Source organism: Butyrivibrio sp. MC2013, from assembly GCF_000424585.1.
GTDB lineage: Bacteria > Bacillota > Clostridia > Lachnospirales > Lachnospiraceae > Butyrivibrio.
The window spans coordinates 1-47,727 of record NZ_AUKE01000024.1 but is presented as its reverse complement, the minus strand read 5'-3'; the positions used below and the strand labels follow the sequence as shown (position 1 = coordinate 47,727).

The window sequence follows — 47,727 nt, the reverse complement described above, 5'->3', positions numbered from 1 at the left end:
GTTTATTCCACGGTCCTATTGACAGGCTCGCTTTCCTGCGTGCGAAGTCTACGCCGATAACGGGGAACTGAACATGAGTTACAGTCATACCGTTATCGGATATTCATTATACGCAGGAAAGACACTACATTCTGTACTGATACATGAACATAACCTGGGGCTCTGCCCCAGACCTCGGCCTCCTCCAAAGAACTGAATCTTGGTGCTCTGGCTCACAGGGATGTTCACTCGTTACCGAAGGAAGCGCTGCCCTAAGTGTAAGAGTAAATTCCACATAACATGAAGTGGAATTAGGTGTAAGAGTAACTTCAACTTTTCCCCCTTTGAAGTGGAATTTAACTTTTCACTTCATACTACTTTATTAATATATAGTTCTTTTTGACAGTAGTTGTGTAATTTGCTAAAATATCGCTAATATTGTGGCCTTATGAAAGGCACCGGCAGGGAGGTAAGTCATGGAATACAAGCCAAAAGAAATAGAACCCAAATGGCAAAAATACTGGGAAGAGAATCAGACATTCAAGACAGATGTATGGGATTTTTCAAAGCCCAAATATTATGTTCTGGATATGTTTCCCTATCCTTCAGGAGTAGGTCTTCACGCAGGACATCCGGAAGGCTATACAGCTACTGATATTGTTTCCAGAATGAAGAGGATGCAGGGATACAACGTTCTTCATCCCATGGGATATGATTCTTTTGGTCTGCCTGCTGAGCAGTATGCGGTTTCTACAGGTAATCATCCTGATGGATTTACAGAGAAGAATATAGAGACCTTTACAGGTCAGCTTAAAGAGCTGGGATTTGACTATGACTGGTCCAAGATGGTCAAGACCTCCGATCCCAAGTTTTATCACTGGACACAGTGGATCTTCAGAGAGCTCTACAAGGACGGTTATGCCAAGTATGTAGATATGCCTGTTAACTGGTGTGAAGAGCTGGGAACAGTATTGTCCAATGATGAAGTAATAGATGGCAAGTCTGAAAGAGGTGGCTATCCTGTTATCCGCAAGAACATGAAGCAGTGGGTCATTGACCAGCAGGCTTTTGCAGAAGATCTCCTTAAGGGACTGGATGAGATCGACTGGCCTACATCTACCAAGGAGATCCAGAAGAACTGGATTGGAAGATCTGAAGGTGTAGAGGTTGACTTTAAGATCGTAGGCGGCGGAGAGTTCTCTATCTATACTACTTGTATAGAAACTATATATGGTATCACCTTCATGGTATTGGCTCCTGACGGAGAGACTGTAAAGGAACTGATGCCCAGGATCCAGAACAAGGAAGCTGTCCAGGAATATATCAATGAGACACTGAAGAAGACAGATATGGACCGTACCGAGCTCAATAAGGGTAAGTCCGGTTGTCCTCTTGAAGGCATCTACGCAATCAATCCTGTTAACGGCAAGGAAGTGCCTGTATATATCGGTGATTTCGTACTGGGCGGATATGGTACAGGTGCTGTTATGGCAGTTCCTGCTCATGACCAGAGAGACTATGAGTATGCAAGCTTCCATAAGCTACCTCTTATCGAAGTCATCACAGGTGGTGATATCTCAGAGAAGGCTTTTGAGAAGCAGGAGTATCTTGGAGTAGAAGGACCTGTACTTGTTAACTCTGAAGAGTTTAATGGCATGACAGTAGCACAGGCCAAGGAAGCTATCACAGATAAGCTGGTAAAGATGGGCGTAGCCAGAAAGACTGTAAACTACCGCTTCCGTGAGTGGATCTTTGCAAGACAGAGATATTGGGGCGAGCCCATGCCTGTAGTATATCTGGAGGATGGTCAGATCCATGTACTGGATGATGATGAGCTGCCTCTGGTACTTCCTGAGCTTGAGGACTATAAGGGCAAGAACGGCAAGGCTCCACTTGATAACGCTACTGAGTGGAAGCAGTATGAACATAACGGCATAAAGGGTACAAGAGAGACTTCTACAATGCCCGGTTCCGCAGGTTCATCCTGGTACTATTTCAGATATATCGATCCTGATAATGAAAAAGAATTTGCAAATCAGGAGCTCCTTAAGCACTGGATGCCCGTAGACCTCTACGTAGGCGGTCCCGAGCATGCGGTAGGACACCTGATCTATTCCAGGATCTGGAATAAATATCTCTACAAGAAGGGCCTTTCTCCTGTAAGCGAGCCCTTTAAGAAGCTGGTACATCAGGGCATGATCCTGGGTGCCAACGGCATCAAGATGGGTAAGAGATTCCCTGAGTTTGTTGTGAATCCCAGCGATATAGTAGAGAAGTATGGTGCTGATACCCTGCGCCTTTACGAGATGTTCATGGGAGCACTTGAGGCATCCAAGCCCTGGTCAGATCAAGGCGTTGAAGGTGCAAGGAGATTTGTGAACAAGGTATGGAATTATTTTTCAGATCCTGCTCACATCAGCGAGGAAGATCCTGATCGTCTCACAAGGCTCTATCATCAGTCAGTGAGAAAGATCACCGGAGACTTTGAGACACTGGGCTTTAATACAGCTATTGCTCAGATGATGATCTTCATGAACGAAGCTACAAAGGGAACCTGTCCCAAGGCTTATGCAGAAGGCTTTGTAAAGATGTTCTCCTGCGTATGTCCTCACATGGGAGAAGAGCTCTGGTCACTCCTTGGTCACGAAGGAAGCCTTGCTTATGAGAAATGGCCCCAGTACAGCGAAGAGCTCTGCAAGGAAGATGTTGTAGAGATTGGTGTGCAGGTCAATGGTAAGGTAAGAGGCGTAGTGGGACTTACAGATGATGACACTCAGGAGAGCGCTCTTTCTAAGGCACAGCAGATCGATACCGTTAAGAAGGCGATGGATGGTAAGAACGTAGTAAAGGTCATCTACGTAAAGGGCAAGATCCTGAATATCGTTGTTAAGTCATAAGGTGTCAAAATAAACTTTTCGACAGCTATATCCTTTTATTGCAGACAGATCCCCCAAAGAAGACAGTGGAAACAAAGTCTTCTTTGGGGGATTTTTACGTTTACTAATGCTTGATAAAAATAAAGGAGAGAAACCTATCTCAGTATATGCATTATCTCAAATACTTTAACTATTGGCAGCTGAAATAAGCTAATATATTGACTTTTTATATATAAAATAATCAAGATAACCCACCACCTTTAGGTGGTGGGAATATCTTGATTACGGGTGCGGGGTTATAAGCCCCGTACCCGTAGAACTGCGTCAGCAGTGATTTTATAACGAGCAAAAAGCGAAGCGTTTGCGAGTTTAACTTATAAAAAAGAAAAACTAAATTATATAAAATCTTACCCGATATATGATTTGTAGGATATTAATGGTGATCCTGTGGAGGTAAGCATATGGATCTGCAAAACTATATGGAGATAGTGGTACAGTCTAAGATAGATCAGGTGCTGAAAATGTTTCCCAAGTGCTGTCACTGTGACGTATGCAAAAGGGATATAGCCATTCTGGCACTTAATCATCTTCCGCCTAAATATATCTCCACAGAAAAGGGTAAGATATTTATGCAGATGGAAGAGAGCAGCAGTACCTCCGATGCTATGGTAGTGCAGGAGATAGTCAAGGCAATCGGTATTGTGTCTGAGCATCCAAGGCATGATGGCTGATATACTTTTTCCAGGATCTGACTCTTTTAAGCATCTCATCAGTACCCAGTACACTCATTGCAAAGCCCTTCCGCACCAGGTCGGGAGGGACTATCTCGTCATATTTTTCAAAAACAGGAACTTCACCGGGATATAAGAGCTCCATGGGATCAAGAGGAATATCTGCCGCCTCTGTAACTATCTCATAGAAGTCTTGTTCTGATGCCTTCATGGTAAACTGCATGAAATAAGGCCTGCTGGAATCCATTCCTTTAAGGGCAAGAAGGGGGGCGCATCTGATTTTTAAAAAGCGCTCAAGAGCAAGGAAGGAGTAGCTTCCAAGCCAGGGAAAAAGGGCCCACATATTGCCGCCAAGGCATACAAGGGGTCTATCAGTGATAGCCGCAGCCCTGCAGGCTTTTCTGCCTTGTGAAAGCCTGGCAAGGGCATTTTGCATAAGATAGGGATATGTCCTGTCTTCCTCTAACACCTTCTTCATTCTCTCCAAAATATGAGTATGGATATCCCCGGGGCACTGGCCAAAGTATGCCGGTACCTGCCCCTTGACAGCTGTGCAGTATACGTTGTGGCGCTTGTGATCCACATCCTCCACTAGCCAGGTGCCACCTGCAATGGCAATCTTTTCACCGATTGGAGGTGGCGCAACTATGGTGCCCAGTTCCTGGGAATCATTTCTTACGGTATATTCCACATTCTCCTGGAATACCGCATAGAATTTATAGGAATTGATCACTCTTTCACCGGAGAGCCCCACGATAAGGCCGCCGTTTTCAGTCTTTTGGATATGATCTATATCTATAAGGTGCAATAGCAGGAGCTTGAAATCCTCCTGACTGATGCGATGAAAATATGAGAGTGATAATATCCTGGCTGCCAGCTCAGCAGGGGTCATCTCGCCGCCGGAAGCAAGGGTGGACATAGTTTGGTGATAGAGAAGGGAATAGGGGAGTCTGTCAAGGGCAGGGGGTTCCACCCAGCGCTCTTCCAGATATACCTGGACAAGCGCTATACCCTGGATCAGCTTCCATGGCACGGTCTCAGGGAGCATGGCCCTGGCCTCAGGCTCATCTTCACGAAATACAAACCACATCTCCGGAGGCAGCTCTCTTCGGCCTGTCCTGCCCATCCTCTGGAGAAAAGAGGAGACGGTAAAGGGCGCATCTATCTGAAATGCCCTCTCAAGGCGTCCTATATCTATGCCCAGTTCCAAAGTAGCGGTTGTCACAGTGGTAAGATATGAATCTTCATCCTTCATCTCTTCCTCAGCAGTCTGGCGATAGGAAGCGGACAGGTTGCCATGATGGATGAGGAAGCGGTCCTTTTCCTTCCTGGCTTCACAGTAGCCGCGAAGGGTAGTGGTGACAGCTTCTGCCTCTTCTCTTGAATTGCAAAATACCAGGCATTTCTTGTCTCTGGTGTGTTCAAATATATATCCCATACCGGGATCTGCAGACTTTGGAGCTTTATCTGTGGCGGGAGCAAGGACTGGGAGAGGCGATGCATCCTCTGTTGGAGGAGACTGGATCACTCCGTCTATGATATCTCCGCCTTCTTCCATTTCCACAGCTCTCTTACTCTTGCCGGGAGCTTCACCTGCCTGGGGGCCTTGGATATAGAAGTGCTCCATGGACAATCGCCAGGTCTGCCCCTTTATATCTATCTTGGGGATCACGCAGCCTCTGCCGGAGCCGGAGGACAAAAAGCGCCCTGTGGATTCCAGATCTCCTATGGTGGCGGACAGCCCTATACGCCTGGGACTAGCACCTGCCATGCGACAGAGCCTCTCTATGAGGCAGAGCGTCTGGCCGCCCCTGTCTCCTCTCATCAGGGAATGCACTTCATCTATTACAATGAAGCGAAGGTCCCCAAATAGCCTGGCAATATCTCCGTGCTTGTGCAGCATAAGAGCTTCCAGGGATTCGGGTGTGATCTGCAGGATGCCGGAGGGTGATTTTAATAGCTTGTTCTTGTGAGACTGATTCACATCCCCGTGCCAGTGCCATACCGGTATCTGGGCTCTGTCGCAGAGATCTGTGAGGCGGGAGAACTGGTCATTGATCAGGGCCTTTAAAGGCCCTATATAAATAGCACCCACAGATGCGGGAGGATCCTCGCTTAATAAGGTGAGTATGGGAAAGAAAGCAGCCTCCGTCTTGCCCGAAGCTGTGGAAGCACACAGCAGAAGATTATCATCTGTATTAAATATTGCATCGCCTGCAGCAACCTGGATAGCTCTTAAGGACTCCCAGCTGTTCTCATATATAAAGTCCTGGATAAAGGGTGCATATCTGTCAAATACGTTCACAAAAGGCTCCTTTATATGTTGAAAAAAAGAATTTAAAAAGCTAAGATATGTAATATGATGAATTAAAACTGCTATAATTACTATAACATGTTCCGGAGAAAAAAGAGGATACTTTATTTTGGATACCAATAACAGAGTGATACCAAAGAGAATAGCAAGCAGTGTGATCCAGTCCTTAAAGGGCGGCGTAGTGCCCAGGATCGGGCTTCCGTATATAACAGTAGGCAGGAAGAATGAGATAGATGCTCTTCTTCATGACGTGGATATCATATCAGAGGGAGGAGCCTCCTGCAGATTTATAGAAGGCAGGTACGGAAGCGGTAAGAGCTTTCTTATCCAGACTATCCGTAATTATGTGATGGACAGGGGCTTTGTGGTAATGGATGCAGACCTTTCCCCTGAGAGAAGGCTTTATGGCAACAAGGGCCAGGGCCTTGCCACTTACAAGGAGCTCATACAGAATATGTCTGTGAAGAGCAGGCCTGAAGGAGGAGCCCTTAGCCTTATATTGGATAAATGGATTCAGGGAGTATCCTCCGCACTAATAATGGAAGGAGTTCCCAGTGATAACCCTTCTTTTACTGCGCAGGTAGAGAAACGTATATTTCAGGTGATCTCCTCTATGAACGACCTGGTACATGGCTTTGACTTTGCCAGGATCCTGACCATATATTACAGGTCCTATGCAGAGGGGGATGAAGCATTAAAGGCTGCTGTTATCAAGTGGTTCAGGGGTGAATATGTCAATAAGACCGAAGCCAAAAGAGAGCTTGGCGTAGGCATAATAGTGACTGATGATGATTGGTATGAATATATGAAGCTCTTTGCCTACTTTTTTAAGCAGGCAGGTTATAGCGGACTGATGGTGATGATAGATGAGCTGGTCAACATCTATAAGATTCCTAATGCCATCACAAGGCAGTACAATTATGAGAAGATACTCACGATCTATAATGACACTCTTCAGGGCAAGGCCAGGTATCTGGGCTTTATCATGTGCGGCACGCCTCAGGCTATCGAAGATCAAAGAAGAGGTGTGTACAGCTATGAAGCACTAAGGTCCAGGCTGTCTCAGGGCAAGTTCTCTGGGGAAAGGCTCAGGGATATGCTGGCTCCGGTTATCCTCTTAGAGCCCCTTACAGCAGAAGAGATGCTGGTACTGTGCGATAAGCTTGCAGATATTCATAAGAGGCTCTACGACTGGGATTTACAGCTCTCGGATGAAGACCTGGCGGTATTTATCAGGATAGAATATGGCAGGATAGGAGCTGACAGTCATATCACGCCCAGAGAGGTGATCAGGGATTTTATAGAGCTACTTGATATACTTTATCAGCATCCGGGACTTGATGTAGAAGCACTCCTGTCATCGGACGAATTTTCCTATGCCAAGGACCCTCTTGCCCAGCAGGAGGATGAAGCAGTGCTATCTATTATGGCTGATGATAATGACAGGGATGAAGGCTTTGCAGAATTCACCCTATGATCGAAGAACGGCAGCGTTTTACAGGCAGCAGCCATCTTACACCAAAAACCCTAAAGCAGACTGTTATGTACCCTCTTTACTGGACAAACCAGTAAGGAGGGTACATATTATCAAAAGCGCCGCTATGATAAAGATCATTTCATATTACTAAGGATAGCATTAACGTTATCAGCAGTGATAGGGCTGAAACCTCTGAATACGTTGTGTGAGCCCTGCTGATCAGCCAGTACCAGTGCGATCATGGCAGCTGCTGCATTACCTGTATCAACGTCTGAGCCTTCAAAACCAATGATGCCTCTGCAGGCCTCATCGGAGAGGATGGCATTGAGCTGTCTCTTGGTAACGTCCGTAGTGATGACGCCAACTTCTTCAGGAATCTGTGAATTGTAGAAGTTCATATAGGACTCATTGGCACCTATCATAGCACCGGATCCGATACCTACTGCGATATTGCAGTCAGGTGTTTCCTTGAGTACCTGATCCATAGCGGCCTGAGCCTGATCAGGATTAAGTCCGTCAACCTCTGCTACGATCTCAAACTTGCCGCCGGCCACATCTTCCATTCCCTTCTTTATTCCATTTCCTCTGTCCAGGAGTACTTCCAGGGCGTCATATCCAATGAAGCATACCTTAGCTTTATTGGATGCGTCATAATGCTCATTGATAAAATCGCCTGCAAGCTTACCAATCTCAATTCCCAGTGACATATTGTCCAGGATCCAGTTAACATCGGAATTTGTCATGGTATCATCCCAGCACATAACCTTGATACCCTTACTTCTTGCCTGGCCGCAGAGATCTTCAATAGCGTTCTTATCTGCTGCATGTACCAGGATAAAGTCGTAGTTATCTGTGATGAAGTTTTCTATCTGTCCGATCTGTGTATCCACATTCTGATCGCAGGCTACCAGCTTATAATTAGCCTGATATTTGGTCAGGACCTCTTCCAGTCCGCCCATGACACCTGCCCAGTATGCGTTATCCAGAGACTGGATGGTGATACCGATCTTCTTGTCTTTAAGAGAGTTTAGATCAGCCTTGCTATAATAGGCGGAATCAGCCTGAACTTCTCCTTCGGGAACGTTAAAGGCTTTGCCGCCGCCTCCCTTGGCACAACCTGTAAGGAGTATTACGCCTGTAAGAACCAGAGCAATGAGTTTTTTCATAATATGATCTCGTTCCTTTCTTGAATGCTGCGAATCTGATGATTTCAGTAGCTATGATTAATTAAACATGGATACTGAAGATGTCAGATCGTCAGATACGTCCGTATTGGTCTTAACAGCAGAACTGATATCAGAGATCTCGTTAACAATCTCCTGTGAATTCTCTGCAGACATTGTGATGGCCTTGGAAGACTCATCAATGGATTCGGAGATAGAGTTGATATCTTCGATCATCTTGGCCATGGTCTCGGATAGTATGTCAGCTTTGTTTGTGAAGGTCTGGACCATATCGGAGACGGTTCGTGATGTTTCCATATAATCATCACCCAGAGTACCGAAGGTATCATAATCCGACAGTACAGTGGAGTTGATAAATTCAATAACCTGAGTAGCATTTTCTGACAGAGCCTGCACGGCACTGGTCACTTCGTTGGAGATAGACTGGATATTGCCGGCTGTCTGGTGGGAATTTGCAGCCAGTTCGCCGATCTCTTCAGCAACGACAGCAAAGCCCTTACCTGCTTCACCTGCTCTTGCTGCCTCGATAGAAGCATTGAGAGACAAAAGGTTGGTACGAGATGCAATCTCCATGATATTGGCTGTGAGGCCGTTGATCTGGGATACCTTTTCGGAATCTCTTACTGACTGTTCGAGAGTAGCGGAGAGAGTTTCAACCTTGGCTTTGGCGCCGTCCTTACGGGAAGCGGTATCTGCCTTGATAGTCTCTGCACTTTCCTTGATCTGTCCGGCGGTATCCAGACCTTCTCTTGCCTGATTACGGATATCCTCTGTAGCCTTGTCTACATCATTCATCCTGTTGTTCAGTTCCTGAGTGATGGTAGATACAGAGTCCATAGTAGCGGACAGCTCTTCCATGGCAGCAGAGGTATTCATGATATTACCTGATACTTCGTTGATTCTCTGAGATACATTTGAGGAGGACTGCTCAAGGACAACTGTGCCGTCCTTAACCTTGCCGATAATAGACTGAAGGGTATTCATGAATGAGTTGAAGCCATTTACGATCAGGCTCAGCTCGTTGTTGGTCTTGGTATCAAGACGCTTGGACAGATCTCCGTGTCCTTCATCAATGGCATTAACGATACCGCCAATCTCGCCTGTGATATGTTTGATCTTGTTAACAAGAGTAAAGTTAGTAAAGGCAAGAGAAACCAGGATAAGGAGAGCAACAATGATTGAAATGATGATTGACAGGGTGTAGGCACTGGAAAGTCTGGCTTCAACCGCAGGACTTACACGGTCTACCACGATGATAACGTCATCTTCCATAACCTTGATGGAAGTCTGAGCGTCAGACATATCTGACTGATACTGACCATCAAGCAGATCAAAGGCTGCCTGATAATCGCCTGCTTCTACCAGGTCCAGTATTTTAAACACATCGGTAAAATAGGTTTCGATCTTGGCGGAAGCATCTTCAACAGCTGCCTTACCGGGAGCGAACATCTCCCAAAGAGAATTGTCTCTAAGATATGCTTCCTGGCTGGGGAGCTTGTTATAGAGACTTTCAATCTCCAGACGGTAATTGGATGCATTTCTCATCTTGATGGCATCCGCAGTATCTTCCTGGGTACAGATCCTGGCCAGGGCACTAACGTCAGAAACCGCTGTGCTCACATTGGCCTTCATATTGCCCAGAGTGAGCAGAGTCTCAGAGGAGACATCCAGCGAAGTAACGGCATAGTCCTTGATGCTTGTCATGGAGCTAAGGTTAAACACAGCGAAGACGACAAACATGATCAGGATGATCAGGTTAAGGACTGTAGTCTGGAAGCTGATAGAGTGGAACAATCCGACCTTGTTATTTGCGGAGTTTTCTTTATTACTCATTCTACTTTTCCTCATGTGCTATATTTATAGTTGCGACTTGTATATCGGATAGTATTGCCTAAAATTAATGCTATATTGCTGAAAAAGAGAAATTTTTTTATAGAGAATATGATTTATAGTATTAAAAAACATAAAAAAAGAAAAGCGCTGAACATCATGGTATTCAGCGCTATAGAAACTAATAATTAATAATAGTTTCCACATTTGAAAGCAGAGAAATTATGAAATATAATTCTAATTTTTAGAAGCTTTGATAGCACTGTCTTTAGGAATTAGCAGCCAGATACTCCCTGATCTGTCCTTCAATGATCTTCATAAGGCGCGTCCTGGCTTCCACACTGGCCCAGGCTATGTGGGGAGTGATGAGAAGTCGGGAGCTGTCCTTGATAGTCATCAGAGGATTGTCAGCTGCTATGGGCTCTACCGAGAGTACATCAAGACCTGCTGCTGCGATGGTGCCGTCAGTCAGAGCATCTGCCAGATCTGCCTCATTGATGATGGGACCCCTTCCCAGGTTCAGCAGAATGGCAGATTTCTTCATCAGGGCCAGGGTATCTGCATTTATAAGATATTTGGTATCAGCATTAAGAGGAGCATGTATTGAGATTATATCTGAATCTCTAAGGAGCTCTTCCAGGCTCTTTTCCTCATGATCAGGGTTATGATTTTTGCCTGAGGTGGAGTAGTAGGAGACTTTGCAGCCAAAGGCTTTGGCCAGATCAGCTACCCTCCTTCCAATATTGCCAAGACCTATGATGCCCCAATTCATGCCGCTAAGCTCATGGTAGTGTCTTTCAAAATGGGTAAACATATAGTCCCCGGCATAGCCTCCGGACTTGACATATCTGTCATAATAATCCATATTCTCAAGGAGATAAAAAAGCATGGCAAAGGTGTGCTGGGCCACAGATTCTGTGGAATAGCCCGCTACATTTCTCCAAGCGATCCCCCTCTCATCCAGATAATCCAGATCCAGGTTATTGATACCGGTAGCTGTGACGCATACAAGCTTTAAATGCTCAGCATTTCCTATAGTCTGTCTGTTTACTGGGACCTTATTTAATACTATCACGTCTGCGTCAGCGGTTCTTATAGCCGCTTCCTCCGGAGAAGAGTAATCATAGATCACCAGTTCTCCAAACTCCTTAAAGGGAGAGAGATCTATGTCTTCTCCGATTGTCTTTCTATCCAGGAATACTATCTTCATATGGCACCTCTTCGCGTAAGGATTATTATTCACACAGTCCACCATACATATCATTTCATCCCCAGTCAATAGCAGTGCAAAGAGCATTGTAAGCGTTTTTGGTAAAAATATCGATATAAAGGTAAAATGAGTACAAGAAATATTTGATCAAGCGGGAAAGTAAAAATGGGAATGTAAAAATATTCCAAGAAGCAGGGCATTAAGAGCATTCATAACAAATGTCTCTGACGATAAAATAATAACGAATACGATAATTCAAGGGAACAATATGAGCGATCAGAATAATAAAGAATTACATAAAGATATATTTGATGAAAAGCAGGAAGAGAAAAAGGGAAGCGGTGAGCTTTATAAGTTCATTGTGATCCTGATCATAGTCTTTGTTGTGTATGTAAGCTATGTGACCAGCACTATCTATGATAATATCCTGGAGTCCTTTGAGCAGAATATTGAGTCTATGGCCGAGGTGACTACGGATAATCTGGACAGGACCATATCTCTCATAAGGACTGCTACCTATAACCTCTCAGGCTCTGATTCTGTAGATAACTGGCTCAAGGATCAGACCTATTTTTCACTTGGGGGTAAGGCCAATCTGGAGAATCAGATTCTCCTCAACAAAGAGATGCAAAATCTCCTTGTCAGCTCCAGTGCATGGAACTTGCAGCTATTTGACTATATCACTCTCTACGAGGATGAGACCCTTCTTGCGACTTCCTATACCAAGCCGACCAATCTCAAGATGATCTCGGATGAGACCTCAAGAGTAGAGGGTATCATATCAAATACAGATGACTATTCTCTTATGATACCGCCCACGGCATCTAATCCCAGAATATTTACCACGCTTAGGATCCAGTCTGATTTTACCAGTGATCACAGCCTCTATATCATTGGAGCAACCAGTGAGGAGTATTTTAGAAAATCCTTTGAGGATGCGGCTTCTTATGAAGGCGCTCTGACATATATAGTGGGCCCCGGGCAAAAGGTATATTCCTCCAATGATGCTCTTATGCTGGGCAAAAAGATTCCGGATGAGATCATGACCAGCTTTGAATCAGCTGGGGACGGCGAAACAGTCAGAGTATGGTACGATGGTAATTCCTACACAGGGCTCAAGAAAAGAGTAAATGCAGACTTTAGCTTTGTCTGCCTTATCCCCTACAGCGTACTGGTATTTAGGACCATTGGCGGCATGAAGAGCTTCTTTATAGTGTCGGTTATAGTGGCAGTCTTTTCCATACTGATGTTCATAATATTATCAGGCAGGATCAGGAAGCTGGAAAGGTCCGGATATGAAGCCAGGATCCTCCTAAAGGATTCAGAGATCAGGTCCTTGCAGCATCAGATGAATCCTCACTTTCTCTTTAATATACTCCTGACCATACAGATAAAGGCCAAGATGGCAGGCAATGAAGCTGTGACCAGTATGATCGCATCCCTTTCAGGACTCTTAAGGGCAGGTATCTACAAGGATGAGAGGACCTTTATCACCATCAGGGAAGAGCTAAAGCTGGTGAACTATTATCTGGAACTGCAAAAGGTCAGATATGAAGACCGACTGACCTATAGCATAGATATTGATGATGAGACTATATACGATGAGATGATACCCAGGCTGGTAATAGAGCCAATGGTAGAAAATGCTATAGTACACGGCATCGAGAATACCGAAGGGGAAGCCAGGGTAGAGGTGATCCTAAGGCGGCAGGATGAGGATGTAGCCATCCACGTATTGGACAACGGGGCAGGCTTTGACGTGGATGAACTAAGTGACAGCAAGAAGACGGCTCCCGGAGAGGAGAGCAGGGACAAGACCGGCATCTCCAATACAGATCAGCGTATAAGGCTCCTTTGCGGAGAGGCCTACGGAATCAATATCAGAAGTAATAAGGGAGAAGGGACGGATGTTATGATAAAGATCCCTTCCAAGGAAAGGAAACAAAGTCATGACCAGGATCATAGTCGTAGATGACGAGAGAAATATAAGAGAAGGAATAGTGCGCCTCATAGACTGGGATGCCCTAGGCTGCGAGGTGGTGCTCAGCGCATCAGGAGCAGCTCAGGTGCTGTCATATCTGGAAAAAAACAGTGCAGATATAGTGATCACAGATATTAAGATGCCTGTAATGGACGGCCTTGAATTATCAAGAAGGCTTGGGGAGTCTTATCCAAGTCTTAAGGTGATAATCCTCACTGCATATCAGGATTTTGAACTGGCAAGGACTGCCATCAGATACGGGGTAAATGATTTTATCATCAAGAACGACTTCTTAGAGGAGCTTCCCGCAGCAGTATCCAAGACTATAGAGGAGATCGAAGAAGAGAGAGGCCAGGGACAGGAGGTGCTCATAGGCTCAGTGTCCCAGAGGCAGGAGGAATACCTAAGACGCCTTACTGAAGGCGGCGGTAGAGACAGCGGCGTAGAAAATGAGCTGGCTCTTGCAGGCAAGAATTTTGTACTCTGTGCATTTGAAATGGACAAGACTGACCCCGATGACGGCAAGCACAACCTGAGAGAAGTATTAGAGCATATCCTGGATATCTCTCTAAAGGGCTGCGACCACTGCCTGATCAAAATGGGCGAGGCACACGGTCTTATAGTGATCTGGTACGCTCCGGGTACAGGTATAGGCCTTAGTACAGTCCTTAATTATGTCAGCAGCATCACCACTATGGTGGAAGAGTTTATGAGACTGGATCTGAGGATGGGTCTGTCCAGAGAGCACGATCTCTCCTCAGATATGAGACAGGCAAAAGAAGAAGCCTACAAAGCTCTGGCAGGTATCAGGGTGGCTGGCTCTGACGTGGCTGTATATACAGACCCGGATATCATGAATTCCTCCAGCATACCCATCGATGCAGACAGGGAGATGGCTATGATCTCCGATGCGGTATTTGATGAAGGGAGCGATCTGGCAGCAGGCCTGTTAAAAGAGTTTTATGACAAGCTCTCAGAGTCCGGCTGCACCTTTGAGCAGTGCCAGCTCTATATGCTGGTCATCTGCTCCAGTGTAATCCACAAGGCTGTCAGGTATCAGATCGATGTCTCCCAGGACTTCAACAGATTGGAAAATGAGATCTATGAAAAGATCCAGGGTTCAAGGACTATCTTTAGCCTGGTAGCTATAGGTACAGATACCCTCTCTTCCATCAGGAGGATCTGCATAGGTAAAAAGAATTACAGAAATGAGCTGGTGGAGAAGGTCAATGATTACATCAGAAAGAATTACAAGGATGATGTGACCTTGGGCAGCATAAGCGCAGCTCTCTATCTGAATCCCAGCTACCTCTCAAGAGCTTATAAGAAGTTGACAGGCAAGACCATCACAGAGCGTATTACCATGCAGAGGATAGACAAGGCCAAGAGCCTTCTATTGTCCACTAATATGAAGATATATGAAGTTGCCAGGGAAACAGGCTACAACGATCCTGCCTATTTTACCAACGTATTCCTGAAGCAGACAGGCAAGAGCCCTACTGACTTTAGAATGTATCCCGGTAAAGAATTTTAAATCTATATCAAATATTTCCAAGATAAAGGATGAGGATAAGGCTTTTGACACCTTCACAGTCAAAATTATCATGATGAAGGGAAAATGAATCTATTAAGCTCTGGACTCATAAAGGGTAAAGTGTTAGATGTCGGGAGGGGAAAGAGGCCCGGCGATAGCCAATAACCTTTTTTAGAGGAGGATTTTAAGAGTTATGAAAAGAAAGACAGAGAGAGTTCTGGCAGCTCTTATGGCAGCAACAATGCTGGCTGGCTGCGGAGCCACATCAAAGACAGAAAAAACAGAAGAGATTCCTGCAGAGGCTCAGGAAACAGCTCTTTCAGATTCAGCCGATGAATCATCTGACGGTCCCGTTGAGATCAGCTACGCTACATTCATGGTAGGTTCTCACGCATCTGCTGAAGCAGAGACAGAAGTTATCAATGCATTCAACGAGCAGTATGAAGGCAAGATCAAGGTAGTAGTAGAGGAGCTTCCCAGTGATGATGCTTATGTAGATAAGATGAAGGTCCTGGCTGCATCCAAGTCCCTTCCGGACGTGCTGATCGGCAAGAACGGTATCAGAGAGCTGGCTATTGAAAACGGCCAGGCTACGGATATCAAGCCTTACCTTGATGAGGATGCTGAGTGGATGAAGTATGTAGGCGAAGGCGCTGCATCTTATAACACAACAGAGGATGGCAAGATCTATTCCATCTCCAACCAGCGTCAGCTTATCGGATATTTCTACAACAAGGAAATGTTCGATGCAGTAGGTATCACTCCCGCAAAGACATGGGATGAGTTCATGGAGAACAACAAAAAGCTTAAGGATGCAGGTTATACACCCCTTTCACTTATGACAGGTGAGAACTGCTGGACAACCAATCTTCTCCTTGGCGCGTATGTAGGAACAGACGGAGACGAAGGCAACAAGTTCATGAACACCTTCTATCCTGAAAGCTACAACACAGATTCTATGGTAAACGGCCTTGAAATGATAAAGACCTGCCTTACAGATTATTCAACACCCGATGCAGTTGGCGCTATCTATGCAAATGCTGCTAACTCCTTCGAGCAGGGTCAGACAGCTATGATCCCCAACGGACCTTGGATGTGCCCTGATTTCACAGATGAGACCAAGTCTCTTCCCGGCTTTGGCGACAAGGTTGGCGTAGCACTTTATCCCGGCGACGGCCTCTTCACACAGTATGAAGTAGGTTATATCCTTTGCACAGAAGGCAAGTCCGATGCTGAGAAGGCTGCAGCTCTTGAGTTCCTTAAGTTCAAGACAGGTGCTTACGCTCAGAGCGTATTCCTTGAGAAGGCAGGCGTACTTCCTCTTACAGAGAACGTAGCTCTCTCTGATGAGTACAAGGCAGCTAACCCTCTTCTGGTAGACCTGATCGAGCAGTCTGCAAACGCTAAGTACACATTCGGCAACTTTGATAACCAGGCATACTCCAGCGTAATGGATGAGTTTGCTGTAAGCTATCCCGAACTGGTATACGGCGAGATCTCTGCTGCTGATATGGCTCAGAACCTTACAGATGCAATTGCTAAGAATAAATAATCTTTTCTAAAAAAGCGCCCCGTCTGAACCAGGAGTGGCCTGACGGGGCGATATTTATGCCCAATTCTTGGCCCAAATCACCCAAAATCTCCTGAAAATGAGGCAAAAAAATGACCAGAAATAAAAAATGGATAGCAATATTTCTCCTTCCGGGAGTAGCGCTTTTTGCATATATTTTTCTTGCTTCCCTCCTTGTCCTTATAACAACATCTTTTACAGACTGGACAATCGCAGGCAAGCTGAGCTTTATAGGAATAAAGAATTACGTAGATCTGTTTACAGCTGATAAGGGATACCTTACAGCCCTTAAGAATACTATCGTCTGGATATTCCTCCAGTCTACCATCCACGTACTCTTTGGTACAATGGTGGCCCTGATACTGGCCAAGAAGCACTGGTATTCCAATGCGATGCGTACAGTATTCTTCATACCCAATATCATATCCTCTGCGGCTCTTGGAATGCTCTTTTTGTGCATACTCAATCCTCAGTTCGGACTTATCAACAACCTGATCAAGAAAATAAATGGCGACTTTAACGTGAACTGGTTCATGGATCCAAAGACCGCCTTTTTGTCAGTCACTCTTACATGGCTGCCCTATGCAGGACTGGTAACAATTCTGGTGATCTCAGAGATGAGCTCCATCTCCGACGAGATCATAGAGGCAGCCAAGGTAGATGGTGCAACACCTCTCCAGGCTGACCTATATATAGTACTTCCACTGATGCGCAATATCATAGGTACCAGTACAGTTCTGGCTGCCACCTCCATGCTTCAGAAGCTGGACATCATCATGATGACTACTTCCGGCGGCCCCGGCGTACGTACAATGAATATGCCCATGTACCTCTATCAGACTGTATTTTCCAATAACAATTTTGGACTGGCCAATGCACAGGGTGTGCTGCTGATCCTCCTCGGAGTATTGTCCCTGGTGATCATCAGGAAGCTCTATCGCATGGATGATGAGGATTAAGGGGGTAATTGAGATGACTAAATATATCAAGAAAACGATGGTAGCAGCTTTGATGCTGTTCATAATACTGATCGCCCTGACTCCTTTTATATGGGTATTCATGGCCTCCTTCAAAACCAATGCGGAGATTCTCTCAGGAACCATAGGTCTCCCCAAGGTACTCCACGTTCAGAATTATGTAACAGCATTTAAGCTGGCGCCTCTTGTAACTTTTTATAAGAACAGCATTATCGTAGGTATCGTTGCGACATTGTTAAATCTCATAGTCTGCTCTATGGCAGCCTATGTAGTGGTAAGATGCGACTTTAAGGCAAAGGGCCTTGTCACACTGATCTTTTCCATAGGACTGATCGTACCGGCAGCCGCTCTGCTCCAGCCCCTCTATACCACACTTCAGGCATCGCACCTCTACAATACACTGACAGGACTGATCCTGGTATATACAGCTATCGGTATGCCTACCACCTTCTATGTAATGGTGTCCTACATCAGGACTATCCCCTTTACACTGGAAGAAGCTGCATATATTGATGGCTGCGGCTTTGCCAGAACCTTCTTTACCATAGTCCTGCCTATTACCAGGCCCGCTTTTGCTACAGCAGGTGTTATACAGTTCCTCCTGGCATGGAATGAGTTCCAGTTCGCCCTGACTCTGACAGGCGAGACTTCCAAGAGGACCCTGCCGATAGCTCTTTACTACTTCAAGTCCGCATTTGCCTCCGATTACGGTGCAATGTTTGCGGCTACAGTAGTTGTTATCACTCCTTCCATCCTGATATTTATCCTGCTGCAGAAACAGATCATCTCAGGTCTGGCAGCAGGATCGGTAAAGGGATAAAATGTCCCAGACTATTTAGAAAAAGGATGACTAGAAAAGATGCAGATGATAGTGACAAAAGATAATCTTGAAGATTTCTATTTAAAAGACCCCGGATACGATCCGGCTACGTCTAAATATTACGAAGGCATCATGACTCAGGGAAACGGATATATGCATGTCCGTGGCTCCTATGATGAGGGTCTTATTGCTGAAAAGCAGGATCTGGAATATGACAGAAAGCCTGCAAATGTAACACTTGAAGTCCAGAGATTCCCCCTTTCCAAGTGGGGAACCTTTGTACCCGGGGTAGTGGGGCCCCACCCCTTTCTGATGACAGAGATGATCAATCAGCCATATTTCTTTGATACCGTCCTTACTGTGGACGGTGAAAGACTGGATATGGCAGAGAGCAGGATATCAGATTATGAGAGGATCCTTAATCTCTCAGACGGAGTCCTTACAAGGAGCTTTAGATGGGACTGCAGAAATGGGGCAGCACTAAGGCTTACCTATAAGAGATTCATCTCCATGGACAGAAAGCATTTGGCCCTGTCCCAGCTTATGATAAAGGGCCTGTCAGGATCAGCAAGAGTGCAGATAGACGCAGGTATCAATGCAGGCGTCAGGACCAATGGCTTTGATCACTTTACATCTATCAGGAAGAACCAGAGACAGACAGGTTGCAGCCTTGAAGTTGAGACCAATGGTGGTAATAAGGTCCTTATCGTATCCGAGATAGAAGCTGATGCAGACTTTTCGGGCAAGAAGGATATAAATGATGCCATCTATTCTTCAGGCACAGTAGAAATAAATGAAAATACAGAATTTCTAATGACCAGATATATAGCTCTGTGCACAGACAGGGATCAGGAAGAAGACTCTCTGTCCTTCCGTGCCAGATCTGTGATAGAAGAGGCAAGAAGAGCCGGAGCCCAGACAATATATGATGATCATAAAACTGCCTGGGAGAAGAGATGGTCTGCATCTGATATCAGGATAAAGGGCGATCACAGAGCCCAGCTTGCTATAAGGGCCAGCATCTATCACCTGATGAGAGCAGCAGACAGAGAAGATCCAAGAGTGGCTATAGGTGCCAAGGGACATGCAGGCGAAGCCTATTTTGGACGTTATTTCTGGGATACAGAGATCAATATGCTCCCCTTCTTCCTCCACACAGATCCTGAAGCAGCAAGGAACCTTCTGATGTTCAGATATCTGACTCTGGACGGCGCAAGGGAGAATGCGAAAAGCTATGGTTATCCCGGTGCCAGATATGCCTGGGAGTCATCAGTATCAGGACATGAGGAGTGTGCATGCTGGCAGTATGCTGATCACGAGATACATGTGACTGCTGATATCGCCTATGCTATGAAGAATTATATAAGTGCAACAGGCGATGAAGAATTCATGGAGAATTTTGGTCTGGAGATCCTCATAGAGACTTCCAGATACTGGGTTAAAAGAGCAGACAAAAACAGGAACGGGGAGTACGAGCTACTGGCAGTCATGGGGCCTGATGAATACCTGCCCATGACCAGGAATAATTATTATACCAACAGAATGGTGAAGTTCTCACTGGACCTTACCTGCGCAGAGCTTGAATCCCTGGAAGAAAAGGAGCCATTAAAATACAGAGTCCTCAAAGAAAGACTGGGCCTTAAGGATGATGAGAAAAAGCTTTTTAAGGAAGTGGCAGATAATATGAGACTGCCAAAGACTGATGACGGATCAGATATTGTTCCTCAGAGTGATGACTTCTTTGATTATGCGGATATAGATTTTGATGAGGTATGGAAGGACAGGAGCAAATGCTTTGGTACCTGCATATCTCAGGAGCACAACTACAGGGTCAAGGCTCTAAAGCAGGCAGATGTTCTGGAGAACATGCTCCTCTTTGGACCTGAATTTACAGATGAGGTAAAGAGCAAAAACTATGATTACTATGAGCCTATTACTACTCATGATTCATCTCTGTCTGCGGCTGTCCACGGTATCATCGCAGCAAGGCTTGGCAGGATGGACGAAGCAGAAAAGTTCTTGGACAAGGTAATAGATATAGATATGGACGAGGCAGCAGGCGGCGCCAAAGAGGGTATACACATCGCCAACTGCGGCGGACTCTGGCAGCTCATAGTATATGGGTTTGCAGGCCTTGGACCGGCTATGTGGAACGAGAGTGCTGACTTTAAGCCTATGCTTCCTGCGGGCTGGGAAGAGCTTGAGATCCCCTTCTTCTGGAAGGGCAGAAGCCTTAAAGTAGTGATCTCCGACAACAAGGCTGTCCTCATCGAGCGATAAGTAAAGGGAAAGTAGTTATAGATATTTTTGCAGATCGGGGATATAGTCCTCCACAAGACAGAGCTTGTCCTCATCGTATTCGATCACAGTATCACCAAGTTCGTCATAGAAAAAATTATTAATTTCATCTATCTCCACGGATAGCATAATCCTTTCACTGGCAGCAAACCCGTTAAGATCACCGCCTTGAAGTAAGAGAGAGAGTATCTCTTTCTGAATAGGGGTAAAAGGCGATGACGGGTTTGCTGCCTCCTCTTTTTCATCATCAACTGATGGGCCTGGGATTATTCCCGTCTCATTATCAACTGATGGGCCTGGGATTTTTCCGGTCTCTTCATCATCAGATTGACCCAGGATAAATTCTGCCTCATCTTCGTCTATTATGAGCTTGTCTCTGGTAACAGCAGCATCTTTTCTGATATCTCCAAGGCGTGAAAAATCAATATTGATCACAGGCTTTGCTGCGGTCTCTTTATCTTTTAGATATTCCCTGACCAGTTCGCCTATCATGCCTATAATGCTGGGACTTAGGCCCATAGTCTTCTTAAGAGGGTGGCCTAACCCTGTGAGAGCGCGGAGCTGCCTGTCTGTTTCCTTGCATATGGCGCCTATTTCCTTGCTTTTTTCAGGAGAGGTGATATAACCCTCCAGGGTCCAGTTGCCCTTTTTGCATCTGTATACACGACCGCTGTTTACCTTATATTCATAATCCTCGTATTGAAGATGGTCATAAAAGACGGCAGTCCTGAATAAATGGCAGGGGATAACTGCCTTGTGTCCATAGCTGCGCTCTATAAGCCCGTGCTGATCATGCTCCTTAAGGTAGCGGTCAAGGCCCCGGTATACTCTGGCCAGAGCGCATACCATATCTGAGGGGAGCTTTTTGTAGATGAGAGATGACAAGGGGTCATAATGGGATACTCTGCACAGGCAGGCAAAGATCTCTTCATCAGTCATGGAAATGTTTTGGGGATCAGATAAGGCTGCAATGGCAGAGAGGATATCGCTGCTGTAATTGCCCTCCAATAGGTTATGGTCCAGATTGTAATAAATGACATAGTCATTTAGCCAGAGGCTGATGTTATCATGAAGGCCCGGATCCTTGTCCCCAAATATACGGTCGATCTTTTGGATGGCATGAAAACCCTCAAGAGGATCTGTCACGCCTATTCCGGCTAATAATTCATACAAATATAAATATATAAATGATATAGATGTACTGTGGACCTTCCCATGCCTGTAATCTGTCCTCCAGGCAAAATAGCCCCTGAGCTGATCGTCATTCATCACATGGTAGGTGGGATAGAAACGTATAAAGCGGCCGGTGAAAACATAGCCATCCTCGTAATCCTCAGCAAGCTTTGCCTGCTTGTAGAAACAGAGCGCTTCGTAATTACTGCTTCTGCTAAAAGGATCGTAGAGGGCTTTAAGCTCTTTTAGTTTATCAGGAAGAGAAGCAGAACTCTTTCGCCCCAGGGGGATAGCTTCATCAGAGTAGGTAGATGTAAAGCGCACTGCGCCATCTTCCTTTGTCAGATCATAGCTTTTTTCAAGGAGATAGATGATCGTATCCATGCATGCGCTTCCGTCCAAAAGTATAGTAAGCCAGCTGCTCTTACTCATATGATAAGCAGGTAGAAAGCCGGGCTTTCCCAGGTAATAGACTATGTCAGCAGAGTCAGCGCGCACATCAAGGACATCGATTATCTGCCTATTTTGAAGGCCCAGTCTGGAAGCCTCTACATTCATGATCAGTCCAAACCATTTCTTGGAGGCATCATGACGAAGGACTGCGTATTCGTTTAAGAGGTCCCAGGGATATACAGGGCTAATATGGTATTTGTCCCTGCAATAGTCCAGTATCTGATTTCTAAGTGAAGTTTGTGGGATCATGGCACTCCTTGTGATCACATAGCGTATAAACTGATTGTCAAGCCATGTGATGATATCCGTATGCTTTATAGTCTTTCTTTATGATACATCAGGCCCTTTATAATGGGCAAAGTATTTTTGAAAGGTCATCTACACGCATAAATAAACCCTATGCAGGATCCTGCATAGGGTTTGGTGATAGATTCCGAAGTTTCAGAAGCTTTTCTTTCCGTCTTTTTTCCTGTACTGATCGGTATTCAGTTCAGGTATGAGCTCCTTGTCTATAATGGTCAGCATCTCCCCAAGCTTTTTTAGATCTTCTTCAGAGAAGCGTTCTTTGCATCTTTCGTCCAGCTTTTTGATATAGCTAAGGTTAGCCCTGTAAATAGAATTATATTTGCTGGTGGGTTTGATGTGATATTCCCTTTGATCCTCTTTGGATCTGGTACGATCTATATAGCCCTTTTCCTGAAGAGAGTTGACCCTGTATGCAGCATTTGGAGCTGATATGTTCATCATCTTTGCAAATTCTGCAATGGTAGGATTGCCAAGGGCCTGGATACATTCCATGCTAAGCGTCTCAACGGTTGTAAGAGAATTCTTGCCGGAATCGATCCTTGAAAAAACCTGTACATAAAAATGGATTCTGAACTTGCTGTAAATGGATGATAAAGATTTAATGATAGATTCCACTTTCTTCCTCCTGAAAACATGACAAAAAACCAAATCTGTCAACTTTCTCATCTAGTATAACAAATACTACTTTATTAATGCAACGAAAAAAATAGAAAAACGTTATAAACTGCAAGCTCAAAAAGAGTTTACACCTGGGTTTTTAGAGGTTTTATATAAAAAGTTTTAACTAAAAGCGGCGTTCTAAATTGTTTCCAATGGCGATATTATAAGTGTTATAATTGTTTCAATAAGGATAGAAACAAGGCGATTTTTTATAAAATCGTAATGAAATATTTTTATCAAAGGGATAATATGAAACAAACACCATGCTCGCTTACAACTTTATGTTATATAGATGACGGCAAAAGATTTCTTATGATGAACCGCAATAAGAAAAAAAGAGACGTAAACAGTGGAAAGTGGATCGGGGTGGGCGGACACTTTGAAGATGGCGAAGACCCGGTAGATTGTCTTCTTAGAGAAGTGCATGAAGAGACAGGTCTAAAGCTCCTTGGCTACAATTTCAGAGGGATAGTGACCTTTGTCTACGATGATAACATCCCTGAGTATATGCATCTTTTTACTGCTGATTCGTATGAAGGCGAGATAGGAAGCTGTGATGAAGGAGACCTTGAATGGATAGATAAGAATGATATTTTTGACCTGGAGCTTTGGGAAGGTGATAAAATATTTCTAAAAAGACTGGTTGATGATACTGATAAGGGGATGATATTCCTAAAGCTAAGATATGATAAAGAGGGTAATCTATTGGAGGCAATAGAGCATTAGGCTTACTGACTTACAGGGCCGTGACGGAAAAGCGGCATACGCAGTGAACATGGCACAAAAGGAGTGCTTATTTTATACAAGTAGGAGGAAGAAGGATGAACAACATACCCACCATCAAGCTTGGAATTGTCGCTGTATCAAGAGATTGTTTTCCTGCGTCACTGGCAGAGAACAGGAGAAAAGCTCTGGTAGAGGCCTATGCCAAAAAATATGACAAGGCGGACATCTACGAGTGCCCTGTCACCATCATCGAGAGCGAGACCGATATGGTAAATGCTCTTGAGGATGTAAAGAAGAATGGCTGCAATGCCCTTTGTGTATATCTGGGCAACTTTGGACCTGAGATAGCAGAGACGCTGCTGGCAAAGCATTTTGAGGGACCCAAGATGTTCTGCGCTGCTGCCGAAGAGTCCCAGGAAGACCTTATGGACGGCAGAGGAGATGCGTATTGTGGTATGCTCAATGCTTCCTACAACCTGGCTCTTAGAAATGTTAAGGCTTATATTCCTGAGTTTCCTGTGGGTAATGCTGAGGAATGCGCAGATATGATCCATGACTTTCTGCCCATAGCAAGAGTAGCAGAGGGCCTGGCTGGTCTCAAGATCATATCCTTTGGTCCCAGGCCTGCCAACTTTATGGCATGTAATGCTCCTATCAAGCAGCTCTTTAATCTGGGCGTGGAGATCGAGGAAGAGTCTGAGCTGGATCTCTTTGAAGCCTTTACAAAGCATGAGGGCGATGAGAGGATCCCGGATGTGATGGCAGATATGGCTGATGAGATGAACCTGAAGGGCAAAGAGCCTGATTTCCTAAGGAAACTTGCCCAGTATGAGCTCACACTCCTTGACTGGGTACGTGATCACCGCGGCTATCGCAAATATGTGACACTTACCACCAAGTGCTGGCCTGCATTCCAGGATATGTTCCACTTTGTACCCTGCTATGTCAACAGCCGCATGATGAGAAAGGGAATACCGGTATCCTGTGAGGTTGATATCTACGGAACCTTGTCAGAATATATAGGCCTGTGCATTAGCGGAAGCGAAGTCACACTTCTGGATATCAACAATTCCGTGCCTCATGATATGTATGATGAGTCCATTAAGGGTAAATTTGATTACAAGTTTACAGATACCTTTATGGGCTTCCACTGCGGCAATACCTGCTCCAATCTTATGGGCGGCGCACATCTCTCCTTCCAGAGGATCATGGCTCGTACCCATCCCCAGGATTGGTGCGACGGTACTATCGAAGGCGATATCAATCCCGGCAAGATCACCTTCTACAGACTTCAGTCTGCAGCAGATAACAAGCTTCGTGCTTATGCAGCAGAGGGCGAGGTACTGCCTGTTGCTACCAGAAGCTTTGGCAGTATAGGTGTATTTGCCATCCATGAGATGGGACGCTTTTATCGCTATGGCCTTATAGGCAGGAACTTCCCTCATCACGGCGCAGTCATGTTTGGACACTACGGAAGGCTTCTTTATGAAGCTCTAAAGTATATTGGAGTGGATCCCCGGGAGATTGGCTACAATCAGCCCGAGGGAGTCAGATACCCGGATGAAAATCCCTTTGCCTGAATCTGCTTATAGGCTATTATCCTGTTAATAGCAATTAATTAGCGCTGCTTTCAGAGGAAAAAAGCTTCTGAAAGCAGCGCTATTATTTTCTTTATAGCAGTCCGTCCTGCTCCAGCATGGAACGCATCACACTGATATCTGCGCTGACATCCATTTTGGTGTCACTCATCATCTCAGTGTGGAGATTGGTAAGAGCTGTATTGAGCATACGAACCGAGTTTTCGATCTCGTTTTTGATATTGGCGGCAGTAGATATGTTTAATCCTCTGCTGTAGAGATCGTGATAGGTAGCAAGAAGATTTAAGAGCTCCGGCAGATAATAGGAATTGATCTTGCGCATTTTGCTGTACTGCTCGGGGTTTTGCTTTACAGATATATAGAGCTGGGTCAGGGTATTAGTGATATTATTTAGTTCGTTGGTGATACCCACTTCCGGCAGCTCTTTGTTATATCTGTTTATCTCACTTACAAAGCCCATACCTTCATTAAAGACTGCCATGGCCTCCTGGGCAATGGGATCATCGGTATCCAGCTTTTCATTTGACAGCTCTACATAGCTGGCATCCACAGCATTCTGAGTCAGATATACCTTGTCTTTGTCTTCGGAAAAGTACTCGTTCATGAGAAGGCCGCAGAGCCTCATCTTATCCAGCATCTCATTTACTTTGGGAAGGCTGTCCCCGGAAGCTTCAGAGAGCCAGGATACTGAGAAGCTCTCGGCATCGCCTATAAGGCCTGCATATTCCTTGTACTTATTGATCAGCCTTCTGGTCTCAAACCATCCTGAGATGCTGCCTGTAAGTGACCGTCCGCTTTGAGAAGCCTTGATCAGAAGTATTATGATTATGATGGGTAGGAGATGGATCACTCCGCTTGTTCCTATGATAATAGCTATGAAAAAGAGGGGCACGAACTTGCGTCCCAGCTTTAGTTTTAAGATGTAAAGGAAGTTGCTGAGGCGGTCATTTTCAATTAGGGTCTTTAGATTATACTTATGCTGGGTAAAAGGGGTATCAGGGAGCTGTCTCATCAGCTCCTGATATCTGGCATTTGGACTGTCCGGATGATAGTTATTAAAATCATTATTACTCATATAGGCACCTGTAGGATCCTGCTGACATGCTTAGAAATGCACGGATGCATTTCTATGTCATATACATGGATGTATTCTGACATGCTTAGAAATGCACGGATGCATTTCTATGTCATGATATCAGCAGTATTTGTGATAGTGTTATTGATAATACTATAATAGCGCAGTAACAACTATTATTTAATGCTGCATTAAGCAAGATAGCATGTTAAATATATATAAAATAATCAAGATAACCCACCACCTTTAGGTGGTGGGAATATCTTGATTACGGGTGCGGGGTTATAAGCCCCGTACCCGTAGAACTGCGTCAGCAGTGATTTTATAACGAGCAAAAAGCGAAGCGTTTGCGAGTTTAACATTCCCGGAAAAATACCAAGAATACTGATTAATATCATATAAGTATCATAGTGTTTAGTCGTAAATATTCACAGCTATGGCCAGTCTTCCTTTCCTGGAATTGCCGGTTTGCCCTATAAATCTGAACTTTCCATGGCCTCTTACACTGACTCTGCTGCCTTCCTTAAGGTCGTAGCCCGGGCTTACTGCTGTCACTCCGTCTACAAATACCAGCTCTCTTGATACCAGCTCCTGAGCAGCGCTTCTGGACATATGATATACAAAGGCCAGTATGGCATCCAGTCTCAGGGATGCTACAAAGCCGTTTACTTCCTTAAATGAGGGCCTGATATCACACATAGAGGGCGGAACTATCGTGGCCTTTACCGTTGTATGCTTTATCCTGGTAAGCTCGGCTGCTATTGTCTCTTCCATGTCCTTCATGACGAATATATAGGCAAGAGAAGAATCCTTGCTGCAGAGGATATCGCCTATCCTGGATCTCTCTATCCCCATATTCATCAGTGCTCCCAGATAGTCTCTGTGGCCCAGCTCATCTGCAAATTTCTCATTTACAGCTTCCACTTTGATACAGCCAAGGATAGAGCCGTTTTCATTTTCCGAAGCTATGAGCTCCCTTTCAGTCATATAGGAGGGAAGAAAGCACATGATGCGCCTTTCGGCATCCTCGTAGCCGCCTATAAAGCAGTATCTGACACCGTTAAAAGTCTGAAACTGCACAGAGCCCCCGTTTTTCCTCACGGTCTCAAGGGCGACCTGGCATTCTGAAAGCGACAAAAAGTCGCTGTGGGTTGTATAGTCATTTTGATAAGCGCGGGCTGCCAGATCCTTGACATGCCCTGCGATGATTGCATTATTGTCCATATTGAGTATTGTAGCATATGCAGGGCGGCTTGTAATTTTTGACATCAATATTATTATGAATGTAAGATTATTTTATTGATATACGAATAATATATACGGGGGATCCATGTTTAAAACTGATAAGATCAAAGGTATCAGACTGACTCCGGTTCAGGTCATTCCTGCCAGCTTTCTGATCACTATCATCATAGGAGCATTATTGCTGATGCTGCCCTTTTCTTCAAGAACGGGGGAGGTGACTCCTTTTGTCACAGCTCTTTTTACTGCTACCACTTCGGTCTGCGTAACGGGACTGGTTGTAGTAGATACTTATCTCCACTGGAGCTTTATCGGCCAGGTCATCATACTAATCCTGGCCCAGATAGGCGGACTGGGAATGATAGCCATTGCCGCCAGTCTGATGGTCCTGACCGGCAGGAAGTTCTCGCTTTCAGACAGGTTGCTCCTCCAGGATGCATTTAACCTGAATACCAGTTCCAGACTCTTGTCATTTCTGGGCAGAGTACTGAAGGGAACTCTCCTTGTAGAGGCTATAGGTGCAATTCTCTATGCCATACGTTTCGTTCCTCAATATGGCATCCCAAAAGGCATCTGGTGCGCTATATTTAATTCAGTATCAGCTTTTTGCAACGCGGGCATGGATGTTCTGGGCCCTAACAGTCTGGCTGACTACAAGGATGATCCCCTGGTGCTGTCAGTGACCATGATTCTCATAATCATGGGTGGTATAGGATTTGTAGTCTGGTTCGATCTGATGGAAAAAGTTAAAGAGGGCCTGCGAAAGAGCTTTACTCCTTCCGTGATATGGGGGCGGCTGTCGGAGCATAGCAGGCTCGTTATCTCATTTACTCTTGCCCTTATAATAGGCGGCGCGATCTATTTTATGATAACGGAGTATCATAATCCTGCAACCATAGGAGCTATGCCTTTTGGATCCAAGCTGCTAAACAGTCTCTTTGAATCCGTTACCCTCAGGACTGCAGGATTTGCAACTTTCCCTCAGGAGGGATTAAATTTCGCCTCATGTCTTATAGCTTATATCATGATGATCATAGGAGGTTCTCCTGTTGGTACGGCGGGCGGTATTAAGACCGTTACCTTCTTCCTCCTTCTCATGAACGTTCGTTCCTACGTCAGTCACAGGGATGAAAACGTCATATTTAAGCGCAGCGTATCTGAAGAGTCCATGAGAAAGGCAGCAGCAGTTGCGGTTGTCAGTCTGGGAGCAGTCATGCTCATGTCTATACTTCTTTTACTGGTAAATCCTGTAGCTATGGAGGATGCACTCTTTGAAGTGGTGAGCGCCTGTGGAACAGTAGGACTGACAAGGGGGCTGACGGGGAGCCTTAATATATACGGCAGGATAGTGATAATCATCTCAATGTTTCTGGGCAGGATAGGACCTATATCACTGGTAGCTATCTTTTCAAGGAACAGATCGGATGCCAACAGGATAAAATATTCTGAAGGCACTTTCTATGTAGGATAAGAGACTAAAAAGGCCAAAGACGGAGGATAGATATGGCAAAGAATTCAATAGCAATACTGGGACTGGGCAGGTATGGATGCAGTCTGGCTACAACAATGTACGAAATGGGAGAAGATGTCTTGGTAGTTGATAAAGACGAGATGGTCATAAGGGACATGTCTTCTAAAGTTACAATGGCAGTATGCGCCAATCTGGACAATGAAGATGAAGTCATGGCTCTGGGCCTTCAAAATATGGATATAGTTATCACCTGCATGGGCAGTAATCTCTCTGCCAGCATACTCTGCATATCCATAGCCAAGGAAAAGAACGTACCGGTAGTCATTGCCAAGGCGTCCACTGACAGGATGAAAAAGATTCTAAAAAGAGTTGGCGCAGATAAGATCATCTGTCCCGAAGAAGAGGGCGGCATACGATCTGCCAGGATACTGACTTCTAAATACATCCATGACTTTTTTGAAATAGATGAGAACCTCTGTATGATAGAAATCCAGCCCAGAAAAGAATGGATAGGCCATGACCTGGTAGAACTGGATCTTAGAAGAAAATACAATATGAATGTAGCCGCAATGAAGAAAAAAGGCGGCAAATGGACCTATGTAGATCCGAACAGGAAAATTAAAGAAGATACACTTCTGATGGCTATAATAGAAATAGATAAGATCAGCCAGTGGAAATGATCATAGAATGATAGTTTAAAATATAGATATTAGAAAATTAGATAATTGATCTGAGATAGTTTTTAAATGGGAATATCGGAGACAAACGGGTGAAGATTTACAGCAATGAACTATATCTTGAATATAAGTGCCTTGCCGGAGACTGCCCTGAGACCTGCTGCAGCGGCTGGCGGATCATCGTGGATGATGAGACCAAAGAAAGATATATGCACAAGAAGGGCTTTGGCGGCTTTGCCCTGCGTGCCGGTCTGTCCGGGCCTGATGACAACTATTTCAACTATGATGCAGGCAGCTGTATATTCCACGATCTAAAGGGACTGTGCAGGATCCAAAAGAAGTTTGGCACAGAGTATATGCCTGAGATATGCAGGAGATTTCCCAGGGAAGTGCGTAACTACGGCTCTTTTGCCATAGAGAATACAGATCTGTCCTGTATAGGCCAGAGCCTGATGCTGCTAAAAAGGGAGAAAAGGCCTGAAATGATCCTGAGAGATGGAGAATGCGAGGGAGCTGCTCGCGGCTCCAACGAAGACCCTCAGTTTGCCAGGATCATCCTTGATTCCTGGAAGGAATTTATGGACATGACAAAGCTCTCCCCGGGTGACATGACATCATATAAGGCTTTGGACCTGATACTAAAGACCATGCTGTTCTGGTGCATATATGCCCAGGAAGCAGTGCTGTCTCATAGTGAAATGAAACTGGTAAGAGAAGAGAACATGCCCCTGGCCTTTTACAGGAAATATGCTGCTTCTGATCCTGATCCTGACAGGCTCTATCTGCCTATGCCCATCATGGCACTAAACCGCATCATCAATACAGATATAGATATGGAAGATGAGAGGATCCTATCCAGGATCAACAGGGCTATTGAATGGTATCACAGAAAATATGACCTGAAAACTGAGATAGAAGGCCAGCGGCTATGGCTGAAGAATGTGGAAGAATTTTTTAAAGAGGACCCCTTCCGGATGGAAGCGATCCTCAGATATCTCTTGTATTATTTTCAGCAGTGTTATCCTGAAAACTATGAGAATTATAGCTTTGTCCACTTTGCAGTGACTGGGATCATGCATGTGAACACAGTACTCTTTCTCTGGAACAACTATGCCAGAAAAAAGCAGCTCACAGTAGAAGTCATGGCTGACCTTATCACCGCCTATGAGAGAGGTGTGTGTCACAATAATGCCATCCAAAGAGAAATGTATGACATAGTATGCGATTATCTGCCTATTGGATGAAATGATAAAGCATTGAGAATAGTTTATGCACCTTCAGGTTAACTATATCTCAAGGCTTTGCATTTGCTCAGTAGTCTGCAAGGACAATCTGCCCGGCAGCTCTTGTGGCATTAAGGTCTATGATCCTCTGATTTCTGGAGCCTCTAAAGCGTAGGGAAATATCCTTTTCCGACAACATAAATCTGCCGTCTACCAGTATATCTGTGCTATTTAGGATCTCATCGGTCACATCGGTATATTTGCGGCCTCCCGGTATTAAATCCTTATCAAGGCTAAAGCCTGTATAGATCCAGATGTTCTTTGTGGGGAGCTCCTTTTTGATCCTGCGGATCAGCCCTATGAGTACCTGCTGATTCTCAGGCTCCATGGGTTCGCCTCCCAGGAGTGTGATACCGTTATAATGGGGCTGGCCCAGTTCATCTATTATGGACTGCTCCATCTCAGGAGTATATTCCATTCCGAAATTAAAATCCCATGTTTCAGGCTGAAAACAGCCTTCGCAGTGGTTGGTGCAGCCTGATACAAAGACTGACAGTCTGATACCTGCGCCGTTTGCAACGTCTACCTTGATGATCTGACCTACGTGCATAGCTTCATATCCTTTCAATATTCTTAAAACAAATTGCTAGCTTCCCATGGATAAGGGGAGATCGGAAGTATTATAAAACTGCCTGCTGCATATTGGGCTTGGCAGCAGGCAGATATAGTCCTAATCTTTAATGGGATCAAAGTCCTGACTCGTTTAGGTATTTCTCCTGTTCGGGAGTCAGCTTGTCAATCTTCTTGCCCATAAAGGCCAGCTTCTTGACAGCAACCTCTCTGTCTACATCTTCAGGCACATCAATAAGCATGTCTGTGATCTCATCTCTGTGCTCTACCAGATACTTGCCACTAAGAGCCTGGATGGCAAAGGACATATCCATGATCTCAGCAGGGTGTCCATCGCCGCAGGCCAGGTTTACAAGCCTGCCTTCTCCCAGAACATAGATGACTCTGCCATTTGGAAGCTTGTAGCCGATGATATTGTTTCTCATAGGCTGGGTATCTGTTGCGATCTTTCTAAGACCTGCCATATCAATCTCGCAGTCAAAGTGGCCTGCATTGCAGAGGATGGCGCCTTCCTTCATCTTCATGAAGTCTTCTTCGTCGATGACCTTGTCACAGCCTGTAACTGTCACAAAGAAATCACCAACTTCTGCAGCCTCTGCCATAGGCATTACGTCAAAGCCGTCCATTACAGCTTCAATAGCCTTAACAGGATCGATCTCTGTTACGATGACCCTTGCTCCCAGACCCTTTGCTCTCATGGCAACGCCCTTACCGCACCAGCCATAGCCTGCTACAACTACTATCTTGCCTGCTACGATCAGGTTGGTGGTACGATTGATGCCATCCCATACTGACTGGCCTGTGCCATAGCGGTTATCAAAGAAATGCTTCATCATGGCATTATTAACTCTTACCATGGGGAACTTAAGCTTACCTTCTTTATTCATAGCTTCCAGACGGATGATACCAGTGGTGGTCTCTTCGCAGCCGCCGATCACTCCGGGGATCAGGTCCCTGAGCTCTGTATGCATCATATGTACCAGGTCTCCGCCGTCATCTATGATCACGTTGGGACCGGGGGTCAGTACAGCTCTTATGTGGGAGAGGTATTCTTCCTCGCTGGCTCCGTGCCATGCGTGTACTTCCAGGCCTTCATGTACCAGGGCTGCTGCTACGTCATCCTGTGTGGAGAGGGGATTGGAGCCTGTTACATACATCTTAGCACCGCCTGCAGCCAGTGTCAGGCACAGATACGCGGTCTTAGCCTCCAGATGTACTGAGAGAGCGATCTTTTGACCCTTAAAGGGCTTTGTCTTCTCAAATTCATCATGGAGCATGGACAGGAGCGGACAGTTGCGCCTTACCCATTCTATTTTTCTAAGTCCTGACTCTGCCAGGTTGATATCTCTGATCTCACTTGCCATTAGTTCTTCTCCTTAATTGATTAATCTATTCACACTAATAATATGTAAATGCTGTTATTGCCAGCTAAGATAAATAGCTGCTGATAAAGGCCGTTTATCTAATGGGGTTAAACTCGCAAACGCTTCGCTTTTTGCTCGTTATAAAATCACTGCTGACGCAGTTCTACGGGTACGGAGCTTATAACCCCGCACCCGTAATCAAGATATTCCCACCACCTAAAGGTGGTGGGTTATCTTGATTATTTTATATATTATTAAAGCCCCAGCCTCTCACATATCCTTCTCACATTATAATACACTTTTTCTTCATCGATAGTCTTTAGCTCTCTATTCTCCATGACGATCTGACCATCTATGATAACAGTATCTGTTTCACTTCCGTCTGCGGAGTAGCTCAGTCCTGCAATGGGATTATTAACAGGCATCATAGAAGGAGTATTCAGATCCAGCAGGGCCAGATCAGCCTTCCTGCCTTCCTCTATAGCTCCTGTGTCAAGACCCAGGGCCCTGGCGCCGTTTATGGTAGCCATGTCAAAGGCTTCACCTGCGCTTATGCACAAAGGAGTCTTGTGAGTACCCTTGTGGATCAGGGACAGGAGCCTGAGCTCATGGAAGAGGTTCTGGGAGTTATTGGACGCAGCGCCGTCTGTGCCCAGGCAGACATTGATGCCCTTTGCCATCATCTCCGGAACAGGTGCAATGCCGTTGCCCAGCTTCATATTGGAAGCTGGATTGGTTACAACAGAGACGTTTGTCTTTGCTAGCAGGTCCATGTCAGATTCTGTGAGGTTCACGCAGTGTGCTGCAATGGTCCTGGAATCAAATACTCCTGCTTTAAAGGCATATTCAATGGGAGTGCAGCCATGATCCTTCATGATATTCTCGGATTCAGTCAGGGACTCTGCCAGATGGATGTGGATGCCCATGCCCCGCTCTCTGGCAATATCGGCCACCATCCTGAGATATTCGGGTCCGCAGCTATAAGGAGCGTGAGGTCCCAGGAAATATGTGAGCCTGTCGCAGTCCTTTATATATTCCATATCCTCATAGGTCTCTTTGAGGCGCCTGTCATCCAGGTCGTAGTCGGACCCCACAAGGCCTCTGCAGATCACAGCTCTCATACCGGACTCTTTAACCGCTCTTGTGGTCTGGCGGATATGCATCTGCTGGTCGTTAAAGCAGGTGGTGCCGGACTTTATCATCTCCATCTGTCCAAGGAGTGAACCCCAGTATGCATCCTCACTTTCCATCTTGCTTTCAATTGGGTCGATGGTATTAAAGAGCCAGTCTGCAAAAGACAGATCGTCTGCGCAGTTGCGCATAAAGGACATGTATGTATGGGTGTGGGCATTGATAAGTCCCGGGATCAGGAGCTTGTCCTTGCCATCTATGACCTTGTCAGCAACAAAATCCTCAGGGACATTCCCAACGTGAGCTATAGTGCTGCCGCTTATGGCAACGCTTGTCATCTCGGCCTTTGGCCCCTTATCTCCGGGCAGCAGTGCCAGGACATCTTTGATCAGTATATTCATGCTCTTCCTTTCTCTTTTAGGACTAATGATTTAAAGTTAAGACTTCTTGAAAGTAAGTGAACTCTAACATAGTTTCTTCATAAAGAATAAACGCTTTAAGCCACGGGTGTCAAATAGGGGGTACTGATGGTAGAATATATGTATATGTTGATAGATCAATCTTCAGAAACACGCATTTTCAAGAATATATAGATAAAATTCTTATGGAGGATGCCCCATGTCAGATATCATTGATCCAAGAAGCTTTGGTGCTAAAGGTAATGGTAGGACAGATGATACCGAAGCTCTGCAAAAAGCTATAGATGCGGCTGCAGCCGCAAGAGGGACCTTGAGGATAGAAGAGGGGACTTATGTGACAGGCTCTCTTTTTCTGGGAAGCCATATGACTCTGGAGCTGGCCAGGGGAGCTGTGCTGCTGGGAAGCTCCAATGAGGCCAGGTATGTGGTCATAGATACTCGTGTGGCCGGCATAGAGATGCCCTGGCCTGCTGCTATCATCAATGCTATCGGAGTATCAAATGTCAGGATCTGCGGAGAGGGCATGATAGACGGCAATGGTCCTGTATGGTGGACCAGATACTGGGGAGTAGACAGGCACGGCGGCATGAGGGCTGACTATGTAGCCAGGAATATGAGATGGTGCCTGGACTACGACTGCAGAAGGATCAGGACCATGCTGATCCAGAACTGCGAAAACGTGGAGATCAGCGGCATCGACTGTATCAGGAGCGGCTTCTGGACTATTCAGATGACTTATTGCAACAATGTCCATGTGGATAGCGTGAAGGTCCATGAAAATGAAGGCACTTCCACTGACGGTATAGTAGTGGACTCATGCTCCGGTGTGGTAATAGAGCGCTGCTTTATAGACTGCAACGATGATGATATCGCCATTAAGTCGGGAAGAGACTGGGATGGCCTCAGAGTAGGCAGGATATCTGAGAATGTCCAGATCCAGAACTGCGAGATCAGACGAGGCTTTGGTATCACTCTGGGTAGTGAGACCAGTGGCGGCATCAGAAATATCAATATCAGAGATATTACCTTTAAGGGCACTCAGAACGCCTTTAGGGTAAAATCCTCTCACACCAGAGGCGGTGTTGTAGAGCGAGTACAGGTATCAAATCTCAGGGCATTGAATGTGGGTACCCTGTTTAACTTTGACCTGAACTGGTATCCTTCATACAACAAGGCTGTCCTTCCCGAGGAGTACAAGGGTAAGCCCATTCCTGCCCATTGGGAAAAGCTCCTTACCTTTGTGCCTGTAGAGGTGGGTATACCTGTAGTAAAGAATATATTCGTACACGATATCAGGGCTGACTTTACCTCTAACTATGAAGGCAGCAGCCAGATTTTCTATATCAATGCCTATCCCGGCCGCCCCATCAAAGACGTGGTCTTTAAGAATATGGAGATCAGAGCCCGTGAATACGGCGTGATCAGTGATGTCAGGGGATGGACCTTTGATAATCTGAAGCTGGAGCTATGCTCGGAATGAGCCACGAGCCCGGAAGCGGAGAAAAAGGCAGGTTAAAAGAATATTCGCATGCATTATGTTTTAAGGAGTGACCCTGAAGAATGGACATAAATGATATAGTCAGACTTTTTTCTGAAAAGACTCCGGATAATATTGATATAAAAAATACCAGTCACGGAGACGATGATTTTAGAGAAACATTACTGGTGGATTTTGGTGAGGAAAAGATTGCGATCAAGCTCGCTGCAAATGGTTTTACAGATGAAAAGCATCTTGTTTTGTGGGAAAGGATAGCTAAAGAATACCGTGATCTAGGATATTATTGCCCGCAGTATATTCGATCACTGGATGGCACATTCCCTACGATTGTATATAAAGACAGGGATTGTGTGGTATGGGGGGAGGAGTTTTCAAAATATAAATCTGCAGAAGAACTGATAAACACCACGTTTTCAGATAGCAAGCTTCTTACGGACGGATGGTATTCTTTTCTTGAGGAAGCCATGATCATGGACGCCAAGGTCGCGGCGTGCAATTTTGACTATACGGATCTGCCTTCGGCGTATTGCATGTTTGAGACATTTGACCCGGGGGATAAATGTGATGAGACGACAGAAGATGCTGAAAAATGGCTGAATCTTGCCAAAAAGCTTCCGGAAAAATATAAAAACCGGGTTGAACGGATATGGAATAACTGGCTTATTGCAAGAGAGGAACTGGAAAAGATATATCACAAGCTCCCGACATCGGTGTTTCAGGCAGATATAAACTATACTAATGTCCTTTTGGATGATGACGGACATTTTAAGGGAGTGTATGATTTCAACATATGTGGAAGGGATGTGTTTATCAACTATCTGCTTCGCCAGGCGCCGTATGTTTCAACTGATGATACATACAGCAATATAGGAGAGGATGATAACTTTCTGAAGCGTGTGGTTCATGCACTTGATATAGTAAAGAAGGTTTATTCGTTTTCGGATCTGGAAAAGAAAGCGGCAGCACTGCTCTATAAATGTATCAGGCCTTTGTGGTGGCGTGCTTCTATAGAACTTGAGGAAGCCGGTACGGATGATGCAAAGATCTGCCGACACTTAGAAGCGGTTGAGTTTGAGCAAATAAGAGAAATTGATTTTTCGGAGCATATGTGAGTCAAAATGAAACGTCCCCATTGACTCTAGATAGTAGAGGGAAAATGACAGAAGAGCAGTTATGGACAGAGTTTTGTAAAAAAAGTGGAATAGATAAAAATACAGAATATGATGTGAGGTCATTTGGAGATGACTTTAAAACTGCGGATATATTAGCAGACCTTGTTGTAAACGGTATTAAATTTGGCGAGGCAAGAACTTGTGATAATTATATTTCCAAAGATGCACATTATAAGCTTCCCCAGCAAGGAGATTATAGCGTGGTTATAGCTGGAAACGGAGAAGCTGTATGTGTGATTCGGGATTATGATGTTTACATATGCCCTTTTAGGGAAGTGCCTCATTTTCACGCATATTCAGAAGGTGAAGGAGACAGGTCTCTTGTATATTGGAGAAATGTCCACAGAAAAGCTTTTGCTGAATGTGGGAGAAGAACTGGCATTCCATTTTCTGCTGAATCACTTGTTGTATGTGAAAAATTCTCTGTTGAGTATTTACCCCAAAACAGTTTAATAAATTCTGGTGAAGAGCTTTTGTTTGTTGAAGCAACGTTTGATTATGCAGATGAAATTGCTGCATATAGACGGGAAATGATTGATGCGGATTCTGAATTTGATGGATGCTTTTCCTTGAAACGTATGCCGAATATAAAAGAGTATGCTGACTATTGTATTGGTTGGGCGAATCCTGCAAGAGAAACAGATGAACGAGGTGCTAGGGGTACTGTTATTTTGTGTATAAGAAAAAAAGACATGAAAATGGTGGGCTGTTTGCAGGTACACCATGAACTGAATGAAAAAATGGCAAACTATACCGGTCACGTTGGTTACTCTGTACGCCCTTCGGAACGCCGGAAAGGTTATGCTACACGGATGCTTGCCAAGGCAAAAGATTATCTATCTTCATTTGGTTTCCAGGAGATAACCGTGAGCTGCATGCCAGGTAATGAGGCTAGCAGACGAACTATTAAGGCAAATGGAGGGGAGTACATGGAAACAGTTTACCTTAAAGACGATGATATTGACTTAGAAAGATACAGAATAGCTTTGTGACTCACATGGATAATCGTATAACCGCAAGTGGGGAAAATTATAAATATGGATATAGAAAAGACAAAAGAATACTATATAAACTATCAAAGAGAGGATACGTGCCAATGTGATTATTGCCAGAATCTCATTGATGAGATAAGAGAAACATATCCTGAGTTGGCATTGTATCTTGATTCTATAGGTGTTGATATAGAAAGACCATTTGAGGCATCATTGCCTTTTGAATACCAAAAAGGAACCTGGGATTTTCCTTTTATTCAGTATCTTGTAGTTGGTAATGCAGATGATTTCCAAGAAACAATAATAAACAATGTTACAGTTGATATCTGCACATGCCATCCTGAAGCAAAATACAAGGGCAAGCATTTTATAATTGAGCTTGGACCAGTATTTGTAAAGATTTTGAAAGATAAGTATGGTTTCGATGACGAGCAGTGTTAGGAATAAAAAAGGAAGGTCTTTTTTTATGCGGATAAAATAGTCTCCTGCAAAGCAGTTGCATTGCTTTATAAATGTATCAGGCCTTTGTGGTGGCGTGCTTCTATAGAACTTGAGGAAGCCGGTACGGATGATGCAAAGATCTGCCGGCACTTAGATGCGGTTGAGTTTGAGCAAATAAGAGAAATTGATTTTTCGGAGCATATGTGAGTCAAAATGAAACGTCCCCATTGACTCCAGAGTGATTTTAATCAGTTATTGCTTTTTCCATTTACTTGGGTTCACTTTCTTTTGGGAGCTGATATATAATCTGAAACTGTAACATATAGATATGATAAGCAGAAGTAGGAGATTTTTGTGGTATGAGAAAAATGAACATTGTAAAAACGACAATTCTTGCAACTGTTATGGCGATGGAGTTGCTTATAAGCAGCGCTGCAGCAAGACCCGAAGTCAATGAATCAATGGGGGATGAGAATATAGGAAGTTCTATTGAAAATGTATTATTTGATGAGAAATAATTGACCTAAATAGAGGATATCGCAATTGCGGTATCCTCTATTTAGACTTTGACATGGAATTGTTCTTTGATTTCTGAAATGAGATAATTCTTTCTGCTTTCAAGCCCGATTAGTTTAAAGTAGCCAGCGGCAATTCTTGCATGTTTTATCATCAGATCATAATTGTTGATTTCGCCAAGAGCCTGAGATGAATAGAAATAAAAATCTGAGGCGCTTCCAGAGCTCTTTAAGAGGAATTCGTTGTCCAGTAAATCAAGCTCATTAATAATTTGCCTATATTCGCCAATGTTATATAAATACCTAAAGCGGAGCTTATATGAGGAAAACATAGTAATAACTTGATAGCCAGGTGTCACAAAGTGTTTTTGTGAATAGCTAAGAAGTGCATCATTTATCTTTTTAGCTTCATCAAATTTATTTGATTTAATATATTTCAAACAGATTCCATTCAATAGAGATATTTCAATCCAGGAAAGATTCTTGCTGCCAATAGTATTAATACTGTAATCTGGAATTGAGATTTTTAGCCCTTCGTTCAACGCGGCGCACTCGTCTTCAGAATAAAGATGCTTGCTGTTTTCAAAGAGTATACACAACTGTTTTATTGCAGGATTGTTTGAGTTCATTCCTGAATTGATTATGTTAGCGTATTCCTCTGTATACAACTCTTCTTTATGATTCATGCTCAATAAGCGATTTTTCTTTTGCCAATAATCCGACTCTGTCGTATTACCATAGAATATAAAATCTCTTTCAGAATAACCAAGTCTGTTTAGGAGTGCTTCGGCAAGATGAATTCCGGGGGCTTGAGTACTATTTTCGATTTTAGATAGTTTTGACGCGCTACAAAGTCCGTTGCTTAATTCATTTAGAGATAAATGCTGTTCTTTTCTTAACGAATAGATGAGGCGGCCTAAAGTAAGTGCTTTATCATCATTATAATCAATAACCCCATCTGAAAGCGAATCCATCGGATAAGTAAAATCATAATCAGGAAGAAGTACGGGGCTTGGATCTTCGACTTGAAGATATTCTTTGGGAACATTTAATTCTTTTAGCCTCTTTTTGAGCCTGGTAACGTAGCTGCATCCGAGATAAGAAGCCAATGAAAGCAAGTAGAGAAGATCGTTATTGATTGAAGATTTATCAATACAACAATCAATTAGAATGCTAAGGAATAAAATTTCCAGACGGAATGTCTCAATATAGTATTCTTCGGAAAAATGCATAGCAAGAGTTACCTGCTCTTTTGCCTCTGCATATTTACCCAATTCAAAATACAATCTGGAGCTGGTGAAGCAAGTAAGCATTTGGAGATAGGCGGTATATTTGTCATTGACAACATGCCTATTAAGGTTTTTGCATATTTCATTACATAGTGACTGGGCTTCTGGTATTTTATTAGAGCTGATATATATATTGGCAATGAGAATTAGTATTTCATTGTCAACGTAAGATAAGAAAATATCGCTAAAATCAGAAAAGTCCAGTTCATTATGACTAATATGTATGGCAGTATTTAGAATATCAAGAAGGTATGAATAATTTGTTTCACCATTAAGGTATTTTATACGAGCTAAGAGGAATAATGCCTCTTGATAATAAAGCCGATTTTCTCCATAGGAGCAAAGTTTTAATTTGATAAGCTCATCATATGCTGATTTAAAGCAATACTTATCGGCATATAGTCTGGCATTTTTTAAATACATATAAGCATCAAAATCTGAGCGATCCTTAAATATTGGCATCTTTTCAGATGAACTGCCAGCCTTTTTCATGAGAGCTTGAAAGGTTGAAGCGCTTACTCCTAGCTTACCCGTTTCAATATTGCACATTGAGGCCAAGGAACAAATACCCTCAGATAACTGTTCCTGTGTAAGTCCTGCCCTGAGACGAGCTTCTTTGATAATCGAACCTGCATTTCTTATACCCATGGGTTGTCATTCTCCCAAATGTCATAATTGACTAAGATAATATCACAAATGAAGGCTATAAGCTAGAGAATTAAACTAAATGGAAAAAAATTTTCCATTTAGTGGGGTTCATCTGAGGAGAGGGATAAGGTTAAATATATCAAAGAAAGGAGGTATATCTTATGAATGAATTAAATACGTCTTGTATGACAGATGATGAAATACTATCAGTAATTGATGTGGGAGTTACTTGTGAAGGCAATAGCTCTGTGAATGATGCTGCGAGTGCAGCTACAGGAGCGGCAGCGGGGTATGCTGCTTATGCTGGAGCAGCAGCAATTTAATGAGGGAGAAAAGCTTATGATTGAGAGTATGTTTGGGAAATTATTAACGGATGATGATATATCTTGTATAGATGAAGAAACGTATAAGATTGTTGTAGAAGATAAAAATAATGTAAATGATGCATCTGGAGCAGCTGCTGGAGCGGCTCCGGCTGGGGCCATGGCATTTATGGCAGCTGCTTAAAAAGGGGGTTATATGTCAACTATTGGTGAAACAATGCTTTCTGATGAAGAAATAAATTCTATAAATGATGAAACTGTAATCAATGAGTATGAAGGCGACGTTACTTCGCCAGCTTCAGGAGCGGCTGCTGGGGCCGGGGCTGGTGCAGCTGCTGGTGCAGCAATGGTATAAAAAATGAAGCATCTAGGTGCTCAAGGCGTTACTATGTCTTTGGTACTTGGCGGCTTTTGGAGGAAGCATGGAAAGTTATCAGCAAAAAATGCATTATAAGGAAAAAACTCCACAGGCTACAGTACATATGTTGAAGCAAATTTTAGCAGAACATGGTATTGAGACTGAGGAAGAGTGGCAAGATGAAAGTAGTATTAGTACATTTACTGTTCGAGTTACTTTGAAGGGAACTGATATAGGCGCTAATGGCAAAGGTATATCTAGAGATTATTCTTTGGCAAGTGGATATGCTGAATTTTTTGAAAGATATCAGAATAATATGTTGGCGCAGTCAGTTCCAACAAAAGAAAAGCTTGAAAACTTATGGGGATTTACTGATGGTAAATCTATGACTGCCGAAGAGATACTTGATCAAAATAGTGCTTTTATGGAGATGTATTTTAATAAACGCGGAATGAACAAAGCTTCATATTCTGAGCGAGTAGAAGCTTTTAGGACCGTAAATAAGGATGAATACAATATTACAGGAAGTCATGAGCGCTATTTAACAGTACCATTTTATAATACTTTTAAGAAGAAAGTAGAGTATATCCCCAAAAATATTAGCGCTTTATATTATGGCAGTAATGGAATGAGTGCTGGAAATACAATAGAAGAAGCAATAGTACAGGGATTATCGGAAATAATAGAAAGATATGTCCAGAAGAGACTGTTTTTAGAAAAACCCACATTGCCTGATATACCTGATAATTATATAAGGAAATATCCTTACGTATATGAAATGTGGCATAAATTAAAATCGAGCAATGATGATAAATATGTATTCATGCTAAAAGATTGTTCTTTTGGAGGTATATATCCAGTAGCAGCTTTGTTCATAGTTGAAAAAAACACAGGAAGATATGGTGTGAAATTAGGATGCCATCCTGATTATGGAATAGCTATGGAAAGAACCTTTACAGAAGCGACACAGGGGCAGGATATATTTGAGTACACTAGTAGAAGTAAATTGGATTTTTATAATCGTTACGTAGAGGATTCTGATAACATAACCAATTCCTATAAACTGGGGTTGGGGCAGTTTCCATATCAGTTGTTTGGAGCCTGCGCGTCATTTGAATTTAAACCTGTTAAAGATGTGGCATGCATGTCTAACAAAGAACTTGCTCAAAACTGGATAATGGAATTGAATAAAGCTGGACATGAGGTCTGCATTAGGAATGTGTCTTACTTTGGTTTTTCTTCAGTGCATATTCTGATACCAGGAATGTCAGAGATGCAAGAAATTGATGATAAACGGTTAAGGGCTTATAATACTAGATCGTACGCATCATATCTGCTCAATAATGTAGAAAAGATTGATAAATCGAATACGAAGTATTTGATTGGGGCTTTGGGATATTTTATGAAAGCTTCAATGGAGAACACATTGGAAGTTTACTATTTGCATATGGAGAATCCAAAGGTGCCTTGTAGGGAGTTTTATGCAGATTCGCTCTATCTTATGGCTATGTGTCATATTATTGAAGAAGATTATATGAATGCATATAAGAAGATGGAACTTGTTGAAGAACGTGCGCAGATATATTGTAACTCCTCTGAAGAGAAAGAATTAATTCACGCGATTAAACTATATTGTGCGGCGATGGATCAGTTAAAAAACTTTGATGATGCTATATCTTATTTGAATGTTTTTTTTGACGAAAAAATATGTAGGTATATAGAGAATACATTTAAAAATCCATCCGATGTCATTATTAAACAATATCCATCTTCAGATGAGCTGGCATTATTGCGTAATAATGAAGGGTACAAGAGTTATTCTCATTTTATTGACGAGTATATAAAAGTTCAAGGGCAGGTAAATATTAATCAGCAAAGTATAGGTGAAGTCTTGGAATTAGAAGAAGCATCATGATGTTTACGATAATTATACTACTCTTTGTATGATTAAAGTACATTTTTGTATCAATTAAATAATCGAAACTATAATTGATGACAGGCTGTCGCCAACTAATAGACTTTTTGGTAAATAGGTTCTATGGTTGGCGATATATATATTTGTGAACATAATTGATTTTGCTTGTAATAATAAAAATAAAGATAGTGCCCTCATGAAAGGATAACTCTAAAGGCACTATTGCAAAGGAGAATTTTAATTGAAGGAAGATGTAATTTGTCTAAGTAGAATAACCAAGACGTATGATGGGAAAAATGTGTTAAATGATATAAGTTTAAAAATAAAGAAGAATGAAATATTTGGACTACTAGGACCATCAGGCGCAGGAAAAACCACGATTGTAAGACTATTAACTGGTCAGATTAATGCTGATAGTGGAAGTGCTGAAGTATTTGAAGAGAATACTTCTGGTTTAACAAGTTCTGATAAAAGAAAAATTGGAATTGTAATGGATAATTATGGTGTGTATGAACGACTGTCTTGTAAGGATAATTTGGAGCTGTTTGCTCGTATATATAACATTGACCCTCAAAGAATAGATTTTGTTTTGAAAAAAGTAGGTTTAGCTGGAGAATCCAAAAAAGCTGCAGGAAAGCTTTCTAAGGGGATGCGTCAAAGGTTAATCTTGGGAAGAGCTATTTTGCACGAACCCGAACTCCTATTTTTGGATGAGCCTACAAGTGGTTTGGATCCGGTGACGTCTTCACATATACATGATTTACTTTTTGAGCTCAGAGAGAATGGAACAACTATTTTTTTGACAACACATAATATGAATGAAGCAACTAAGATGTGTGACAATATTGCTCTATTGAACTGTGGGAAGATCATTGAATATGGAAATCCTAAAGAAATATGTTCGAGATACAACACAGATTTTTCAGTTACAGTAAAAACAATAGATGGAAAGGTCTTGTGCCTTAAAAAGGATTCTGAAAACTGGAAAAAACTTGTTGAAGTAATTGTGAACAAAGATATACTGTCAATACATTCCAACGAACCCAATTTAGAGGATGTTTTTTTGCAAGTTACTGGCAGGGGGCTTGAATGAATATATCATTAATAAACGTTAGGGCAATCTTTATTAAAGAGTGCAAGGATGCCATAAAAAACAAATCCATTATATTTATGCTTGTAATGTTTCCTGTTTTTACATATTTATTTTATGAAATAGTGGATAAGGAAACTATCGCCTATGTATTGCCTAATTTCATTACAATGCATTTAATAATGTCTCCTATATTGTGTATGGCATCTATTCTTGGAGAGGAGAAGGAAAAAGGGACTCTAAGGGTATTGTTATATGCAAATGTTACTTCGCTTGAATATGTTGTGGGGATAGGTATTTTTGTACTGGGCATTATATGGAGTTCATCACTGTTGTATATTCCGGTTTTGCGTTTTGATATAAATCAATTATTATTGTTTTTGGGTGTGTCTTTTTGGGTTTCGCTTTGTTCTATGATAATTGGTGCGGTAATAGGTACGATAGTCAAAAATCAAATAAGTGTCGGGCCCTATGCTGCTCCGGTAGCCATTGCTTTGGGGATGATGCCTATGTTGGCAATGATTAATGGTTCTGTGATGAAAGTGTCTCGTTTTTTTTACTCTCAAATAGTGTTTAATATTGTGAGTAATCCTGATTATCATTTAACGAAAGTAGATATTATAGTAAGTCTTATCAATTTATCTAGTATGTTGGTGATTTTTGCTATATCGTATAGAAAAAACGATGTTTTATAAATTAAGCCATTGGTATATAAATAATAAAATAATATAACATCAGTATATAAAGATAGGAATTGATAAGTAAAAATGAACGGATTACCGAGAAAAAAGAGAAGTATAGAACTTGTCCATAAAGGCAATTCTAAATGTGTAATATTTGATACATCAATCAAGTATTCATATGTGGTAGGTATCAATGAGTGCGATATTCTGTTCATGCTTAATGGTCAAACTTCAGTAAGAACTATAGCTAAAAGGCTAAAATTAACTGAAGAATATATTGTTGATTTGATAAAAGTATTTGAAAGCAAGCAATTGTTAGAAGATAATGATGAAGGACGACAATTTAAATTTAAATTGAATTCTGTATATATAACTTTATTAAAAACTCGAGAGTCCACACTCTGCTCTTTCAATATGAGTATTATCGATAGAATCATTGATTTGATAACTATTTTTAGCGCCGCAGCCTGCGCATTATTGTTTCTCTCGGGTGGTTTTAGACACATATTATTAATTGATTTGCATACTTCTGGTGCGGATTTTTTTATTGCTTTCATATTGGTTTTTATTACTATTATTTTCCACGAATTATCTCATTCTATAGCTGCAAAATCATTAGGCGCATTTGTTGTAGAATATGGCATTGTTATTTCATATGGAATTCCATATTTTTATACATCTATTTGTGGTATGAAACTATTGCCAGTAAAGGCTCGAATTAAAATATATTCTGCTGGAATTAGAGCTGATATGATATTCATGAATTTGGCGCTATTGATATACGCAGTATTATTTAACTGTAATTCTGCGGTTGTTTTATTATTTGTTTTATTAGAGTATTGTTCAATTTGTATGAATGCAGTGGCTTTTGTGAAATCCGATGGAAAATGTGTTTTCAAAGAATTAGTTAATTTGTCAGGTTATAGTTCTTTATTAGTCAAAATGTATTCATTATTTAAGACCCCTGTAGTTCTATGCTTGGTTATTACATTTGGATATAGTATGATAAATATTCCTGAAATCAATAAAATGAGGAATATTGCCATGATATTAAAATCATATCCAATTATTATTTGTTTGTCTTTGATGGCTTTGTTAAGCTTGTTTTTTTATCTGTATTTGTTTGTAAAAAATTACAGTATCAACTGATATTAGGGGTGAAAAGTTTTCAACAGAAGACCTAGAGAATTTTGTTGATGATTTTCATCATAAGATTTTGATCGATGATAACATTTTTGACAGAGATTACTATATTAGTTTTTATGCGAATAAGTATCTAGGTGGAAACTATGAATAGGAATAATGTCTCTTGATAATAATGTCGATTTTCTACATAAGAGTTTGTAAGGTTGAAGCACTTATTCCTAGTTTCCCTGTTTCATTATTGTATATTGAGGCCAAGGAACAAATACCTTCAGATAACTGTTACTGTGTTAGTTCTGCCCTGAGGAGAGGGACAAAGATGAACTGGGAAACGCATTTGCTTACAATCCTTCAGACGTGATAATTTATGGATTTGACGGAAAGCAGTATTATATCAGTGAGGATAAGGATGTAAATGCAATCATTGATACTTTGAATGATTGTTCATATAGAAAAATGCCAGAAGAAGAGTATGTTGAAGGTTTATATTTGATGGATTTTGTTTATGAAAATATAACTGTTTCTGTTGGAGTTGATAATACGCATCTTGCATATAATGGTGATCAATATAGTGTTTCTGATGATTCGCTGGATGAGGTTGTCGCTATTATTCAAAAGTATTTGGAATAAACATCTGCTGAAGTGAAAAGTTAAATTCCACTTCAAAAACGTCATTCTGAAAAGTGGAAGTTACTCTTTCAGAAAGGCGTTTTTTCTTTGGCATAGTTCCC

39 protein-coding genes are annotated in these 47,727 nt (G+C 43.0%); 27 read left to right on the top strand and 12 right to left on the bottom strand.

Features of this window, described 5'->3' with window-relative positions; translation table 11 throughout:
• Positions 1 to 455 precede the first annotated feature (455 nt).
• Complete coding sequence (gene leuS / locus G636_RS0112225; protein ID WP_026508281.1) at positions 456 to 2,876, top strand: leucine--tRNA ligase; 2,421 nt, start codon at positions 456 to 458, stop codon at positions 2,874 to 2,876.
• A gap of 440 nt (positions 2,877 to 3,316) precedes the next feature.
• Positions 3,317 to 3,586, top strand: coding sequence for a late competence development ComFB family protein (locus tag G636_RS0112220; RefSeq protein ID WP_026508280.1), 270 nt, complete (start codon positions 3,317 to 3,319; stop codon positions 3,584 to 3,586).
• On the opposite strand, the gene G636_RS18485 is transcribed toward G636_RS0112220, so the two are convergent.
• Positions 3,540 to 5,891: a DEAD/DEAH box helicase gene (locus G636_RS18485; RefSeq protein WP_051226978.1), complete on the bottom strand. Its 2,352-nt coding sequence runs from the start codon at positions 5,889 to 5,891 to the stop codon at positions 3,540 to 3,542. The genes G636_RS0112220 and G636_RS18485 overlap by 47 nt on opposite strands.
• A 118-nt stretch (positions 5,892 to 6,009) precedes the next feature.
• Here G636_RS18485 and G636_RS0112210 point away from each other — a divergent pair, with 118 nt between their 5' ends.
• On the top strand, positions 6,010 to 7,377 hold the full coding sequence (locus G636_RS0112210; RefSeq protein WP_035779642.1) for an ATP-binding protein: 1,368 nt from the start codon (positions 6,010 to 6,012) through the stop codon (positions 7,375 to 7,377).
• 134 nt (positions 7,378 to 7,511) lie between these two features.
• Here the strand turns inward: G636_RS0112210 and G636_RS18480 are convergent, their stop codons facing one another.
• The 3 genes from G636_RS18480 to G636_RS0112195 all read right to left on the bottom strand — a co-directional run bounded on the left by G636_RS18480 (position 7,512) and on the right by G636_RS0112195 (position 11,601).
• On the bottom strand, positions 7,512 to 8,543 hold the full coding sequence (locus G636_RS18480; protein WP_051226976.1) for a sugar ABC transporter substrate-binding protein: 1,032 nt from the start codon (positions 8,541 to 8,543) through the stop codon (positions 7,512 to 7,514).
• A 57-nt stretch (positions 8,544 to 8,600) separates the two neighbouring features.
• A complete protein-coding gene (locus tag G636_RS0112200) occupies positions 8,601 to 10,394 on the bottom strand; it encodes a methyl-accepting chemotaxis protein (protein WP_026508278.1) in 1,794 nt (597 codons plus the stop codon).
• Between the two features lie 265 nt (positions 10,395 to 10,659).
• A complete protein-coding gene (locus tag G636_RS0112195; RefSeq protein WP_026508277.1) occupies positions 10,660 to 11,601 on the bottom strand; it encodes a D-2-hydroxyacid dehydrogenase in 942 nt (313 codons plus the stop codon).
• 268 nt (positions 11,602 to 11,869) lie between these two features.
• On the opposite strand from G636_RS0112195, the gene G636_RS19700 reads away from it, so the two are divergent.
• The 6 genes from G636_RS19700 (at position 11,870) to G636_RS0112165 (ending at position 20,763) form a co-directional block, all read left to right on the top strand.
• Entirely contained in the window at positions 11,870 to 13,576 is a 1,707-nt protein-coding gene (locus G636_RS19700) for a sensor histidine kinase (RefSeq protein WP_026508276.1), read from the top strand.
• Positions 13,551 to 15,116, top strand: coding sequence for a response regulator transcription factor (locus tag G636_RS0112185; RefSeq protein WP_026508275.1), 1,566 nt, complete (start codon positions 13,551 to 13,553; stop codon positions 15,114 to 15,116). Before G636_RS19700 ends, G636_RS0112185 begins: the two co-directional genes overlap by 26 nt.
• Before the next feature lie 193 nt (positions 15,117 to 15,309).
• Positions 15,310 to 16,668 carry an ABC transporter substrate-binding protein gene (locus G636_RS0112180; protein WP_026508274.1) on the top strand — a complete coding sequence of 453 codons (1,359 nt, stop codon included), beginning with the start codon at positions 15,310 to 15,312 and terminating at the stop codon, positions 16,666 to 16,668.
• Between the two features lie 110 nt (positions 16,669 to 16,778).
• Positions 16,779 to 17,645, top strand: coding sequence for a carbohydrate ABC transporter permease (locus G636_RS0112175; RefSeq protein ID WP_026508273.1), 867 nt, complete (start codon positions 16,779 to 16,781; stop codon positions 17,643 to 17,645).
• Positions 17,646 to 17,658: 13 nt separating this feature from the next.
• The gene (locus tag G636_RS0112170; protein ID WP_242826967.1) at positions 17,659 to 18,483 is read left to right on the top strand and encodes a carbohydrate ABC transporter permease; all 825 of its coding nucleotides are present in this window, start codon (positions 17,659 to 17,661) and stop codon (positions 18,481 to 18,483) included.
• A gap of 39 nt (positions 18,484 to 18,522) precedes the next feature.
• Positions 18,523 to 20,763 (top strand): glycoside hydrolase family 65 protein, encoded by a 2,241-nt coding sequence (locus G636_RS0112165; protein ID WP_026508271.1) that lies wholly within the window; start codon positions 18,523 to 18,525, stop codon positions 20,761 to 20,763.
• Between the two features lie 15 nt (positions 20,764 to 20,778).
• Here G636_RS0112165 and G636_RS0112160 read toward each other — a convergent pair whose 3' ends face one another.
• Positions 20,779 to 22,656 carry a TerB N-terminal domain-containing protein gene (locus G636_RS0112160; RefSeq protein WP_026508270.1) on the bottom strand — a complete coding sequence of 626 codons (1,878 nt, stop codon included), beginning with the start codon at positions 22,654 to 22,656 and terminating at the stop codon, positions 20,779 to 20,781.
• A 192-nt stretch (positions 22,657 to 22,848) separates the two neighbouring features.
• Complete coding sequence (locus G636_RS0112155) at positions 22,849 to 23,328, bottom strand: MarR family winged helix-turn-helix transcriptional regulator (protein ID WP_026508269.1); 480 nt, start codon at positions 23,326 to 23,328, stop codon at positions 22,849 to 22,851.
• 294 nt (positions 23,329 to 23,622) lie between these two features.
• Here G636_RS0112155 and G636_RS0112150 point away from each other — a divergent pair, with 294 nt between their 5' ends.
• A complete protein-coding gene (locus tag G636_RS0112150; protein ID WP_026508268.1) occupies positions 23,623 to 24,099 on the top strand; it encodes an NUDIX hydrolase in 477 nt (158 codons plus the stop codon).
• Between the two features lie 95 nt (positions 24,100 to 24,194).
• A complete protein-coding gene (locus tag G636_RS0112145; protein WP_026508267.1) occupies positions 24,195 to 25,679 on the top strand; it encodes an L-fucose/L-arabinose isomerase family protein in 1,485 nt (494 codons plus the stop codon).
• 91 nt (positions 25,680 to 25,770) lie between these two features.
• Here G636_RS0112145 and G636_RS0112140 read toward each other — a convergent pair whose 3' ends face one another.
• Both G636_RS0112140 and G636_RS0112135 read right to left on the bottom strand, forming a co-directional pair.
• A complete protein-coding gene (locus G636_RS0112140; RefSeq protein ID WP_026508266.1) occupies positions 25,771 to 26,772 on the bottom strand; it encodes a hypothetical protein in 1,002 nt (333 codons plus the stop codon).
• A 414-nt stretch (positions 26,773 to 27,186) separates the two neighbouring features.
• On the bottom strand, positions 27,187 to 27,996 hold the full coding sequence (locus G636_RS0112135; RefSeq protein ID WP_026508265.1) for a YlmH/Sll1252 family protein: 810 nt from the start codon (positions 27,994 to 27,996) through the stop codon (positions 27,187 to 27,189).
• Positions 27,997 to 28,102: 106 nt separating this feature from the next.
• On the opposite strand from G636_RS0112135, the gene G636_RS0112130 reads away from it, so the two are divergent.
• From G636_RS0112130 to fliB, 3 genes are all read left to right on the top strand, one after another.
• Positions 28,103 to 29,485 carry a TrkH family potassium uptake protein gene (locus tag G636_RS0112130; protein ID WP_035779641.1) on the top strand — a complete coding sequence of 461 codons (1,383 nt, stop codon included), beginning with the start codon at positions 28,103 to 28,105 and terminating at the stop codon, positions 29,483 to 29,485.
• Positions 29,486 to 29,517: 32 nt separating this feature from the next.
• Positions 29,518 to 30,165 carry a potassium channel family protein gene (locus G636_RS0112125; RefSeq protein WP_035779640.1) on the top strand — a complete coding sequence of 216 codons (648 nt, stop codon included), beginning with the start codon at positions 29,518 to 29,520 and terminating at the stop codon, positions 30,163 to 30,165.
• Positions 30,166 to 30,254: 89 nt separating this feature from the next.
• A complete protein-coding gene (gene fliB / locus G636_RS0112120) occupies positions 30,255 to 31,406 on the top strand; it encodes a flagellin lysine-N-methylase (protein ID WP_026508262.1) in 1,152 nt (383 codons plus the stop codon).
• Positions 31,407 to 31,473: 67 nt separating this feature from the next.
• On the opposite strand, the gene nrdG is transcribed toward fliB, so the two are convergent.
• The 3 genes from nrdG to G636_RS0112105 all read right to left on the bottom strand — a co-directional run bounded on the left by nrdG (position 31,474) and on the right by G636_RS0112105 (position 34,911).
• Positions 31,474 to 31,995, bottom strand: coding sequence for an anaerobic ribonucleoside-triphosphate reductase activating protein (gene nrdG, locus G636_RS0112115; protein WP_026508261.1), 522 nt, complete (start codon positions 31,993 to 31,995; stop codon positions 31,474 to 31,476).
• 136 nt (positions 31,996 to 32,131) lie between these two features.
• A complete protein-coding gene (locus G636_RS0112110) occupies positions 32,132 to 33,379 on the bottom strand; it encodes an adenosylhomocysteinase (protein WP_026508260.1) in 1,248 nt (415 codons plus the stop codon).
• 254 nt (positions 33,380 to 33,633) lie between these two features.
• Positions 33,634 to 34,911, bottom strand: coding sequence for an amidohydrolase (locus tag G636_RS0112105; protein WP_026508259.1), 1,278 nt, complete (start codon positions 34,909 to 34,911; stop codon positions 33,634 to 33,636).
• A gap of 217 nt (positions 34,912 to 35,128) precedes the next feature.
• Between G636_RS0112105 and G636_RS0112100 the strand changes: the two genes are divergently transcribed.
• From G636_RS0112100 to G636_RS20360, 5 genes are all read left to right on the top strand, one after another.
• Complete coding sequence (locus G636_RS0112100) at positions 35,129 to 36,409, top strand: glycoside hydrolase family 28 protein (protein ID WP_026508258.1); 1,281 nt, start codon at positions 35,129 to 35,131, stop codon at positions 36,407 to 36,409.
• A gap of 80 nt (positions 36,410 to 36,489) precedes the next feature.
• A complete protein-coding gene (locus G636_RS0112095; protein WP_026508257.1) occupies positions 36,490 to 37,539 on the top strand; it encodes a hypothetical protein in 1,050 nt (349 codons plus the stop codon).
• 44 nt (positions 37,540 to 37,583) lie between these two features.
• A complete protein-coding gene (locus G636_RS19695) occupies positions 37,584 to 38,591 on the top strand; it encodes a GNAT family N-acetyltransferase (protein ID WP_051226972.1) in 1,008 nt (335 codons plus the stop codon).
• A gap of 45 nt (positions 38,592 to 38,636) precedes the next feature.
• Positions 38,637 to 39,032: a hypothetical protein gene (locus G636_RS19690; protein WP_051226969.1), complete on the top strand. Its 396-nt coding sequence runs from the start codon at positions 38,637 to 38,639 to the stop codon at positions 39,030 to 39,032.
• Between the two features lie 359 nt (positions 39,033 to 39,391).
• Positions 39,392 to 39,550 (top strand): hypothetical protein, encoded by a 159-nt coding sequence (locus tag G636_RS20360; protein ID WP_155832392.1) that lies wholly within the window; start codon positions 39,392 to 39,394, stop codon positions 39,548 to 39,550.
• Between the two features lie 41 nt (positions 39,551 to 39,591).
• On the opposite strand, the gene G636_RS0112070 is transcribed toward G636_RS20360, so the two are convergent.
• Complete coding sequence (locus tag G636_RS0112070) at positions 39,592 to 41,484, bottom strand: helix-turn-helix domain-containing protein (RefSeq protein WP_026508255.1); 1,893 nt, start codon at positions 41,482 to 41,484, stop codon at positions 39,592 to 39,594.
• A gap of 161 nt (positions 41,485 to 41,645) precedes the next feature.
• Between G636_RS0112070 and G636_RS20355 the strand changes: the two genes are divergently transcribed.
• From G636_RS20355 to G636_RS0112030, 8 genes are all read left to right on the top strand, one after another.
• Positions 41,646 to 41,807 carry a hypothetical protein gene (locus G636_RS20355; RefSeq protein WP_155832391.1) on the top strand — a complete coding sequence of 54 codons (162 nt, stop codon included), beginning with the start codon at positions 41,646 to 41,648 and terminating at the stop codon, positions 41,805 to 41,807.
• Positions 41,785 to 41,991: a hypothetical protein gene (locus G636_RS0112060; protein ID WP_026508254.1), complete on the top strand. Its 207-nt coding sequence runs from the start codon at positions 41,785 to 41,787 to the stop codon at positions 41,989 to 41,991. The genes G636_RS20355 and G636_RS0112060 overlap by 23 nt, the downstream gene beginning before the upstream one ends.
• Before the next feature lie 12 nt (positions 41,992 to 42,003).
• Positions 42,004 to 42,162 carry a hypothetical protein gene (locus tag G636_RS20350; protein ID WP_155832389.1) on the top strand — a complete coding sequence of 53 codons (159 nt, stop codon included), beginning with the start codon at positions 42,004 to 42,006 and terminating at the stop codon, positions 42,160 to 42,162.
• A gap of 67 nt (positions 42,163 to 42,229) precedes the next feature.
• Positions 42,230 to 44,080 (top strand): YcaO-like family protein, encoded by a 1,851-nt coding sequence (locus G636_RS0112050; protein WP_026508253.1) that lies wholly within the window; start codon positions 42,230 to 42,232, stop codon positions 44,078 to 44,080.
• Positions 44,081 to 44,321: 241 nt separating this feature from the next.
• Positions 44,322 to 45,173, top strand: coding sequence for an ABC transporter ATP-binding protein (locus tag G636_RS0112045; protein WP_026508252.1), 852 nt, complete (start codon positions 44,322 to 44,324; stop codon positions 45,171 to 45,173).
• Entirely contained in the window at positions 45,170 to 45,865 is a 696-nt protein-coding gene (locus tag G636_RS0112040) for an ABC transporter permease (protein ID WP_026508251.1), read from the top strand. The genes G636_RS0112045 and G636_RS0112040 overlap by 4 nt, the downstream gene beginning before the upstream one ends.
• Before the next feature lie 72 nt (positions 45,866 to 45,937).
• Entirely contained in the window at positions 45,938 to 47,002 is a 1,065-nt protein-coding gene (locus tag G636_RS0112035; RefSeq protein WP_026508250.1) for a site-2 protease family protein, read from the top strand.
• Between the two features lie 351 nt (positions 47,003 to 47,353).
• Entirely contained in the window at positions 47,354 to 47,626 is a 273-nt protein-coding gene (locus G636_RS0112030; RefSeq protein WP_026508249.1) for a hypothetical protein, read from the top strand.
• Positions 47,627 to 47,727 lie beyond the last annotated feature (101 nt).

What these genes read in the sequence shown, in the direction of transcription:
- leuS (WP_026508281.1), top strand. Translation starts at nt 456, where the DNA reads ATGGAATACAAGCCAAAAGAAATAGAACCCAAATGGCAAAAATACTGG.
- G636_RS0112220 (WP_026508280.1), top strand. Translation starts at nt 3,317, where the DNA reads ATGGATCTGCAAAACTATATGGAGATAGTGGTACAGTCTAAGATAGAT.
- G636_RS18480 (WP_051226976.1), bottom strand. Translation starts at nt 8,543, where the DNA reads ATGAAAAAACTCATTGCTCTGGTTCTTACAGGCGTAATACTCCTTACA.
- G636_RS0112200 (WP_026508278.1), bottom strand. Translation starts at nt 10,394, where the DNA reads ATGAGTAATAAAGAAAACTCCGCAAATAACAAGGTCGGATTGTTCCAC.
- G636_RS0112195 (WP_026508277.1), bottom strand. Translation starts at nt 11,601, where the DNA reads ATGAAGATAGTATTCCTGGATAGAAAGACAATCGGAGAAGACATAGAT.
- G636_RS19700 (WP_026508276.1), top strand. Translation starts at nt 11,870, where the DNA reads ATGAGCGATCAGAATAATAAAGAATTACATAAAGATATATTTGATGAA.
- G636_RS0112185 (WP_026508275.1), top strand. Translation starts at nt 13,551, where the DNA reads ATGACCAGGATCATAGTCGTAGATGACGAGAGAAATATAAGAGAAGGA.
- G636_RS0112180 (WP_026508274.1), top strand. Translation starts at nt 15,310, where the DNA reads ATGAAAAGAAAGACAGAGAGAGTTCTGGCAGCTCTTATGGCAGCAACA.
- G636_RS0112175 (WP_026508273.1), top strand. Translation starts at nt 16,779, where the DNA reads ATGACCAGAAATAAAAAATGGATAGCAATATTTCTCCTTCCGGGAGTA.
- G636_RS0112170 (WP_242826967.1), top strand. Translation starts at nt 17,659, where the DNA reads ATGACTAAATATATCAAGAAAACGATGGTAGCAGCTTTGATGCTGTTC.
- G636_RS0112165 (WP_026508271.1), top strand. Translation starts at nt 18,523, where the DNA reads ATGCAGATGATAGTGACAAAAGATAATCTTGAAGATTTCTATTTAAAA.
- G636_RS0112160 (WP_026508270.1), bottom strand. Translation starts at nt 22,656, where the DNA reads ATGATCCCACAAACTTCACTTAGAAATCAGATACTGGACTATTGCAGG.
- G636_RS0112150 (WP_026508268.1), top strand. Translation starts at nt 23,623, where the DNA reads ATGAAACAAACACCATGCTCGCTTACAACTTTATGTTATATAGATGAC.
- G636_RS0112145 (WP_026508267.1), top strand. Translation starts at nt 24,195, where the DNA reads ATGAACAACATACCCACCATCAAGCTTGGAATTGTCGCTGTATCAAGA.
- G636_RS0112140 (WP_026508266.1), bottom strand. Translation starts at nt 26,772, where the DNA reads ATGAGTAATAATGATTTTAATAACTATCATCCGGACAGTCCAAATGCC.
- G636_RS0112135 (WP_026508265.1), bottom strand. Translation starts at nt 27,996, where the DNA reads ATGGACAATAATGCAATCATCGCAGGGCATGTCAAGGATCTGGCAGCC.
- G636_RS0112130 (WP_035779641.1), top strand. Translation starts at nt 28,103, where the DNA reads ATGTTTAAAACTGATAAGATCAAAGGTATCAGACTGACTCCGGTTCAG.
- G636_RS0112125 (WP_035779640.1), top strand. Translation starts at nt 29,518, where the DNA reads ATGGCAAAGAATTCAATAGCAATACTGGGACTGGGCAGGTATGGATGC.
- nrdG (WP_026508261.1), bottom strand. Translation starts at nt 31,995, where the DNA reads ATGCACGTAGGTCAGATCATCAAGGTAGACGTTGCAAACGGCGCAGGT.
- G636_RS0112110 (WP_026508260.1), bottom strand. Translation starts at nt 33,379, where the DNA reads ATGGCAAGTGAGATCAGAGATATCAACCTGGCAGAGTCAGGACTTAGA.
- G636_RS0112105 (WP_026508259.1), bottom strand. Translation starts at nt 34,911, where the DNA reads ATGAATATACTGATCAAAGATGTCCTGGCACTGCTGCCCGGAGATAAG.
- G636_RS0112100 (WP_026508258.1), top strand. Translation starts at nt 35,129, where the DNA reads ATGTCAGATATCATTGATCCAAGAAGCTTTGGTGCTAAAGGTAATGGT.
- G636_RS0112095 (WP_026508257.1), top strand. Translation starts at nt 36,490, where the DNA reads ATGGACATAAATGATATAGTCAGACTTTTTTCTGAAAAGACTCCGGAT.
- G636_RS19695 (WP_051226972.1), top strand. Translation starts at nt 37,584, where the DNA reads ATGACAGAAGAGCAGTTATGGACAGAGTTTTGTAAAAAAAGTGGAATA.
- G636_RS19690 (WP_051226969.1), top strand. Translation starts at nt 38,637, where the DNA reads ATGGATATAGAAAAGACAAAAGAATACTATATAAACTATCAAAGAGAG.
- G636_RS20360 (WP_155832392.1), top strand. Translation starts at nt 39,392, where the DNA reads ATGAGAAAAATGAACATTGTAAAAACGACAATTCTTGCAACTGTTATG.
- G636_RS0112070 (WP_026508255.1), bottom strand. Translation starts at nt 41,484, where the DNA reads ATGGGTATAAGAAATGCAGGTTCGATTATCAAAGAAGCTCGTCTCAGG.
- G636_RS20355 (WP_155832391.1), top strand. Translation starts at nt 41,646, where the DNA reads ATGAATGAATTAAATACGTCTTGTATGACAGATGATGAAATACTATCA.
- G636_RS0112060 (WP_026508254.1), top strand. Translation starts at nt 41,785, where the DNA reads ATGCTGGAGCAGCAGCAATTTAATGAGGGAGAAAAGCTTATGATTGAG.
- G636_RS20350 (WP_155832389.1), top strand. Translation starts at nt 42,004, where the DNA reads ATGTCAACTATTGGTGAAACAATGCTTTCTGATGAAGAAATAAATTCT.
- G636_RS0112050 (WP_026508253.1), top strand. Translation starts at nt 42,230, where the DNA reads ATGGAAAGTTATCAGCAAAAAATGCATTATAAGGAAAAAACTCCACAG.
- G636_RS0112040 (WP_026508251.1), top strand. Translation starts at nt 45,170, where the DNA reads ATGAATATATCATTAATAAACGTTAGGGCAATCTTTATTAAAGAGTGC.
- G636_RS0112035 (WP_026508250.1), top strand. Translation starts at nt 45,938, where the DNA reads ATGAACGGATTACCGAGAAAAAAGAGAAGTATAGAACTTGTCCATAAA.